The sequence below is a fragment of the Bradyrhizobium sp. USDA 4516 genome, assembly GCF_054055915.1.
This window is the reverse complement of record NZ_JBSRXT010000001.1, coordinates 8,178,759-8,230,599: the sequence shown is the minus strand read 5'-3', so window position 1 is coordinate 8,230,599 and position 51,841 is coordinate 8,178,759. Positions and strand designations below refer to the sequence as shown.

General features: G+C 64.9%; 61 protein-coding genes (2 of these 61 only partly in view). 44 read left to right on the top strand and 17 right to left on the bottom strand.

The window, feature by feature from the left end:
* The 18 genes from rplN to ACVI1L_RS38040 all read left to right on the top strand — a co-directional run.
* A protein-coding gene (gene rplN, locus ACVI1L_RS38125; protein WP_011473865.1) for a 50S ribosomal protein L14 crosses the window boundary here: on the top strand, positions 1 to 248 show its 3' portion. The gene continues 121 nt to the left of window position 1, outside the view; 248 of the gene's 369 nt are visible here — the last part of the coding sequence; the start codon falls outside the window, past its left edge; the stop codon is at positions 246 to 248.
* Complete coding sequence (rplX, locus tag ACVI1L_RS38120; protein WP_016843755.1) at positions 248 to 562, top strand: 50S ribosomal protein L24; 315 nt, start codon at positions 248 to 250, stop codon at positions 560 to 562. The genes rplN and rplX overlap by 1 nt, the downstream gene beginning before the upstream one ends.
* Positions 555 to 1,112: a 50S ribosomal protein L5 gene (gene rplE, locus ACVI1L_RS38115; RefSeq protein ID WP_016843756.1), complete on the top strand. Its 558-nt coding sequence runs from the start codon at positions 555 to 557 to the stop codon at positions 1,110 to 1,112. Before rplX ends, rplE begins: the two co-directional genes overlap by 8 nt.
* Before the next feature lie 46 nt (positions 1,113 to 1,158).
* Entirely contained in the window at positions 1,159 to 1,464 is a 306-nt protein-coding gene (gene rpsN / locus ACVI1L_RS38110) for a 30S ribosomal protein S14 (RefSeq protein WP_016843757.1), read from the top strand.
* Between the two features lie 15 nt (positions 1,465 to 1,479).
* Positions 1,480 to 1,878, top strand: coding sequence for a 30S ribosomal protein S8 (gene rpsH, locus ACVI1L_RS38105; protein ID WP_018272133.1), 399 nt, complete (start codon positions 1,480 to 1,482; stop codon positions 1,876 to 1,878).
* Between the two features lie 14 nt (positions 1,879 to 1,892).
* Positions 1,893 to 2,426: a 50S ribosomal protein L6 gene (gene rplF, locus ACVI1L_RS38100; protein ID WP_092114986.1), complete on the top strand. Its 534-nt coding sequence runs from the start codon at positions 1,893 to 1,895 to the stop codon at positions 2,424 to 2,426.
* An 11-nt stretch (positions 2,427 to 2,437) separates the two neighbouring features.
* A complete protein-coding gene (gene rplR / locus ACVI1L_RS38095) occupies positions 2,438 to 2,797 on the top strand; it encodes a 50S ribosomal protein L18 (protein ID WP_016843760.1) in 360 nt (119 codons plus the stop codon).
* A gap of 58 nt (positions 2,798 to 2,855) precedes the next feature.
* The gene (gene rpsE / locus ACVI1L_RS38090; RefSeq protein WP_016843761.1) at positions 2,856 to 3,431 is read left to right on the top strand and encodes a 30S ribosomal protein S5; all 576 of its coding nucleotides are present in this window, start codon (positions 2,856 to 2,858) and stop codon (positions 3,429 to 3,431) included.
* Between the two features lie 39 nt (positions 3,432 to 3,470).
* On the top strand, positions 3,471 to 3,662 hold the full coding sequence (rpmD, locus tag ACVI1L_RS38085; protein WP_028335461.1) for a 50S ribosomal protein L30: 192 nt from the start codon (positions 3,471 to 3,473) through the stop codon (positions 3,660 to 3,662).
* 21 nt (positions 3,663 to 3,683) lie between these two features.
* Positions 3,684 to 4,169: a 50S ribosomal protein L15 gene (gene rplO / locus ACVI1L_RS38080; RefSeq protein WP_028339310.1), complete on the top strand. Its 486-nt coding sequence runs from the start codon at positions 3,684 to 3,686 to the stop codon at positions 4,167 to 4,169.
* A gap of 156 nt (positions 4,170 to 4,325) precedes the next feature.
* A complete protein-coding gene (gene secY / locus ACVI1L_RS38075) occupies positions 4,326 to 5,660 on the top strand; it encodes a preprotein translocase subunit SecY (RefSeq protein WP_057019546.1) in 1,335 nt (444 codons plus the stop codon).
* Positions 5,661 to 5,731: 71 nt separating this feature from the next.
* Entirely contained in the window at positions 5,732 to 6,604 is an 873-nt protein-coding gene (locus ACVI1L_RS38070) for an adenylate kinase (RefSeq protein ID WP_456785181.1), read from the top strand.
* Between the two features lie 189 nt (positions 6,605 to 6,793).
* Entirely contained in the window at positions 6,794 to 7,162 is a 369-nt protein-coding gene (rpsM, locus tag ACVI1L_RS38065) for a 30S ribosomal protein S13 (protein ID WP_057019544.1), read from the top strand.
* A gap of 114 nt (positions 7,163 to 7,276) precedes the next feature.
* Entirely contained in the window at positions 7,277 to 7,666 is a 390-nt protein-coding gene (rpsK, locus tag ACVI1L_RS38060) for a 30S ribosomal protein S11 (protein WP_006021048.1), read from the top strand.
* Between the two features lie 119 nt (positions 7,667 to 7,785).
* Positions 7,786 to 8,817: a DNA-directed RNA polymerase subunit alpha gene (locus tag ACVI1L_RS38055; RefSeq protein ID WP_035631062.1), complete on the top strand. Its 1,032-nt coding sequence runs from the start codon at positions 7,786 to 7,788 to the stop codon at positions 8,815 to 8,817.
* 162 nt (positions 8,818 to 8,979) lie between these two features.
* Positions 8,980 to 9,396 carry a 50S ribosomal protein L17 gene (gene rplQ, locus ACVI1L_RS38050; RefSeq protein WP_028339307.1) on the top strand — a complete coding sequence of 139 codons (417 nt, stop codon included), beginning with the start codon at positions 8,980 to 8,982 and terminating at the stop codon, positions 9,394 to 9,396.
* Between the two features lie 288 nt (positions 9,397 to 9,684).
* Positions 9,685 to 10,479 carry an SDR family NAD(P)-dependent oxidoreductase gene (locus ACVI1L_RS38045; protein ID WP_456785180.1) on the top strand — a complete coding sequence of 265 codons (795 nt, stop codon included), beginning with the start codon at positions 9,685 to 9,687 and terminating at the stop codon, positions 10,477 to 10,479.
* 18 nt (positions 10,480 to 10,497) lie between these two features.
* A complete protein-coding gene (locus ACVI1L_RS38040) occupies positions 10,498 to 10,782 on the top strand; it encodes a DUF1330 domain-containing protein (protein WP_456785179.1) in 285 nt (94 codons plus the stop codon).
* On the opposite strand, the gene ACVI1L_RS38035 is transcribed toward ACVI1L_RS38040, so the two are convergent.
* The 3 genes from ACVI1L_RS38035 to ACVI1L_RS38025 all read right to left on the bottom strand — a co-directional run bounded on the left by ACVI1L_RS38035 (position 10,783) and on the right by ACVI1L_RS38025 (position 14,245).
* On the bottom strand, positions 10,783 to 11,910 hold the full coding sequence (locus ACVI1L_RS38035) for a hypothetical protein (protein ID WP_456785178.1): 1,128 nt from the start codon (positions 11,908 to 11,910) through the stop codon (positions 10,783 to 10,785).
* Positions 11,911 to 11,963: 53 nt separating this feature from the next.
* Entirely contained in the window at positions 11,964 to 13,043 is a 1,080-nt protein-coding gene (locus ACVI1L_RS38030; RefSeq protein ID WP_456785177.1) for a phosphotransferase, read from the bottom strand.
* Positions 13,044 to 13,231: 188 nt separating this feature from the next.
* The gene (locus ACVI1L_RS38025) at positions 13,232 to 14,245 is read right to left on the bottom strand and encodes a zinc-binding alcohol dehydrogenase family protein (protein ID WP_456785176.1); all 1,014 of its coding nucleotides are present in this window, start codon (positions 14,243 to 14,245) and stop codon (positions 13,232 to 13,234) included.
* A 118-nt stretch (positions 14,246 to 14,363) separates the two neighbouring features.
* Here ACVI1L_RS38025 and ACVI1L_RS38020 point away from each other — a divergent pair, with 118 nt between their 5' ends.
* Positions 14,364 to 14,744, top strand: coding sequence for a winged helix-turn-helix transcriptional regulator (locus ACVI1L_RS38020; protein WP_456785175.1), 381 nt, complete (start codon positions 14,364 to 14,366; stop codon positions 14,742 to 14,744).
* 352 nt (positions 14,745 to 15,096) lie between these two features.
* Here ACVI1L_RS38020 and ACVI1L_RS38015 read toward each other — a convergent pair whose 3' ends face one another.
* On the bottom strand, positions 15,097 to 16,695 hold the full coding sequence (locus tag ACVI1L_RS38015) for an OprO/OprP family phosphate-selective porin (protein ID WP_456785174.1): 1,599 nt from the start codon (positions 16,693 to 16,695) through the stop codon (positions 15,097 to 15,099).
* Between the two features lie 345 nt (positions 16,696 to 17,040).
* Here ACVI1L_RS38015 and ACVI1L_RS38010 point away from each other — a divergent pair, with 345 nt between their 5' ends.
* Positions 17,041 to 18,399, top strand: a complete 1,359-nt coding sequence (locus ACVI1L_RS38010; protein WP_092090135.1) for a DegQ family serine endoprotease — start codon at positions 17,041 to 17,043, stop codon at positions 18,397 to 18,399.
* Positions 18,396 to 19,730, top strand: a complete 1,335-nt coding sequence (locus ACVI1L_RS38005) for a replication-associated recombination protein A (RefSeq protein ID WP_057015492.1) — start codon at positions 18,396 to 18,398, stop codon at positions 19,728 to 19,730. Before ACVI1L_RS38010 ends, ACVI1L_RS38005 begins: the two co-directional genes overlap by 4 nt.
* Before the next feature lie 229 nt (positions 19,731 to 19,959).
* Here the strand turns inward: ACVI1L_RS38005 and ACVI1L_RS38000 are convergent, their stop codons facing one another.
* On the bottom strand, positions 19,960 to 20,877 hold the full coding sequence (locus tag ACVI1L_RS38000; protein ID WP_456785173.1) for an alpha/beta hydrolase: 918 nt from the start codon (positions 20,875 to 20,877) through the stop codon (positions 19,960 to 19,962).
* Positions 20,878 to 21,044: 167 nt separating this feature from the next.
* Here ACVI1L_RS38000 and ACVI1L_RS37995 point away from each other — a divergent pair, with 167 nt between their 5' ends.
* The 7 genes from ACVI1L_RS37995 (at position 21,045) to ACVI1L_RS37965 (ending at position 30,026) form a co-directional block, all read left to right on the top strand.
* Complete coding sequence (locus tag ACVI1L_RS37995) at positions 21,045 to 22,337, top strand: RluA family pseudouridine synthase (protein ID WP_141340981.1); 1,293 nt, start codon at positions 21,045 to 21,047, stop codon at positions 22,335 to 22,337.
* 108 nt (positions 22,338 to 22,445) lie between these two features.
* Positions 22,446 to 23,717, top strand: coding sequence for an amidohydrolase family protein (locus ACVI1L_RS37990; RefSeq protein WP_456785172.1), 1,272 nt, complete (start codon positions 22,446 to 22,448; stop codon positions 23,715 to 23,717).
* Positions 23,718 to 23,748: 31 nt separating this feature from the next.
* Positions 23,749 to 24,051 (top strand): hypothetical protein, encoded by a 303-nt coding sequence (locus ACVI1L_RS37985; RefSeq protein WP_057015495.1) that lies wholly within the window; start codon positions 23,749 to 23,751, stop codon positions 24,049 to 24,051.
* Positions 24,052 to 24,834: 783 nt separating this feature from the next.
* Entirely contained in the window at positions 24,835 to 25,833 is a 999-nt protein-coding gene (glsA, locus tag ACVI1L_RS37980; RefSeq protein ID WP_456785171.1) for a glutaminase A, read from the top strand.
* A 70-nt stretch (positions 25,834 to 25,903) separates the two neighbouring features.
* Complete coding sequence (locus ACVI1L_RS37975; protein WP_456785170.1) at positions 25,904 to 27,556, top strand: MFS transporter; 1,653 nt, start codon at positions 25,904 to 25,906, stop codon at positions 27,554 to 27,556.
* A 432-nt stretch (positions 27,557 to 27,988) separates the two neighbouring features.
* Positions 27,989 to 28,552, top strand: a complete 564-nt coding sequence (locus ACVI1L_RS37970; RefSeq protein ID WP_092090157.1) for an HdeD family acid-resistance protein — start codon at positions 27,989 to 27,991, stop codon at positions 28,550 to 28,552.
* A gap of 166 nt (positions 28,553 to 28,718) precedes the next feature.
* On the top strand, positions 28,719 to 30,026 hold the full coding sequence (locus ACVI1L_RS37965; RefSeq protein WP_456785660.1) for an amidohydrolase family protein: 1,308 nt from the start codon (positions 28,719 to 28,721) through the stop codon (positions 30,024 to 30,026).
* A gap of 114 nt (positions 30,027 to 30,140) precedes the next feature.
* Here ACVI1L_RS37965 and ACVI1L_RS37960 read toward each other — a convergent pair whose 3' ends face one another.
* On the bottom strand, positions 30,141 to 30,596 hold the full coding sequence (locus tag ACVI1L_RS37960; RefSeq protein WP_057015498.1) for a hypothetical protein: 456 nt from the start codon (positions 30,594 to 30,596) through the stop codon (positions 30,141 to 30,143).
* Between the two features lie 70 nt (positions 30,597 to 30,666).
* Between ACVI1L_RS37960 and ACVI1L_RS37955 the strand changes: the two genes are divergently transcribed.
* The 5 genes from ACVI1L_RS37955 (at position 30,667) to ACVI1L_RS37935 (ending at position 35,043) form a co-directional block, all read left to right on the top strand.
* Positions 30,667 to 31,452 (top strand): ATP12 family chaperone protein, encoded by a 786-nt coding sequence (locus ACVI1L_RS37955; RefSeq protein WP_057015499.1) that lies wholly within the window; start codon positions 30,667 to 30,669, stop codon positions 31,450 to 31,452.
* 64 nt (positions 31,453 to 31,516) lie between these two features.
* Positions 31,517 to 33,100, top strand: coding sequence for a flagellar hook-length control protein FliK (gene fliK, locus ACVI1L_RS37950; protein WP_456785169.1), 1,584 nt, complete (start codon positions 31,517 to 31,519; stop codon positions 33,098 to 33,100).
* The gene (locus ACVI1L_RS37945; RefSeq protein WP_028335488.1) at positions 33,097 to 33,360 is read left to right on the top strand and encodes an EscU/YscU/HrcU family type III secretion system export apparatus switch protein; all 264 of its coding nucleotides are present in this window, start codon (positions 33,097 to 33,099) and stop codon (positions 33,358 to 33,360) included. Before fliK ends, ACVI1L_RS37945 begins: the two co-directional genes overlap by 4 nt.
* A gap of 133 nt (positions 33,361 to 33,493) precedes the next feature.
* Complete coding sequence (gene blaOXA / locus ACVI1L_RS37940; protein ID WP_057015501.1) at positions 33,494 to 34,306, top strand: class D beta-lactamase; 813 nt, start codon at positions 33,494 to 33,496, stop codon at positions 34,304 to 34,306.
* Between the two features lie 80 nt (positions 34,307 to 34,386).
* Entirely contained in the window at positions 34,387 to 35,043 is a 657-nt protein-coding gene (locus ACVI1L_RS37935; RefSeq protein ID WP_028335490.1) for a carboxymuconolactone decarboxylase family protein, read from the top strand.
* Between the two features lie 176 nt (positions 35,044 to 35,219).
* On the opposite strand, the gene ACVI1L_RS37930 is transcribed toward ACVI1L_RS37935, so the two are convergent.
* A complete protein-coding gene (locus ACVI1L_RS37930) occupies positions 35,220 to 36,578 on the bottom strand; it encodes an aminotransferase-like domain-containing protein (RefSeq protein ID WP_253641032.1) in 1,359 nt (452 codons plus the stop codon).
* A 352-nt stretch (positions 36,579 to 36,930) separates the two neighbouring features.
* Between ACVI1L_RS37930 and ACVI1L_RS37925 the strand changes: the two genes are divergently transcribed.
* A complete protein-coding gene (locus ACVI1L_RS37925) occupies positions 36,931 to 37,794 on the top strand; it encodes a DMT family transporter (protein WP_456785168.1) in 864 nt (287 codons plus the stop codon).
* 144 nt (positions 37,795 to 37,938) lie between these two features.
* Here the strand turns inward: ACVI1L_RS37925 and ACVI1L_RS37920 are convergent, their stop codons facing one another.
* Positions 37,939 to 38,355, bottom strand: a complete 417-nt coding sequence (locus ACVI1L_RS37920; protein WP_028335494.1) for a DUF4260 domain-containing protein — start codon at positions 38,353 to 38,355, stop codon at positions 37,939 to 37,941.
* A gap of 160 nt (positions 38,356 to 38,515) precedes the next feature.
* Between ACVI1L_RS37920 and ACVI1L_RS37915 the strand changes: the two genes are divergently transcribed.
* Positions 38,516 to 40,048 (top strand): acyl-CoA carboxylase subunit beta, encoded by a 1,533-nt coding sequence (locus ACVI1L_RS37915; protein ID WP_076831336.1) that lies wholly within the window; start codon positions 38,516 to 38,518, stop codon positions 40,046 to 40,048.
* A 245-nt stretch (positions 40,049 to 40,293) separates the two neighbouring features.
* Here ACVI1L_RS37915 and ACVI1L_RS37910 read toward each other — a convergent pair whose 3' ends face one another.
* Together ACVI1L_RS37910 and ACVI1L_RS37905 are read right to left on the bottom strand one after the other, a co-directional pair.
* Complete coding sequence (locus tag ACVI1L_RS37910; protein WP_456785167.1) at positions 40,294 to 40,479, bottom strand: hypothetical protein; 186 nt, start codon at positions 40,477 to 40,479, stop codon at positions 40,294 to 40,296.
* Positions 40,473 to 41,363: a serine hydrolase domain-containing protein gene (locus tag ACVI1L_RS37905; protein WP_456785166.1), complete on the bottom strand. Its 891-nt coding sequence runs from the start codon at positions 41,361 to 41,363 to the stop codon at positions 40,473 to 40,475. The genes ACVI1L_RS37910 and ACVI1L_RS37905 overlap by 7 nt, the downstream gene beginning before the upstream one ends.
* Before the next feature lie 122 nt (positions 41,364 to 41,485).
* Here ACVI1L_RS37905 and ACVI1L_RS37900 point away from each other — a divergent pair, with 122 nt between their 5' ends.
* Complete coding sequence (locus ACVI1L_RS37900) at positions 41,486 to 41,833, top strand: hypothetical protein (protein ID WP_076831330.1); 348 nt, start codon at positions 41,486 to 41,488, stop codon at positions 41,831 to 41,833.
* A 33-nt stretch (positions 41,834 to 41,866) separates the two neighbouring features.
* Here ACVI1L_RS37900 and ACVI1L_RS37895 read toward each other — a convergent pair whose 3' ends face one another.
* The 3 genes from ACVI1L_RS37895 to ACVI1L_RS37885 form a co-directional block, all read right to left on the bottom strand.
* Positions 41,867 to 42,880, bottom strand: coding sequence for an IS30 family transposase (locus ACVI1L_RS37895; RefSeq protein WP_456785165.1), 1,014 nt, complete (start codon positions 42,878 to 42,880; stop codon positions 41,867 to 41,869).
* Between the two features lie 158 nt (positions 42,881 to 43,038).
* A complete protein-coding gene (locus ACVI1L_RS37890) occupies positions 43,039 to 43,389 on the bottom strand; it encodes a cupin domain-containing protein (RefSeq protein WP_018272103.1) in 351 nt (116 codons plus the stop codon).
* A 149-nt stretch (positions 43,390 to 43,538) separates the two neighbouring features.
* Positions 43,539 to 44,786, bottom strand: coding sequence for a glycerophosphodiester phosphodiesterase family protein (locus ACVI1L_RS37885; protein ID WP_456785164.1), 1,248 nt, complete (start codon positions 44,784 to 44,786; stop codon positions 43,539 to 43,541).
* 94 nt (positions 44,787 to 44,880) lie between these two features.
* On the opposite strand from ACVI1L_RS37885, the gene ACVI1L_RS37880 reads away from it, so the two are divergent.
* Positions 44,881 to 45,198: a hypothetical protein gene (locus ACVI1L_RS37880; protein ID WP_057015961.1), complete on the top strand. Its 318-nt coding sequence runs from the start codon at positions 44,881 to 44,883 to the stop codon at positions 45,196 to 45,198.
* Between the two features lie 135 nt (positions 45,199 to 45,333).
* On the top strand, positions 45,334 to 45,630 hold the full coding sequence (locus ACVI1L_RS37875; RefSeq protein WP_076831329.1) for a twin-arginine translocation signal domain-containing protein: 297 nt from the start codon (positions 45,334 to 45,336) through the stop codon (positions 45,628 to 45,630).
* A gap of 69 nt (positions 45,631 to 45,699) precedes the next feature.
* Here the strand turns inward: ACVI1L_RS37875 and ACVI1L_RS37870 are convergent, their stop codons facing one another.
* Positions 45,700 to 45,963, bottom strand: coding sequence for a GCG_CRPN prefix-to-repeats domain-containing protein (locus ACVI1L_RS37870; protein WP_076831326.1), 264 nt, complete (start codon positions 45,961 to 45,963; stop codon positions 45,700 to 45,702).
* Here ACVI1L_RS37870 and ACVI1L_RS37865 point away from each other — a divergent pair.
* On the top strand, positions 45,962 to 46,087 hold the full coding sequence (locus ACVI1L_RS37865; protein ID WP_456785163.1) for a hypothetical protein: 126 nt from the start codon (positions 45,962 to 45,964) through the stop codon (positions 46,085 to 46,087). The genes ACVI1L_RS37870 and ACVI1L_RS37865 overlap by 2 nt on opposite strands.
* Positions 46,088 to 46,266: 179 nt before the next feature.
* On the opposite strand, the gene ACVI1L_RS37860 is transcribed toward ACVI1L_RS37865, so the two are convergent.
* Positions 46,267 to 46,962: an ArsR/SmtB family transcription factor gene (locus tag ACVI1L_RS37860; RefSeq protein WP_225161759.1), complete on the bottom strand. Its 696-nt coding sequence runs from the start codon at positions 46,960 to 46,962 to the stop codon at positions 46,267 to 46,269.
* A 117-nt stretch (positions 46,963 to 47,079) separates the two neighbouring features.
* Between ACVI1L_RS37860 and ACVI1L_RS37855 the strand changes: the two genes are divergently transcribed.
* Genes ACVI1L_RS37855 through ACVI1L_RS37845 form a run of 3 tightly spaced genes read left to right on the top strand, consistent with a single transcriptional unit; the run spans position 47,080 to position 48,647 of the window.
* Positions 47,080 to 47,388 (top strand): NIPSNAP family protein, encoded by a 309-nt coding sequence (locus tag ACVI1L_RS37855; protein WP_050384507.1) that lies wholly within the window; start codon positions 47,080 to 47,082, stop codon positions 47,386 to 47,388.
* Between the two features lie 33 nt (positions 47,389 to 47,421).
* Entirely contained in the window at positions 47,422 to 47,772 is a 351-nt protein-coding gene (locus ACVI1L_RS37850) for an antibiotic biosynthesis monooxygenase family protein (RefSeq protein WP_028338223.1), read from the top strand.
* Positions 47,773 to 47,828: 56 nt separating this feature from the next.
* A complete protein-coding gene (locus tag ACVI1L_RS37845; protein ID WP_456785162.1) occupies positions 47,829 to 48,647 on the top strand; it encodes an isocitrate lyase/PEP mutase family protein in 819 nt (272 codons plus the stop codon).
* A 66-nt stretch (positions 48,648 to 48,713) separates the two neighbouring features.
* Here the strand turns inward: ACVI1L_RS37845 and ACVI1L_RS37840 are convergent, their stop codons facing one another.
* A complete protein-coding gene (locus tag ACVI1L_RS37840) occupies positions 48,714 to 49,154 on the bottom strand; it encodes a hypothetical protein (protein ID WP_057015965.1) in 441 nt (146 codons plus the stop codon).
* A 144-nt stretch (positions 49,155 to 49,298) separates the two neighbouring features.
* On the opposite strand from ACVI1L_RS37840, the gene ACVI1L_RS37835 reads away from it, so the two are divergent.
* A complete protein-coding gene (locus ACVI1L_RS37835; RefSeq protein ID WP_057015966.1) occupies positions 49,299 to 49,940 on the top strand; it encodes a trimeric intracellular cation channel family protein in 642 nt (213 codons plus the stop codon).
* 4 nt (positions 49,941 to 49,944) lie between these two features.
* On the opposite strand, the gene ACVI1L_RS37830 is transcribed toward ACVI1L_RS37835, so the two are convergent.
* Positions 49,945 to 51,171 carry a c-type cytochrome gene (locus ACVI1L_RS37830; RefSeq protein WP_456785161.1) on the bottom strand — a complete coding sequence of 409 codons (1,227 nt, stop codon included), beginning with the start codon at positions 51,169 to 51,171 and terminating at the stop codon, positions 49,945 to 49,947.
* Positions 51,172 to 51,405: 234 nt separating this feature from the next.
* On the opposite strand from ACVI1L_RS37830, the gene ACVI1L_RS37825 reads away from it, so the two are divergent.
* Positions 51,406 to 51,841: the start of an indolepyruvate ferredoxin oxidoreductase family protein gene (locus tag ACVI1L_RS37825; protein WP_253639649.1), read on the top strand. Its footprint extends 3,056 nt past the window's final position; the window shows 436 of its 3,492 coding nt (coding positions 1–436); it begins with the start codon at positions 51,406 to 51,408; the stop codon falls past the right edge of the window.

Below are 51,841 nucleotides of genomic sequence, written 5' to 3'. Positions count from 1 at the left end.
TGTCGATCAAGGAAGCCATTCCGCGTGGCAAGGTGAAGAAGGGCGACGTGATGAAGGCCGTCGTGGTCCGGGTCCGCAAGGACATCCGCCGCGCCGACGGTTCGGTCATCCGCTTCGACCGCAACGCCGCCGTGCTGATCAACAATCAGTCCGAGCCGGTCGGCACCCGTATCTTCGGGCCGGTGCCGCGCGAGCTGCGCGCCAAGAACCACATGAAGATCATTTCGCTCGCGCCGGAGGTGCTGTGATGGCTGCCAAGATCCGCAAGGGCGACAAGGTGATGGTGCTCACCGGCCGCGACAAGGGTCGCACCGGCGAGGTGTTCGAGGTGCGTCCGGACGAGAACAAGGCGCTCGTTCGCGGCATCAACATGGTGAAGCGTCACCAGAAGCAGACCCAGACCCAGGAAGGCGGCATCATCTCCAAGGAGATGCCGATCGACCTTTCGAACATTGCGTATGTCGGCAAGGACGGAAAGCCGACCCGCATCGGGTTCAAGATTCAAGCCGATGGCAAGAAGGTTCGTGTTGCCAAGAGCTCGGGAGCAGAGATCGATGGCTGATACAGCTTACACGCCGCGTCTGCGCGCGGAGTATGACAAGAAGATCCGCGGCATGATGACCGAGAAGTTCGGTTATGCCAACGTGATGCAGGTGCCGCGCCTCGACAAGGTCGTGCTCAACATGGGCGTGGGCGACTCCGTCAACGATCGCAAGAAGGCCGAGACCGCCGCCGCCGAGCTGACCCAGATCGCCGGCCAGAAGGCGATCGTGACCTATTCGCGGATCGCGATCGCGACCTTCAAGCTGCGTGAGAACCAGCCGATCGGCTGCAAGGTCACTCTGCGCAAGACCCATATGTACGAGTTCATCGACCGCCTGGTGAACGTGGCGCTGCCCCGCGTCCGCGACTTCCGCGGCCTGAACCCGAAGAGCTTCGACGGCCGTGGCAACTATTCGCTCGGCATCAAGGAGCACATCATTTTCCCCGAGATCGACTTCGACAAGGTCTCGGAAGCGCGTGGCATGGACATCACGGTCTGCACCACCGCCAAGACCGACGACGAGGCGCGTGCCTTGTTGACCGCTTTCAATTTCCCGTTCCGGCAGTGAGTAGCTGAGCCAAAGCCACTCAAACGCGGATACCCAGGAGCCAAGCATGGCAAAGAAGAGTTCAGTCGAGAAGAACAACCGGCGCAAGCGGATGGCGAAGAACGCCGGCCCGCGCCGCGAGAAGCTGAAGGCGATCATCGCCGACAAGACCAAGCCGATGGAAGAGCGCTTCGCGGCGACGCTGAAGCTCGCCGAGATGCCGCGCAACTCGTCGCCGACGCGCATCCGCAACCGTTGCGAGCTGACCGGGCGTCCGCGCTCGAACTATCGCAAGAACAAGCTCTCGCGCATCGCGCTGCGTGAACTCGGCTCCAAGGGCCTGGTTCCCGGCCTCGTGAAGTCGAGCTGGTAAGGGAGGGTCGGAACAATGTCTACGCACGATCCGATCAGCGATCTCATCACCCGCATCCGCAACGCGCAGATGCGCTCCAAGTCCAAGGTCTCGAGCCCCGGCTCGAAGATGCGCGCCAACGTGCTCGAGGTGCTGAAGTCCGAGGGTTACATCCGCGGCTACGCCAGCGTCGAGCATGCTTCGGGCCGCAGCGAGCTCGAGATCGAGCTGAAGTATTTCGACGGCGAGCCCGTCATCCGCGAGATCGAGCGGGTGTCGAAGCCGGGCCGCCGCGTTTACGCCTCGGTGAAGAACCTGCCGCGCGTGAACAACGGTCTCGGCATTTCGGTGTTGTCGACGCCGAAGGGAATCATGGCTGACCACCAGGCGCGCGACGCCAACGTGGGCGGCGAAGTTCTCTTCACGGTGTTCTGAGGAAGGATTTTACGATGTCACGTATCGGCAAAAGGCCGGTGGCGATCCCGTCGGGTGTGACGGCAAGCGTCGAGGGCCAGACCGTCAAGGTGAAGGGGCCGAAGGGCCAGCTTCAGTTCGTCGTGCATGACGACGTCGAGGTGAAGTTCGAGAACGGTCAGGTCAAGGTCGCTCCGCGGGTCAAGACCAACCGCGCGCAGGCGATGTACGGCACCGCGCGCGCGCAGGTCGCCAACCTCGTCGAGGGCGTCACCAAGGGCTTCGAGAAGAAGCTCGAGATCACCGGCGTCGGCTACCGCGCCGCGATGCAGGGCAAGAACCTGCAGCTCGCGCTCGGCTACAGCCACGACGTGGTGTACGCGATCCCGGAAGGCATCACCATCGCGGTGCCGAAGCCGACCGAGATCACGATCACCGGCAACGATCCGCAGCGCGTCGGCCAGGTCGCCGCCGAGATCCGCGCCTACCGTCCGCCGGAGCCCTACAAGGGCAAGGGCGTGAAGTACGCCAACGAATTCATCTTCCGCAAGGAAGGCAAGAAGAAGTAACGGAGCCGGTCATGTCACTCAAGGTTACGAATGCCCGGCGCAAGCAGCGCGTGCGCCTTGCGCTTCGCCGCTCGGCAGGCGGCCGTCCGCGGCTGTCGGTGTTCCGCTCGTCCAAGCACATCTACGCCCAGGTCATCGACGACCAGAAGGGCGAGACGCTCGCTTCCGCCTCGTCGCTGGAGAAGACCATGCGCGACGCCGGCAAGACCGGCGCCGACATCGATGCGGCAAAGGCGGTCGGCAAGCTGCTCGCCGAGCGCGCGGCGCAGAAGGGTGTCAAGGAAGTCGTGTTCGATCGCGGCGCCTACATCTATCACGGGCGCGTCAAGGCGCTCGCGGATGCGGCGCGCGAAGGCGGATTGAGCTTCTAAACTTTACGAACGATGACGAGGAAAGAGGCGCAAGGCCTCCTAGAGATTGGAAAACACCATGGCAGGTGAACGCGAACGCGGCGGACGCGAACGGAGCAGGGAGCGCGAGGAGCGCGACAGCGAGTTCGTCGACAAGCTCGTCCACATCAATCGCGTGGCGAAGGTCGTCAAGGGCGGCAAGCGCTTCGGCTTTGCGGCGCTGGTCGTGATCGGCGACCAGAAGGGCCGGGTCGGGTTCGGCCACGGCAAGGCGCGCGAAGTTCCGGAAGCGATCCGCAAGGCGACCGAATCGGCGAAGCGCAACCTGACGCGCGTCGCGCTTCGCGAAGGCCGCACGCTGCATCACGACATCGCCGGCCGTCACGGCGCCGGCCGCGTCTACCTGCGTGCCGCTCCGGCCGGTACCGGCATCATCGCCGGCGGCCCGATGCGCGCTGTGTTCGAGACGCTCGGCATCCAGGACGTGGTGGCGAAGTCGATCGGCTCGTCGAATCCCTACAACATGGTTCGCGCGACGTTCGATGCGCTGAAGCATCAGGATTCGCCGCGCTCGGTGGCGGCACGCCGCAACATCAAGGTCTCCACCCTGCAGTCGCGCCGCGTCGGCGGCGACGCCGAAGTGGTGGCGGAATAACAACGCGCGCTTCTCGAAGCGCTATTCGGAGTTACTGTCATGGCCAAGGCCAGCAAGACCATCAAGGTCGAGCAGATCGGCAGCGCAATCCGCCGCCATCACTCGCAGCGTTCGACGCTGATCGGCCTCAAGCTCAACAAGATCGGCCGGGTTGCCGAGCTGCAGGATACCCCTGAAGTTCGCGGCATGATCAGCAAGGTTCAGCATCTCGTCCGCGTCGTCGGCGAGTAAGCAGAGATAAGGAGAAGGGCGATGAAGCTCAGCGATATCGCCGACAACGCCGGCTCGCGCAAGAAGCGCATGCGTGTCGGCCGTGGCATCGGTTCCGGCAAGGGCAAGACCTCGGGCCGCGGCGGCAAGGGCCAGACCGCGCGTTCGGGCGTCCGCATCAAGGGTTTCGAAGGCGGCCAGATGCCGATGCATCGCCGTCTGCCGAAGCGCGGCTTCAACAACATCTTCCGGCTCGACTTCGCCGAGATCAATCTCGACCGTCTGCAGGAAGCGATCGACAACAAGCTGGTCGATGCGAGCGCGACGGTGAACGTCGAATCGCTGGTCAAGGCCGGCGTGCTGCGCCGCGCCAAGGACGGCCTGCGGCTGCTCGGCCGCGGCGAGATCAAGACCAAGCTGACCATCGAGGTGCACGGCGCTTCCAAGTCGGCCATTGCCGCGGTCGAGAAGGCCGGCGGCTCGGTCAAGATCCTGGCCCCCGCCAAGGAAGAAGGCGAGGCGGCGTAACATCTGCGTCATTGCCCGCGACGCGCGGGCAATCCGCGGATCGAATGATGGACTTATCGAGGCCGAGCACCAGATAATGTCCGGTGTCTGCCGGCGCCCAGGGAATTGATCTCTTTGGGGGCGCCGGCGAATGGGGCTCCGGGAGAAAGCCGAAACATGGTCTCAGCAGCCGAACAACTTGCCGCCAACCTCAATTTCGGACAGCTGGCGAAAGCCGACGAGCTGAAGAAGCGCATCTGGTTCACCCTGGGTGCGCTGCTTGTTTATCGGCTCGGCACCTACATCCCGCTGCCCGGCATCGATCCCAACATCTGGGAGCAGGTGTTCCGCAGCCAGTCCGGCGGCATCCTCGGCATGTTCAACATGTTCGCCGGCGGCGGCATCCACCGCATGGCGATCTTCGCGCTCAACATCATGCCGTACATCTCGGCATCGATCATCGTGCAGCTGCTGACCACCGTGTCGCCGCAGCTCGAGGCGCTCAAGAAGGAAGGCGAGGCGGGCCGCAAGACGCTGAACCAGTACACCCGCTATCTGACCGTGATCCTGGCGCTGTTCCAGTCCTATGGCATCGCGATCGGCCTCGAAGGCGCCGGTAATGTCGTCAGCGACCCCGGCATGTTCTTCCGGATCTCGACCGCGATCACGCTGACCGGCGGCACCATGTTCCTGATGTGGCTCGGCGAGCAGATCACCTCGCGCGGCATCGGCAACGGTATCTCGCTGATCATCCTGTCCGGCATCGTCGCCGAGCTGCCGTCGGCGCTCGCCAACATGCTGGAACTGGGCCGCCAGGGCGCGATGTCGACCGGCCTGATCCTGATCGTCATCGTGATGGCGGTCGCCGTGATCGCCTTCATCGTGTTCATGGAGCGCGCGCAGCGCCGGCTTTTGATCCAGTATCCGAAGCGCCAGGTCGGCAACAAGATGTTCGAGGGCCAGTCCTCGCATCTGCCGCTCAAGCTCAACACCTCGGGCGTGATTCCGCCGATCTTCGCCTCGTCGCTGCTGCTGCTGCCGACCACGGTCGCGAACTTCAACGCCGGCAAGGGGCCGGAATGGTTCCAGTGGATCACGACCCAGCTCAGCCACGGCCGGCCGCTGTTCCTGTTCATGTATCTCGCGCTGATCGTGTTCTTCGCGTTCTTCTACACCGCGATCGTGTTCAATCCGACCGAGACCGCGGACAACCTGAAGAAGCATGGCGGCTTCATCCCGGGCATCCGGCCCGGCGAGCGCACCGCCGAGTACATCGACTATGTGCTGTCGCGCATCACGGTGCTCGGCGCGGTCTATCTCGCGATCGTCTGCCTGATTCCTGAAATTCTGATTTCCTACGCATCGGTCCCGTTCTACTTTGGCGGCACCTCGCTGTTGATTGTCGTCAGCGTGACGATGGATACGGTGTCGCAGGTGCAGGGCTATCTGCTCGCTCATCAGTATGAGGGGTTGATCAGGAAGTCGAAGCTCAGGGGAGGCCGCCGCCGCTGATCGCGGCTTGGCTTCGAACTCAAAACACAGGTGTGCGGACGTCGCCCACCTAGCCGGGGGGCGAAACAGATATGAGATTGATCCTTTTGGGGCCGCCGGGCTCGGGCAAGGGAACCCAGGCGCAGCGGCTGGTGCACAAGCACGGCATCGTCCAGCTCTCGACCGGTGAGATGCTGCGCGCTGCGGTCGCTGCGGGCACGCCGGTCGGCTTGCAGGCCAAGGAGATCATGGCCAATGGCGGCCTGGTTCCCGACGAGGTCGTGGTGGGAATCATCGCCGACCGCATCGAGGAGCCCGATGCCAAGAAGGGGTTCATTCTCGACGGCTTCCCGCGCACTGTGCCGCAGGCCGAGGCGCTCGACGATCTGCTCCGGAAAAAGCACCTCAAGCTCGACGCGGTGGTTGAGCTCCGCGTCAACGAGAGCGCGCTGCTCGCCCGCGTTGAGAAGCGTGCCGAGGAAACCCGCGCGCGCGGCGAGGAAGTCCGCCTCGACGACACGCCGGAAGTGCTGACCAAGCGCTTGGCGCAGTACCGTTCGCTGACGGAGCCGCTGATTCACTATTATTCGGAGCGGCGGAAGCTTCTGACGGTCGATGGCATGATGACCATCGAGCACGTCACCCGCGAGATCAACCGGATCCTGACCGCGCTCGGCGCGCTGGAACCCAGGGAACACGAGGACCACGCCCCCAAGGCGGCTAAAAAGGCCGCCAAGGCGGCCATGAAGGCCAGCAAGAAGGCAGCTAAACCAGCCCAAAAGGCCGCCAAATCGGCCCGGAAGGCTGCCAAGGCGTCCTCCAAGGCCAAAGCGGCCAAGAAAACCGTGAAGAAAACCGTGAAGAAGGCGGTAAAGAAGGCCGCCCGCGCCGCGAAAGCCCGCAAGGGAGCAAAGACCGCCAAAAAGGCGGCAAAAAAGCTCACGAAAAAGCGAGCTAAACGCTAGGAGCGGTTGACGAAACCGACATGAATCCTTTAATAAGCCCCGCATCCAAGTTGGATAGTTTTATGACGATGCCGGGCCCCGAAGGACATGAGGGGAGGGCGTCGTGTTCGCGTTTGTGAACACAAGCCCGAGAGAGCAAGAACTTGAGAAGCCCGAATCCGTGATGGATCGGCGACAGGAGAGAAGTCCGTGGCCCGTATTGCCGGCGTCAACATTCCTACCAACAAGCGCGTCCTGATCGCGCTTCAGTACATCCATGGTATCGGCCAGAAGAACGCGGCCGACATCATCGAGAAGGTCAAGATCCCGCTGGACCGTCGCGTCAACCAGCTGACCGACCAGGAAGTCCTGCAGATCCGCGAAGTGATCGACCGCGACTACCTGGTCGAGGGCGACCTCCGTCGCGAGGTCGGCATCAACATCAAGCGGCTGATGGACCTCGGCTGCTACCGCGGCCTGCGTCATCGCCGCGGTCTGCCGGTGCGCGGCCAGCGCACCCACACCAATGCGCGCACGCGCAAGGGGCCGGCCAAGGCGATCGCCGGCAAGAAGAAGTAAGTTTTGCGAATTGCAGGTGGGGAGTAGCGAATGGAAATTCGCTACTCGCCATTTGCGTTTTGAGGTGTAGCCGCTGGCACTACGGCGGCGTCGAGATCACAGGAAAGGTTTGAAATGGGCAAGGAAGCCACCCGCGTACGCCGCCGCGAACGCAAGAACATCGCCTCCGGCATCGCGCACGTGAATTCGTCGTTCAACAACACGACCATCACCATCACCGACGCGCAGGGCAACACCATTGCCTGGTCGTCGGCCGGCACCATGGGCTTCAAGGGCTCACGCAAGTCGACCCCCTATGCCGCGCAGGTCGCGGCGGAAGACGTCTCCAAGAAGGCGCAGGAACACGGCATGCGCACGCTGGAGGTTGAAGTGGCCGGCCCGGGTTCGGGCCGTGAGTCGGCGCTCCGTGCGCTGCAGGCTGCGGGCTTCACCGTCACCTCGATCCGCGACGTGACCACCATCCCGCACAATGGCTGCCGTCCGCGCAAGCGTCGGCGCGTTTGATCTGTAAGTCGCGGGCGGCCTCTGGCCGCCCTGTGATGGTTTTTGGAATTGACCGCGCGGACTGATCCGCGATCTCCAACGCCGGGTTCGGCCATTCGATTTGGCCCTGTGACCGGCAAATGGGTGAAACAGTGACGATCCAGAAAAATTGGCAAGAACTCATTCGACCGAACAAGCTGCAGGTGACGCCGGGCTCGGACGCGAGCCGGTTCGCCACCGTGGTCGCCGAACCGCTCGAGCGTGGCTTCGGCCAGACGCTCGGCAACGCGCTGCGCCGCATCCTGTTGTCCTCGCTGCAGGGCGCGGCGGTGCAGTCGGTGCATATCGACGGCGTGTTGCACGAGTTCTCCTCGATCGCCGGTGTCCGTGAAGACGTCACCGACATCGTCCTCAACATCAAGGACATCTCGATCAAGATGCAGGGCGAAGGCCCGAAGCGCATGGTCGTGAAGAAGCAGGGCCCGGGCGCCGTCACCGCCGGCGACATCCAGACCGTCGGCGATGTCACGGTGCTCAACCCCGACCTGCAGCTCTGCACGCTGGACGACGGCGCCGAGATCCGCATGGAGTTCACGGTCACGACCGGCAAGGGCTATGTCGCCGCCGAGCGCAACCGTCCCGAGGATGCTCCGATCGGCCTGATCCCGGTCGACAGCCTGTTCTCGCCGGTCCGCAAGGTCTCCTACAAGGTCGAGAACACCCGTGAGGGCCAGATCCTCGACTACGACAAGCTGACCATGACTATCGAGACCAACGGCGCGATCACGCCGGAGGACGCGGTGGCCTACGCCGCGCGCATCCTGCAGGATCAGCTCAACGTGTTCGTCAACTTCGAAGAGCCGCGCAAGGAAGTCACGCAGGAGATCATCCCCGATCTCGCGTTCAACCCGGCGTTCCTCAAGAAGGTCGACGAGCTCGAGCTGTCGGTGCGTTCGGCAAACTGCCTGAAGAACGACAACATCGTCTACATCGGCGACCTCGTGCAGAAGTCGGAAGCGGAAATGCTCCGCACCCCGAACTTCGGCCGCAAGTCGCTGAACGAGATCAAGGAAGTGCTGGCCCAGATGGGTCTGCACCTCGGCATGGAAGTGCCGGGCTGGCCGCCGGAGAACATCGACGAGCTCGCCAAGCGCTTCGAGGATCACTACTAAGCTTTGGTCATTCCGGACGTCGCGAAGCGGCGATCCGGAATCTCGAGATTCCGGGTTCGGCTCTGCGAGCCGCCCCGGAATGACGTCCGGGCGAACGCAGGATGCCCACCTGCAAAACTTGTCGCTGAACCACCGCGGCAGAATTGAAGAAGGAAGAAGTCAATGCGTCACGGCAAGGTTCATCGGAAGCTCAACCGCACCGCCGAACACCGGCGTGCGATGTTCGCCAACATGGCGGCCGCGCTGATCAAGCACGAGCAGATCGTCACCACGCTGCCGAAGGCCAAGGAGCTGCGGCCGATCGTCGAGAAGCTCGTCACCCTCGGCAAGAAGGGCGGCCTCGCCCTGCGCCGCCAGGCGATCTCGGAGCTGCGCGACGTCGACCAGGTCAAGAAGCTGTTCGACACGCTGGCGACCCGCTACAAGGACCGCCAGGGCGGCTACACCCGCATCATCAAGGCCGGCTTCCGCTACGGCGACAACGCGGCGATGGCCGTGATCGAGTTCGTCGACCGCGACGTCGACGCCAAGGGCCAGGATTCCGGTCCGACCCAGGACAAGGAAGCCGAGGCGGCGTAAGCCCCGCCTAGAGTCAGTTTTGAAAGCGGCGCCTTCGGGCGCCGTTTTTATTTGGTGGCCACGTTCCATCCCCGTCGTCCTGGCGAAAGCCAGGATCCATTACCCCAAATCCAAATTGTTGCGCGACGCTGGGGCTCAAATCCTTCTCATAATCACCTGCGGTGGTAATGGGTCCTGGCTTTCGCCAGGACGACGAGGTGTGTTCTGCTTCCTCACGCATCGGTGAGATGCAATTGCGGCGCTGCATGCCGCGCCCGATATGTCCATCGACATCAATGGAGATGACAGATGAAAATCGACCTTTCCGGAAAGACTGCGCTGGTGACCGGCTCGACCGCGGGCATTGGCAATGCCATCGCAAGGGGGCTGGCCGAGACCGGCGCCGAGGTCGTCGTCAACGGCCGCGGTCAGGCCAAGGTCGATGCCGCGATTGCCGCGATCACGAAGGCGGTAGCCGGCGCGAAGCTCCGCGGCATTGCCGCCGACGTATCGAGCGCTGCCGGTTGCAAGGCGCTGCTCGCGGCGCTGCCGGACGTCGACATCCTCGTCAACAATGCCGGCATCTTCGAGCCGAAGCCGTTCTTCGACATTCCCGACGAGGACTGGAGCCGCTTCTACGAGGTCAACGTGATGTCGGGCGTGCGGCTGTCGCGCGGCTACATGCAGGGCATGCTGAAGCGCAACTGGGGTCGCATCGTCTTCATTTCCTCGGAGTCCGGCCTCAACATTCCGACCGAGATGATCCACTACGGCATGACCAAGACCGCGCAGCTTGCGATCGCGCGCGGCCTCGCCGAGCTGACCAAAGGCACCGCCGTGACCGTCAACTCGGTGCTGCCCGGACCGACCATGTCCGAAGGCGTCGAGACCTTCGTCAAGGATCTCGCCAAGCAGAACGGCCAATCGGTCGAGGAGGCTGCCTCCAACTTCGTCAAGCAGCACCGGCCGACCTCGCTGCTGCAGCGCTTTGCCAGCACCGAGGAGATCGCCAACCTCGTGGTCTATGTCTGCTCCAAGCAGGCATCCGCGACCAACGGCGCCGCGCTGCGCGCCGAGGGCGGCATCGTCAACACGATCGCATGAGGCCGCACGCCGGCCTATGTGATCTCCGAAGTCGAGATGCGCGACGTCGCGGGGTTCGAGGCCTATCGGACGCTGGCGGCGAACACCATCGCACAATTTGGCGGGCGCTACGTCGTGCGCGGCGGCACAGTCGAGGTGGTGGAGGGCGGTCCACCACCGAACGCGATCGTCGTCGTCGAATTTCCGACCATGGCGCGCCTGCGCGAATGGTACGCGTCACCGGAATACGCCGAAGCGTTGAAGCTTCGCGCAACCGCGCTGGAGCGACGCCTTCTGTTCGTCGAGGGCGTACCGCCGATCTAGCTATCCCTTCGCGCCGTCGAGAAACTCGCTGAAGCCTGCGGGACGGTAGGGACCGAAGCAAATCTGTTCCAGCACGCCAATTCCGGTCTGGCCGCCCTGGCGGGCGCGGACCACCTGCTGCACGTGCACATTCTCGCGGGCCAGCGGGTCCAGCGTCGATGGATCGAACGACTCGCCGCCGATCTCGAGCTCGCCCTTCCACATGCCCTGGCCCCACTGCGGATGGCCGTAGCCGAGGCCCTTCATCTGGAATTTGAGGATCGGGTGGAGCGCGATGGTCGTGGTGTGGCCGTCGATATCGACGAGGTCGATTTCAGCCGACTGCGCGAGCCGGGTGTGCGGCACGTATTTGACGCGATGCCGCGCGGTCGCCATGCGGCGGTCGAGGCCGTCGACCACGCCGGGAATCTCGGCCTCGCATCGGTAGAGCGGCGCGGTGATGCCCTCGCGGACCAGCGCCTCGCCCTGCGTCCCGTCGAAGAAGATCGCGTGCGAGATGTGGTCGTCCCAGACCAGCGGCGCCCAGAGGAAGAACACGCTCGGCGGCGGCATCGGCGCGCCTCCGACGTCGCGTTCGCCGACATTGCGCACGCCCCAGGAGCGATCCTTGGTGCCGTAGCAGGTGCGATCGTCGACCTTGATCCCGCCGTCGGGGTGGCTGATGACACCGCTCCAGCGGCCGAACTGGTCGAACCGGGTCGAATCCATCGCGCGGCGGCCGCCCGACCAAAGCGTCTGGCGCGCTTCCTGGATCGCGGCGGTGCGCGCGGAGAAGGTCAGGTCGCAGGCAAGGCCCGTCGCATTGTCGTCGAGCACGACCCGGGTCCGCAGCATCGGCTCGAGCACTTCGAGCCTGAACGGACCGATCTGCATCTCGGTGCGCTCGAGCGGGGCGCGCCGCGAGCCGTAAAAGCAGTGCTGCCGTCCGCCGCGTTCCACGACGCTGAAGGCGCAATCGAGGATCTTGCGGTGCGGGTAGATCGCAATGCCGATCCCGAAATAATACGCGCCGTCGGCGGTGTAGCCGTTGAACCAGGTCCGGTCATAGACATTGCGGTCGCTGGTCGAGGGAACCGCGATCGGCTCCGGCGTCTGGTGGATGGGGAAATCGTCCAGTTTGTTGAGCACGCCGATCCCTTTCGATGTCCTGACGCGTTGTATCCACTTTGCTCGATAGCGCGTCAGTCCTGCCAGTATGAAAAGCTGTCGTGGTCCAGGGCTTGCGCGCAGGCGCCGCGGGTCATTTTCAGGAACAGCGCGTCGCCGCGCTCGGAGCGCTGCACGCTGAGCGCGGAGACGACGCCCATCATGATGCCATGCAGCGTGTAGCGCCGATAATCCCGCCAGCAACGATCCCAGTCATAGTCCCGCACGCCGCGCCGGATCAGTTCCGAATGATAGAACCGCACCAGGTCGGCTTCATGAAGCCGCCGTTCGATCGGGTCGATGCCGGCCGAGAGGAAATAGGCGACGTCGACGATTCCCGGGCCCACTGTCAGCGTCTGCCAGTCCAGCGTCGCCATCGGATGGGTATTGCCGCGAACGTCGAACAGCATGTTGTCGAGCCGGAAATCTGCGTGCTGCAGCGTTCGCTGCGCCGATCGATCGGACTGGTAGCGCAATAGCGCGTCCGGAAGCCGGTCGATCAGATCAAGGAATTCCGGCTCGATCACGCCGCGATATCGCTCCTTGTAGTGACCGATGATGCCGGGCAGCACCGAGCGAAGGTCTCTGCGCCGGCTTGCGGCCATCACGAAGCATTGCACCGCATCGAGGCTCGGGTCATTCCATCGCGGCGCATGCAACGCCGCGGCCTCGGTCATGGCCATCTGGCTGTCGGCGATCGAGCATCCGGCGAGCTGATCGCCCGGACGTGCGGGCGCGAGGTCCTCCAGGATCAGGGTGAAGTCGTCGGTCGCCGGATCGATTTCGGCAAGAATCGGCCGCGGGGTGTGAATGGCAACGGTCGCCGCCAGCTCGCGATAGAACGCGACCTCGCGGACGTAAAGCGTGTGCGCGGAACCGGAGCGGCGGCTGTCGGGATCTGCGGCAGGGAATTTGCCGACGACGCTCACGGGAGCGTTCGGCTCGTCACCGTCATAGGTCAGTCGAAATCGATAGCTGTCGCCGACGAGGCCATTGCCGACCGGCTTGCAGGCGAGGTCGACGACCCTGACCTCGTCGATCACACCGGCTTCGCGCAGCGCCCGCGTCATCCACTCCGGATCGATCCGCGACGGATCGGCCGTGAGCAAATTCATCGGTTTCCTCCCATCCCCGTGGGCGTCACCACCGCTCCGGCCGCGTCTTGCGCAGTTGGATTGAGGACGGGGTGATCGTTGCGCAAATCATACAGGCGCTGGCGGCTTTGGCAAAAGCCACCCGCCGGCCTGTGGGGATATCATGCCCGGGATGTTGCCCGGGCATGAGGAAGCGGACGTGAGGAGCCTTACCAGCCCTCGAGCACGATCTTGCCGCGTGACTTGCCGCTTTCCAGCAGAGCGTGGGCGCGCTTGAGGTTGGCGGCGTTGATGGTACCGAAGGTCTGGTCGAGCGTGGTGCGCAGCACGCCCTTGTCGATCAGGTCGGCGACATCGTTGAGCAGATGATGCTGCGCGATCATGTCGGGTGTCTGGAACGAGGAGCGCGTGAACATCGATTCCCAGTGCACCGAGACCGCCTTGCCCTTGAACGCGGCGACGTTGAATTCCGGCGGATCGTCGATCAGGCCGAACTTGCCCTGCGGCGCGATGAAGTCGGCGATCGACTTGTAGTGCTGGTCGGTGAAGGTGAGGCTGGCGACGAGGCCGACCGGCGGCAGCCTCAAGCTCTCGATCTGCTCCTTCATCGGCTGCGAGTGGTCGATCACCGCATGGGCGCCGAGATCGCGGCACCACTTTTGCGACTCCGGCCGCGTTGCTGTCGCAACCACGGTCAGTCCGGTGAGGCGGCGCGCAAGCTGGATCAGGATCGAGCCGACACCGCCGGCGCCGCCGGTGATCAGAAGCGTGCGCGGATCGAGGCTCTTGCCCGGCACCGCGCCGAGCCGGTCGAACAGCAGCTCCCACGCGGTGATCGAGGTCAGGGGCAGGGCGGCGGCCGGCGCGAATGACAGCGACGCCGGCTTGTTGCCGACGATGCGTTCATCGACCAGATGAAATTCCGAATTGGTGCCCTGGCGCAGGATCGAGCCCGCGTAAAACACCTCGTCGCCGGGCTTGAAGAGCGAGACGTCGGGCCCGACCGCGTCGACCACGCCGGCCGCGTCGAAGCCGAGGATCTTGTATCCGCCGTCGGTCGGCGCCGCGCGCTTGCGCACCTTGTAGTCGACCGGATTGGCCGAGATGGCCTTCACCGCGACGCGGATGTCGCGCCCCTTCGGCTCAGGCTTGGCGATCTCGAAATCGACGAGCGAATCCGCCGCCTCGATCGGCAGCGATTTTTGGTATCCGACGGCCTTCATGCCTGGTCTCCGTGGTGGGCGATTGCCTGCCGATTAACTGTCGCGCTGGCGTCCATTTGGCAAGTACTGTAAAAACAGGGAACTAGTCCCTGTTTGTATACTATTGGGAAAATACTGCATGAAACGGAAGAATTTCGCGCGCCGGCCGGGCTGCGCGGTCGAGGCGGCGCTCGACCTGATCGATGGCAAATGGAAGGGCGTGATCCTGTATCATTTGCAGGCCGGCACCCAGCGCTTCGGCGAGTTGCGGCGGCGGATGCCCGGCATCACCCAGCGCATGCTGACCAAGCAGCTGCGCGCGCTCGAGGACGACGGCCTCGTGATCCGCAAGGTCTATGCCGAGGTGCCGCCACGGGTCGAGTACACGCTTTCCGAACTCGGCGAGAGCCTGCGCCCGGTGATCGATATTCTGAAAGCCTGGGGCGAGGGCCATCAGGAGCGGCTGTCCTGCGCGGCGGCGCCGGAGGTCATTGTGAAGAAGTCGAAGCGCGCGGCCTGAAAGCATGTTCGCGCGACGCGCTCCGCTTCACCTCGCCCTGCGTGCGGGGAGAGGCATAGGCCGCCTACGGCGGCCGTTCTCAAGAACGCCGAAGCGGTGCTTCGGCTATGACGCATCGTCAGATGCGTTCCGGGTGAGGGGGAGCCTCAGCAAGCGCAGCTGCTGCCGAATACGCGGAGAGGGCCCCTCCCCCCAACCCTCTCCCCGTAAGAACGGGGAGAGGGAGCGCGGCGCCGTCCTGGTCAATATTCGACCGATCTCATTCAGCTAGAAACGCGTGAACCAAACGCTCGATGAAAACGGCCGGAGCGATGCCCCGGCCGTCTATGAGTTGGTCTCAGCTCCGATCGCCTCAGAACGCAACCTGCGTACGCAGCGCGACCGCGTCGAACTTCGAGCCGACGTCCGCAGCCGAGGTCGCCGAGGCCTGCTTGGCGATATCGCCGTGCAGATAGTTCAGCATGAAGCGGACGTTGTTGTTGACGTACCAGTTCAGCGCGGCGGTGTAGACGGTCTGCCGTCCACCCGCGATGCCGACCGCCTGCGCGATCTGATCGTTGAGGTCCATCGTGCTGACGCGGCCGGCGATTTCCCAGGCGCCCCAGCCGCCGCCGGCGAGCGAGAACGGATCATGCGGCTTGATCCCGCTATAGGAGGCCGTCGCCGGGTTGTAGGCGTGGTTCTCGCCGGTCAGCACATAGCCGACCTGCGCGTAACCGCCGTCGAACTTCAGGCTCGGCGCGCCGAACGGCGGCAGTCCGGTGTTCGCGGAGCGGTCGACATTGAACCAGTAATATTCGCCCTGCGCGATGAACGGGCCATAGGTCGCCGCCGCCTCGACGCCGTAGACCTGCGCGCCGGAGACATTGGCGATCGCACCGGTCGAGATCAGCGTGGTCGGATCGATGCGCAGCTCGGGCCGGTCGCTGAGCGTGAGCGTCTGCGCCTGCGTGAGCTGGTTGCGCGGCGGCTGCACCAGCCATTCCGCATCGGCGCCAATGTGCACCGAATAATTCTTGCCGCTGATCGGATTGCCGGCAACGCGGATGACCCCGCCATACTGCTCGGACGTGCCGGCCGGCGAGGCGGAGGACGCGGAGTGGATGGCGCCCGACGTCGGTCCGGTGACATAGCCGCCGATCCAGAACTGGTCGTTCCACCAGCGGGTGCCGGCGGCCGAACGGAAGTCACCGGCGGCGATGTTCTGTGCGATGATGCCGACCGAGGCGCGCTCCATGAACAGGATGTCGTTGGAGCTGGTCGCTTCGTCGAGTGTCCACGGCACGTCCATGATGCCGCCTTCGATCGCCATCTTGCCGCCGAACGGCTTGAAGCCGGTGTAGCTCAGATACGCGTTCTCGATGCCCGAGGTGCCGCCGCCGGGCAGCGATCCCGGCGCCGCGCCGCCGAAGCCGTCGGACGAGCCGCCGAAATCGTAGATCAGCGAGTAATTCCAGTCACCGAAGAACTTGCCGACGATGCCGATGCGCGCGCGGCGGACGTTCTCGCCGCTGTCGAGCTTCTGCGGTGAGGTGCCTGCGGTGTTCGGGCGATAGTCGTAGCCGCCGACATCCCAGTGCACGCGGCTCGTGATCGCAACGCAGTTCTGTTCGTCCGCGGTGCAGATCGTCGGCCGGTTGTTCGGCATCGTCACCACGACGCCGGACGGCGCGACCGGGCCCTTCACCGGGATCGCGGCGTTGGCGGTCGCCACCCGCGCGGCCTTGGCATCCGCCGCCTTCGCATTGGCGTTTGCGCTGGCTGCGCTTGCGGTATTGGCGTTGGTCTGCTTCTGCAGTTTGTCGAGCTTCTGCTCGAGCATCTTCAGCTGCTGCTTCAGCAGCGCGATCTCCGTATCGCTGCCGCCTCCGGCCGATTGCGAATAGGCCGGCGAGGCGGCAAGCGCCCCTGCCAGGCCTATGGCGATTGCACTGACTTTTGTTGCACCCATTGTGCACCCCCGTTGTGTTTGAATTCCCCACTCACTCACTGAACGGTCCTAGGAGCGTATCGTGACTGACGCACGACAGTGCTTCCGGGCATCGCAGTTCCGCTTGTGGTCCGCAGGCAACAAGCGGAGCGGCGCAGCGAGATGACAGCCATCATAGAAGCTTGGCGGCGCGCTTCAACGCGGCCGCTGCGGGTTGTGCACCGGTACGGCGGGGGGCCAGTTATCCGGCCGGGCGCCCTTCAATTGCCCGGCGAACACGCCTATATTCCGGCGTTTCCACGAGAGGTGAGAATGCTCCGACCTGTCCGCTTTGCTGCCGTATCCGCTCTGTGCACGTTGGCCTTCATGGGGAATCTTTCCGCAGCCGCGGCGCAGGACCGCCGCGTGCCGTCCTCGCAGGCCGAGCTGCAATTGTCCTATGCGCCGATCGTGCAGCGGGTGCAGCCGGCGGTGGTCAATGTCTACGCCGCCAAGACCGTGCAGAACCGCAATCCATTTCTGGATGACCCGATTTTTCGCCGGTTCTTCGGCGTGCCGGGACAGCAGCCCGAGCAGATGCAGCGCTCGCTCGGCTCCGGCGTGATGGTCGATGGCTCCGGCCTCGTAGTCACAAACAATCACGTGATCGAGGGCGCCGATCAGGTGAAGGTCTCGCTCGCCGACAAGCGCGAATACGAGGCCGAGATCGTGCTGAAGGACAGCCGTACCGACCTCGCGGTGCTGCGCCTGAAGGACACCAACAAGGAGAAGTTCGCGACCCTCGACTTCGCCAATTCCGACCAGCTGCAGGTCGGTGACGTCGTGCTCGCGATCGGCAATCCGTTCGGCGTCGGCCAGACCGTGACGCACGGCATCATCTCGGCCCTGGCGCGCACTCAAGTCGGGATCACGGATTATCAATTCTTCATTCAGACCGACGCCGCGATCAATCCCGGCAATTCCGGCGGCGCGCTGGTCGACATGACCGGCCGGCTCGCCGGCATCAACACTGCGATCTTCTCGCGCTCCGGCGGCTCGCAGGGCATCGGCTTTGCGATCCCCGCCAACATGGTGCGCGTCGTGGTGGCCTCCGCCAAGAGCGGCGGCAAGAATGTGAAGCGGCCATGGCTCGGCGCGCGGCTGCAGGCGGTGACGCCGGAGATTGCCGAGACGCTCGGGCTGAAGCTGCCGTCTGGCGCGCTGGTCGCCAACGTCGCGCCGAACAGCCCGGCGGCGAAGGCCGGACTGAAGCTCTCCGACCTGATCGTCGGGATCGACGGCACGCCGATCGACGATCCCAACGCGTTCGACTACCGCTTCGCGACCCGTCCGCTCGGCGGCAACGCGGAGATCGAGGTGCAGCGCGCCGGCAAGCCGGTGAAGCTCACCATACCGCTGGAGACCGCGCCCGACACCAACCGCGACGAGATCGTGCTGACCGCGCGCTCGCCGTTCCAGGGCGCGAGGGTCGCCAACATCTCGCCGGCGCTGGCCGACGAACTGCATCTCGACGCCGGTGCCGAGGGCGTGGTGGTGACTGATCTCGCCGGTGACGGCACCGCGGCCAATGTCGGCTTCCAGAAGGGCGACATCATCCTCGCGGTCAACAACGAGAAGATCGTGCGGACCAGCGACCTCGAGAAGGCATCGAAGACGGGGACGCGGGTCTGGCGCATCACGCTGGTGCGCGGCGGCCAGCAGATCAACGTGACGCTCGGCGGATGAGCCCCAAGCAACCGCGAGAGGCCGGCAACCTCTTTGCTGCGGCGGGGATGGAGCAGGACGCGCCGCACCCGCTGCCGGACCGGCTGCGTCCGCGCACGCTGGCCGATGTCGTCGGCCAGGATCACATCCTCGGCCCTGACGGCGCGCTGACGCGGATGCTGGAGACGCGCACGCTGGGCTCGCTGGTGTTCTGGGGACCGCCCGGCACCGGCAAGACCACGGTGGCGCGGCTTCTGGCCGACGCCACCGAGCTGCATTTCGAGCAGATCTCCGCGGTGTTCTCCGGCGTCGCCGATCTCAAGAAGGCGTTCGATGCCGCGCGTGCACGCCGCGAGACCGGCAAGGGCACGCTCCTGTTCGTCGACGAGGTGCATCGTTTCAACCGCGCGCAGCAGGATTCCTTCCTGCCCGTGATGGAGGACGGCACGGTGGTGCTGGTCGGCGCCACCACGGAGAACCCGTCCTTCGAGCTCAACGCGGCGTTGCTGTCGCGCGCCCGCGTGCTGGTGTTTCACTCGCTCGATACGGCGGCGATCGAGAAACTGTTCGCCAATGCCGAGAAGATCGAGGGCAAGCCGCTGCCGCTCGATGCCGAAGCCCGCGCCGTGCTGGTGCGGATGGCCGATGGCGATGGCCGCGCCTCGCTGACATTGGCCGAAGAGGTCTGGCGCGCCGCCCGCAAGGGCGAGGTGTTCAACGCCGAGCAGTTGCAGGCCATCCTGCAACGCCGGGCGCCGATCTACGACAAATCGGCCGACGGCCATTACAATCTGATCTCGGCGCTGCACAAGTCAGTGCGCGGCTCCGATCCGGATGCGGCGCTGTATTATCTCGCGCGCATGTTCGATGCCGGCGAGGATCCGCTGTTCCTGGCGCGGCGCGTGGTGCGCATGGCGGTCGAAGATATCGGCCTTGCCGATCCGCAGGCGCTGGCGGTGTGCAACGCCGCCAAGGATGCTTACGATTTCCTCGGCTCGCCGGAGGGTGAGCTCGCGATCGCGCAGGCCGTGGTCTATCTCGCCACCGCGCCGAAATCGAACGCGGTCTACACCGCGTTTGGTGCTGCGATGCAGACCGCAAAGCAGGGCGGCTCGCTGCTGCCGCCGAAGCACATTTTGAATTCGCCGACCAAGCTGATGAAGTCGGAGGGCTACGGCTCCGGCTATCAATATGATCACGACATGCCGGACGCATTCTCCGGCCAGGACTATTTCCCGGAAGCGCTGGGCCGCCAGACCTTCTACGATCCGCCCGACCGCGGCTTCGAACGCGAGATCCGCAAGCGGCTGGATTACTGGCAGCGGCTGCGCAAGGACCGGGGCGGGAGCTAGGGCAAGACGAGATTGGGCCGTGGTCGCGAATAGCGCACGTTCCCACCTGCGGCGCGGGCAGGGAACGCTTGCGTAACTTCGGAATATTAGAAATATATTCCTGATTTGCCCGACGTGTCAAGTTGCTTGGTGCCACGCCGATCGCCGCCGGCTCCTTTGCATGGGGTTGTTTTCGATATTTTGCCAGCGCCCGCTGCGACGGCCCATAACCTCATATTGCGCTGGCGCGTCACTTGACGCTCTTCACGAACTCCAAAATCTCGTCCGTCAGCCGCGTGTCCGGCGTGTTGATCGCATAGACCTCCGACATGTGGCTGTGCTGCGGCAGCATGAAGCTGCGGGCGCAGCCGCTCGGCCGCTTGCAACTGGCCTGCTTCATGAGCTCGAACTGCTCGACGAAGCGCGGCGGATCGAGCTCGGCCGCGGTGATCAGGAACGGGATCGGGCTCGCGACCAGCCCTTGCAGCGAGGAGCGTTCGGCATAGCGCGAGGGGTCGGAGCCGTAATAGGCGAGCTCGGCGTCGCCGGCCGGCGAGGCCGTCAGATCATAGATGCCCGACACCATGATCGCGCCGGCAAGTCCGCCGCCCTTCACCTTGTGGAATTCGCCATGGGAGACATAGCTCGCGACATGGATCGCGCCGGCCGATTGGCCCATCAGGAAGATGCGCCTCGGCTCGCCGCCGCGGGAGGCGATGTTTTCCGCAACCCACTGCACGATCGCACCCATGTCCTCCGGGCCTGCCGGCCACGGAAAGGCCGGCGCGAGGCGATAGGTGGCATTGACGCCAACGAAGCCGTTCTTGACCGCCCACAGCATGATGTTGTCGTAGAACGGGCTGCCGGGCGCGCGCTTGTTGCCCGCGACGAAGCCCCCGCCATGGATGTAGATCAGCACGGGTCGTGCGGGCGCCGCCGTCTCCGGCGTGAACATGTCGAGCAGATGCCGGTCGGCGGGGCCGTATTTGAGGTCGCGCTCGACCTTGACGCCCTGATAGGGCTCCTTCTGTTGCAGCGGCGCGTAGAGTGCAGCGGTCTTGGGCGGGTCGATGACGCGGCCGAGTTCCAGGAGCTTCCAGGCCAGATCTTCCGGCATCGCGGCTTCGGGCATCGGACTTTGCTGGGCGAGCGCAGGGTCCGTGAGCATCAGGGCCGCCGCCAAAGCCGATATCGTCAGTCTCATTCCAGGGCCCCCGTCGATTGCCGTATGCGGCCGAACATGGCCGATGTTGCACCGGATTCACACCGATTTCGCCGTGACGATTCGCGGCATTTGCGCTAGGCACAATGCAGGTCTGGAGCCGAAAAATCACCATGAGCCGCCGCATCAAGAGAACTACATCGCCGGGCGACCGCGCCAAAGGGCGCGACAAGGGCCGCGACCGGGACCGCGCCGGCGATCGCGGCAAGGATCGTGGTAAGGATCGTGGGAAGAGCGGATCGGCGCAGCGCACCCGCAAGCCGGACGATCGCAAGTTCGGTGAGCGCAAGTCTGGAGAGCGTCCGTTCGCGCATCGTGCGGCCGGAAAGCCGCCGCGCTTTGCCGAGTCGCGTCGCGACCGGCAGGAGCGGGCTGAGCCCGCCGCTACGAAGCCCGCGGCCGAGCAGCCGCTGCCGACCAAGGTGCAGACCGTCGTCGTCACCGCCGACGAGAACGGCATGCGCGTCGACCGTTTCCTCGAGGCACGCTTTCCCGGCCTGTCGTTCTCCCACATCCAGCGCATCGTCCGGAAGGGCGAACTCAGGGTCAACGGCAAGCGCGCCGATTCCAAGGACCGGCTGGAGGAGGGCCAGAGCGTGCGCATCCCGCCGCTGCGGCTCGACACGCCGAAGACATCAGGCACGCTCTCCGAGGCCGAGGCGAAGACGCTGCAGGCGCTGAAGGACATGACGCTGTACGAGGACGACGACGTGCTGGTGCTGAACAAGCCGGCCGGTCTCGCCGTGCAGGGCGGCTCCGGCATGACGCGCCATGTCGACCAGATGCTCGAGGTGATGCGCGACGCCAAGGGGCAGAAGCCGCGGCTGGTGCATCGGCTCGACCGGGAGACCTCCGGCTGCCTTCTGGTCGCCAAGACGCGTTTCGCTGCCACGCACCTCACCGGCGCATTCCGCCATCGCTCCGCGCGCAAGATCTACTGGGCATTGGTCGCCGGCGTGCCGAAGCCGAAGCAGGGCCGCATCTCGACCTATCTCGCCAAGGAGGAGAGCGAGGAGGACAGCATCATGCGGATCGCGGAGCATGGTGACGAGGGCGCGAGCCACGCCGTGACCTATTATGCCGTGGTCGAGACCTCGGCGACCAAGCTCGCCTGGGTCTCGCTCAAGCCGGTGACCGGCCGCACCCATCAATTGCGCGCCCACATGGCGCATATCGATCACGCGATCGTCGGTGATCCCAAATATTTCAACAAGGAGAACTGGCAGCTGCCCGGCGGCCTGCAGAACCGGCTGCATCTGCTCGCCCGCCGCATCGTGATTCCGCACCCGAGGGGCGGCGTGATCGATGCCACCGCGCCGCTGCCGCCGCACATGCTGCAATCCTGGAATCTGCTCGGGCTCGAGGCCGACCGCTTCGACCCGATCGAGAACGCGCCCGAGGAGTGACGGTCGGGCGCCGATATCCGGCGCGGACAGCAACAACGATCAAACGGCTCCGCGCTTTGCGGCTATCTTCGCGCGCCGGTTTTTGCCGGCCTGCAACGGAGACTCTCCATGATCGGCACCTGGCTGCGCGTCATGCTTTTCCTGATCAGCTCAGCTGTCGCCGCGGTGACGGCACAGGCCGAGACCATCGTGCTCCGCGGCGGCACGCTCTACGCATCGGCCGATGCGCAAGCGCTGCCGGATGCGGTGATCGTGATGACCGACGGCCTCATCAGCGCGGTCGGCAAGTCCGGCGACATCCAGGTGCCGCCGGATGCCCGCGTGATCGATTGCAGCGGCAAGACCATCGTCGCCGGCTTCTGGAACAGCCATGTCCATTTCACGCAGAAAGTCTGGCGCAACGCCGGCGCAGCGCCGGCCGCGGCGCTGACGCAGCACATGCAGGAGATGCTGACGCGCTGGGGTTTTACCACGGTCTGGGATCTCGGCTCCGATCCGAGCGACACCTTGCCGCTGCGCAAGCGCATCGTCGCGGGCGAAGTCGCCGGCCCCAACATCCTGCTCGCCGGCAACATCTTCCCGAAGGGCGGGCACCCCGTCTACATCCCTCGCGAAGTGCAGCTTCCTGAAGTCGCAACGCCGGAGGAGGCAACGAAATGGGCACGCGACTGGCTCGGCATGGGTGAGGACGGCATCAAGCTGTTCACCGGCGCCTTCATGGGGGACAAGCCCGTCGTCAACATGGACCCTGCAATCGCCAAAGCGGCTGTCGACGTCGCGCATGCGCAGGGCAGGCCGGTGTTCGCACATCCGCAGAACAAGGTCGGCGTCGAGACGGTGATCGAGTCCGGCGCCGACGTGCTCGCGCACACCACACCCGGCGAACCCGGCTACACCGCGGATCAGCTGGCGCGGTTCAAGGCACAGGGGACTGCGCTCGTTCCCACGCTGTCGCTGTTCACCACCGTGGTGCTCGATCCGAACGTCACCAACCGCCTGGTGGCCTCGACCGTCAACCAGCTCAAGCAGTTTTCGGAGAATGGCGGCACGGTGCTGTTCGGCACCGATGTCGGTTTCACCACGCTGTACGACACCACGCAGGAATTTCAGCTGATGCACCGCGTGTTGTCGGAGCGGCAGGTGCTGGCCACGCTGACGACCAATCCGGCGCGGTTCTTCAAGGCCGCGAAGAAGGGACGGGTGGAGCAGGGCTTCGACGCCGATCTCGTGGTGCTCGACGGTGATCCGCTCGGCGACGTCGGCAATCTTGCGAAAGTGAGCAGCACGATCCGTGCCGGTCACGTGATCTACCAGAAACCGCGACGAGGGCGGGGAACTCGCATCTCGGGGACAGTATTGACGCTTGGTGCGTTCACTTGAACCGTTGCTGCCGCGTCACGACATATAGGCTATGAAGCGATCCCTGATTGTTGCCGGCATTCTGCTCTGGGCCATGGGCGCGGCAAGCGCGCAAATCCTTGCGCCCGGCCGCTCGACGTGGGATCCGCCGGTCCCCCAACCCCCGCCGCCGCCGCGGATCGAGGTGCCCGCCATCCCCAGGATGGACGCGCCGACGCAGCCGAGCCTGCGTTCGCGGCCGCGCAGCTCGTTCGGCGACCGCGTCAGCCGGTGCCTCGACGAGGCCGCCGCCGCCGGCCTGAACCAGGCCGAGCGTGCCGCCTATTCGCGATCCTGCGCCAACCACCGGGATTAGGGCAGGGCGTGGTCTGCTAGACAAGCCTTGCTGACGCATGGACGGAATTGTCGTCGCGCCGGCGCGAGTACGAACAGGCAAGCGGCATAGGCCGGCGGAGCCGCGGCGATCCGGTTCAAGGCTGTCGACCGTGCGAATCTGTCTGGCTATCCAAACGGACCGCTTTGATTTCGTCTCATGATCTTGAGCGTGAGCAGGGCCGCCCCGAGCACGAGAAGCAAGACACCGACGACAGTTGTGCTTGTCGATTCGAATGTCACACCGACTGCTGTCAGCAAGCAGCCTACAACGATAGCAATAAGCCCACCAAGCTTCTTTACCAACAGAAGCTGTCCGTCGCTTGCGCGCGCCACCATGATCAACCTCACTCTGTAAGTGATGCGGTCATTCCACCGTCGCCGCGGGCCGGTGTTGCTTGGACAAGCGGCGGGCTCACATCCGCACACGATGATCGTACTCTCGCGTGCCAATGATGGAAATCGCTCGTTGCTGCCATGATGACTTCTCTTTTGATTCAATTGCGCCGCGGGCGATTGGACAATCTTGCTTACCTAGCCGCGCCGAAACGTCGCATGACTATATCGAATGTGCATCGCGCAACGGCGCTGCGATTCCGCGATACGCAATGCGTTCAGCGCATTTGTCGTAAAGTGTTCTGGACCAACGCAAGCATTGCAAAGGCTGTGGGAGTGGATCGTTGACTCCGTGTTTTTTTGGGCGCCTACTTCTGGTTGCCGACTAGAAGACCTGAAGCAATAAGGTCGAAATCCGGAAGGACAGCCAATGCGGCCGCCTTCGATCGCGGAACAAGCGGAGCGGCCCTACATCTCGACCGGGCACTTGCCCGAACCCGAGATGGTGCAGGAGCTCGTGTCTCAAGCGCATCAGCGCTTCAAGTCGAACAGCGAAGGGACCAATTCGCAGGTTTATCCGGCCCTGGCCAGAGTGCCGAGTGAACTGTTCGGCGTCTGTGTGGCCGGTACCAGCGGGCGTGTCTACGGCGCGGGCGATATCGAATACGAATTCTCGATCATGAGTGTATCGAAGCCATTCGTATTCGCATTGGTGTGCGAGGCCATCGGCCCTGAAGAGGCTCGTGCAAAACTGGGCGCGAACGCGACCGGGCTGCCGTTCAATTCACTGGCGGCGATCGAGCATGGAGCCGGGCGCACCAACCCCATGGTGAACGCAGGCGCGATCGCGACCACAAGCCTTGTGCCGGGCTCGAGCGCTGACGAGCAATGGCGGTTCATCCATGACGGTCTCTCGCGCTTCGCGGGCCGCAAGCTTTCGCTCAACGAGGAAGTCTACGCATCGGCATCCAAGACCAATTTTCGCAATCGAAGCATCGCGCGGTTGCTGGAGAGCTACGACCGGATCTATTGCGACGCCAGGCAGGCGACCGATCTCTACACCCGGCAGTGTTCGCTGAATGTGAGCGCCAGGGATCTCGCCGTGATGGGTGCGACGCTGGCCGATGGTGGCGTGAATCCGGTGACCCGGCAGCGGGTGGTCGATGCGGCCGTGTGCCACTATGCATTGGCCGTCATGGTCACTGCCGGACTGTACGAGACGTCGGGCGACTGGCTGTACGATATCGGTCTGCCCGGCAAAAGCGGCATTGGTGGAGGCATCGTCGCGGTGTCTCCGGGAAAGGGTGGTTTCGGCACTTTCGGGTCGCCACTGGATGCGGCCGGCAACAGCGTGCGAGGGCAGCTCGCCGCGAAGTTCCTGTCGCAAAGACTGGGCATGGATCTGTTCGTGTCCCAACCGGACGAGTGAACAAGAGGCACTGAAGATCGGTCGAGCTGTGGCCCGATCGATCGCAACGTCGGGCAGGTTGGAGGACGCGATGGCAACGCAAGCAATCTCGATCGGCGACATTCATCAGGAAGAGCGCGCATCATGGGTACCCATGGTCGCGATTGCGTTCGGCCAGATGATCATGTCGTTCAACGTCGCGTCGTTGCCGGTTGCGATGGGGGGAATGGTGGCAAGCTTCGGTGTACCGCCCACCACCGTCGCGACCGGAATTGTGGCTTACTCGATGCTTGTCGCCGGGTTCGTGATGCTTGGCGCCAAGCTCGCCCAAAGGTTCGGGGCGGTGCAGGTATTTCGCGCTGCCGTCGTGCTTTTCCTGATCGCGCAGATCGCGATGACGTTCAGCCCCACGGCCTCCGTCATGATTTCCGCGCAGGCGCTTTGCGGCGCGGCGGGCGCGGTGATCGTGCCCTCGCTCGTCGCGCTGATTGCCGAGAATTATGCCGGACGCCAGCAGGCGACGGCCCTTGGCGCGTTGGGCTCGGCGCGAGCTGCCGCCGGCGTGCTGGCATTCGTCGTCGGCGGGTTGCTCGGCACCTATATCGGCTGGCGCCCGGCGTTTGGAATTCTCATCGTTGCCTCGGCAATCGCTTTCGCTCTGAGTTTCCGCCTGCGGCCGGACCACGGTCGCGCGGATGTCCAGATCGACCTGATCGGGGTCGCTCTTGCCGCGAGCGCGATCATCTTCATCAGCTTCGGATTCAATAATCTGAACAGTTGGGGCGTGATCCTGGCGACGCCTAACGCGCCGTTCGACTTGCTGGGCGTGTCGCCGGCACCGGTCCTGATCGTGCTTGGCATAGTGCTCGGGCAGGCATTCCTGATTTGGACGCATCGCCAGCAGGCCGCGGGGAGGACGCCTTTGCTGGCGTTGGAGGTGATCGATTCACCGGAGGAGAGGTGCGCCGTCTACGCGCTGTTCGCGGTCGTGGCGCTCGAGGCTGCGCTGAACTTCACGGTGCCGCTCTACATCCAGATCGTGCAGGGACGTTCGCCAATTGCGACGGCGATCGCGATGATGCCCTTCAATCTGACCGTTTTCCTCTCGGCGATGATGATCGTCAATCTCTACGAAAAACTGACGCCTCGCCAGATCGGACGCTTCGGCTTTGGCCTCTGCACCGTCGCGTTGTTGTGGCTCGCCTTCGTCGTGCGCAACGACTGGAGCGAGATTCCCGTTCTGCTTGGCCTCGTGCTGTTCGGCATCGGCCAGGGCTCGCTGGTGACACTGCTGTTCAACGTTCTGGTCACGGCCTCACCCAAGGCATTGGCGGGGGATGTCGGGTCCTTGCGCGGAACCACGCAGAATCTGGCGGCTGCCGTCGGCACCGCGGTGGCCGGAGCTCTTCTGGTCGGTCTTTTGAGCACGATCGCGCTCGGCAGGATCGCGGCCAGTCCGGTGCTGACCAAGGAGCTTCAGAGCCAGGTTGATCTCGGCAACATCACTTTCGTCAGCAATGATCGGCTGCGCAGCGTACTCGAAGGCACGAGCGGTACGCCACAGCAGGTCGAGGAAGCCGTCCTGGTCAACACCGAAGCGCGCCTGCGCGCTTTGAAGATCGGGTTGCTGATCATGGCCGGCCTCGCACTGCTTGCGGTCATTCCCGCGGGACGGCTGCCGAATTATCGGCCAGGCGAAATACCGGACGACGGAGCGACCGGCGAGCGCGAGCGATCGACCTGATCGGATGTCGGGCGCCTCGGGGCAAGAAGGTCTCTGCAATAACGAGGTGCCAGATATGGATGAACTCGACCGTCGCATCGTGCTCCGGAGAATGCTTGGCGGCGTCGCAGCCGCTGGTCTCGGAACAGGCTTGCTGACGCAGGTGGCCAGGGCGCTGCCACTGCCCCCGAAGATGCCCTCGTGGCGAAGACGGATGATCCGGAGCGGCCGCTTCATATGGTCGTCGCCCGGCCATCACCGCGCCCGCGTCCTCCGCCACCGCGCCGCCGCTGGCATCGCCGGCGCCGCTGGACCTGTTGGTGGCACAGAGGTCGCCGCCGCTGTGGATGGCGCTGGTGAGAGCAGGCACAAGCTCCGGCGGCGCGAGTGGCGCGGTTGCGCGGCCTGGAATGCGCGACCGTGCCATGGCTGCTTGGGATCAAGGAGGACGACATGGCTACCTATGAGAACAGTTCCACGATGCTCCGCGGGCTACCTGGCCCGCCTTTATGGGTCTGCGTTCTGCTGGGCCTCGTCATGATCGCCGCGGGCCTTCTGGTGCTGGGAGATGTCGTGCTTTTCACCGTGATCAGCGCCATCTTTATCGGCTGGACGGCCATCGTTGCCGGCGGGTTCGAAATCCTGCACGCCTTCTGGACTAAGGGCTGGGGTGGATTCGTGTGGCAGCTTGTGCTGGGGGTGCTCTACCTTGCCTGCGGAATCGTTCTGCTTAGCCAACCGGTGGCGAGCGCGCTGCTCCTGACCTATGCCCTCGGTCTCATGCTTTTGGTCTCCGGGATTGTGCGCATGCTGGTCGGTATCGGCCATTGGCAGCAGTCCGGCTGGATCATGCTCGCATCCGGGCTGTTTGGCGTTCTGGCCGGCCTCGTCATTCTGACGGGATTTCCGGCGACCGGACTGTGGGTGCTCGGGCTGCTGCTGGGGATCGATCTGCTGTCTCATGGCATCGGATGGCTGAGTTACGCTTTACAGCCTGCCGCCAGAGCGGCTCAATAAGCCGTCGATCCTCCAGGGAGCAGCAGAACTCTCATTAATCGTCTGAAATCAAGTCGGCTCCTCGCGAGATCAATGACGGTCTCGCGCGATGCGCCATCGGCGGAGAGTGGACATGTCAGGTTTGAGGAAGGGCGTGAGAGTTTCGGCGCTGGTTGCGTCGATTGTGATGAGCCTCATCGCCTTGCTGCCAGCGCAAGCTCAGCAGGATGGCGACGTGCTGTTTCAGAACGTGCGAATTTTCGATGGCAGGAATGGCGCGCTGTCCGGGCCGTCCAATGTGCTGATCCGGAACAACAAGATCGAGAAAATTTCGACTGGGCCGATCGCGGCCGACGCTCAGGTGATTGCCGGCGACGGACGGGTGCTGATGCCCGGGCTGATCGACGCGCACTGGCATGCATTGCTGGTACGCCCGACGCCGGCGGCCGTGATGGCCAGCGACATCGGTTACATCAATCTTCTTGCGGCCGCCGAGGCAACGGCCACCCTCATGCGTGGCTTCACCACCATTCGCGACATGGGCGGCCCGGCCTTTTCCCTCAAGCGCGCGATCGACGAAGGTCTCGTCGTCGGTCCTCGCATCTACCCATCCGGTGCCATGATCACCATCACCGGCGGCCATGGCGACTTCCGGCCGCTGTCCGATCTGCCCAGAACAATCGGCGGCATGCTCAGCCGCATGGAGAGGATAGGCGGCGCCATGGTCGCGGACAGCCCGGATGAAGTTCGCGTGCGCGCGCGCGAGCAGCTCATGCAAGGGGCTACGCAGGTCAAGCTCACGGCGGGCGGTGGGGTGGCGTCGCCGTTCAGCCCGCTCGATGTGTCCACGTTCACTGAACAGGAGTTGCGCGCCGCGGTCGAGGCTGCGGAGAACTGGGGTACTTATGCCGTCGTACACGCCTACACGCCGGTCGCGATCCAGCGATCGATCGCAGCGGGGGTCAAGTGTATCGAGCATGGTCATTTGATCGACGACGCGTCGGCCCGCCTGATGGCCGAGAAGGGAATTTGGCTGAGCACCCAGCCCTTCCTCGATATGTCGGGCGCCAGCGCCCTTGGACCTGCGGAGCAGGACAAGATGCGGCAGGTTGTTGCCGGCACCGACAGGGTCTACGGCTTTGCGAAGAAGTACAAGTTGAAGACGGCATTCGGTACCGACGTCTTGTTCTCGAAAGCACTCGCCGACCGGCAAGGCGCCATGCTGACGACCCTCACGCGATGGTACACGCCGGCTGAAGCGCTCATCATGGCGACATCGACGAATGCCGAATTGCTCAGTCTGTCCGGGCTTCGAAATCCATATCCAGGCATGCTGGGCGTGGTGGAGGAAGGCGCGTTGGCCGACCTTCTGCTGGTCGATGGCAATCCAATCGACAACATCAAGCTGATAGAGGATCCGGCGAAGAATTTCCTGGTCATCATGAAAGATGGGAAGGTCTACAAGAATCTTCTTGGTGGTGACCGGAACAGGTAGGCGGACATAGTCACAAGGCGGGCCAAGCGGCAGCGTCAAAGCATCGGCTTGTAGCCGATATGGCTGCCGACGTGGCCGGTGGAGCAGCGATCGCCGGAAGGGCAAGGGCAGCTACTACCGCCGAAACTGCGTCAGAAACGTCCGCAAGGAATCGTGCGGGCTCTCGACATCCGAAATCACCCAGCCGTCGGGACCATTGACGACGATGAAGTTGAGCGTGACGGCGCGGCCTTCATTGTCGAATGTCACCGTCACGTCGGCCTTGTCGAACTGCCGGCGCGGGATTGCGATCGAGATCGGGCCGAGCCGCCAGGTCGGGCTCTGCACCAGAAAATCGTAGGGCGCATCGTGCAGCGCGGTCCAGGCACCGCGCAGGGTGGGATCGAAGAATCGGCGAGCCGTTTCCTCGTCGCGCGGCAGGCCGTTGGAATATTCGGCGCTGCCTCGCCCATAATGGGCGTAGACGTTGCGGATCAGGGATTCCGGCGAACGGAACCCGGCACAGGCTGTGGCGGAGGCGAAAACCACCGCAACCAGCGAAAAACCCGCAAGGAATTTGCCGCGTCCCATCAGCTTTATTTGCCGTTGCCCCTGACATATCTTGCAGGGAAATCCCTATGAACGAAAGCTACCCGGCGCGATGCGCGAACTTTTCGACGATGTCCCAGAACAATCTCCGTTCGATCCGCAGGAGGCGGTGCGGCGCCACATCCGCACGCCCCAGCGCAAGCGGTTCTACACCAGCGCCGGCGTCGCCGAGGCCGATGGCGGATTTTCGATCACGCTCGACGGCAAGCCGATCCGCACGCCGTCCGGCAAGCCGATCGCGGTGCCGACGCGGGCCATTGCGGACACGGTGGCGGCGGAATGGAATGCGCAGCGCGAGACCATCGATCCCATGACCATGCCGCTGACGCGGCTTGCCAACAGCGTGATCGAGGGGGTGATCGATCGCATCGACGAGGTCGCCGACGATGCGGCCAAGTTCCTCGGCAGCGACCTCTTGTTCTACCGGGCCGGCCATCCAGAGACGCTGGTGGCGCGCGAGGCCCAGCACTGGGATCCGATCCTGTTCTGGGCCGCCGACGCGCTCGGCGCCCATTTCGTGATGGCCGAGGGGGTGATGCATGTCGGCCAGCCCGAGCCTGCGATCAAGGCGGCGCGGGCGGCGTTCCCGACCGACCCATGGTCGGTCGCGGCGCTCCATGTGGTGACGACGCTGACCGGCTCGGCGCTGCTGGCGCTGGCGCTCGCCCATGGCGTCCGCGACGAGGACCAGGTCTGGGCCGCCGCCCATGTCGACGAGGACTGGAACATCGAGAAATGGGGCGTCGACGAGGAGGTCGCCGTCCGCCGCGCCGCCCGCCAGCTCGATTTCAAGGCCGCCGCCGGCGTGCTCAGGGAGCTCAAGCCGGCTGCCGGTTAACGAGGGGTTTACGGCGCCGGGCTAGCCTGCGGCACGTTCCTCGCCCTTGGCCGAGATTTCCGACATGGCACTCGCCATCAATCCCGTGTTGCCGGTGCTCGCCTCGAAGGAGGCGGACAGCGTCGCGCCGGACCTCACGCTTGAGGCCGGCAGCGTCGTCAATGCGCAGGTGCTGAAAGTGCTGTCCGCCGATCTGGTGCGGATCGCGATCGCGAGCCTGTCGATCGACGTCCAGACCGAGGTGCCGCTGCGGCAGGGCCAGAACCTGCAGCTCGCAGTGTCGCAGACCAATGACGGCATCCGCCTGCAGCTGGTCGGGCCGGGGCCGGACACCGGCGATGCCGTACGGCTGTCGCCGGCAGCGGCCAACGCCACCGATGCCGCCCAGCCGGTCGCCACGGCACCGAAGGCTGTATTGACGCCGCTGGAGCGCGTCACCATCACCGCGACGGCGCAGACCGCGGCGGCGGTGCAGGGAAGCCAGGCGCCGCTGTTCGCCAATCTCGCCGCGGTCGCCTCGGCCAATCTGCCGCCGAAGCTGCAGGCCGCGATCGCGCAGGTGCTGGCGCAGCAGACCGGTCTCGACGAGAATTTGAGCGGCGATGCGGTCAAGACCGGCTTGCAGAAATCCGGCCTGCTGTTCGAGGCGACGGTGGCGGCGGGCATTGCGCCCGCGAGCGGCAGCGCGCCCGATCTAAAGGCCGCTCTGATCGTGCTGCGCCAGGCGCTGACCTCGCTTGGTACCGCTGATGCCGGCAGGCCCGCGTCCGCCACACCGCTCCAGCAACCGGCGCAGGCCAGCGCCGCGACGGCGCCGAGCCTCATGCCATCCGGCACGCCAGACCTCGACGTTCAGGAGATCTTGCTGCCGCAGGCCCGCCTGCCGGTCGCCGAGGATGTCACCCGCGGCACCACAGGGTTCGCAGGGGCGCTCGCGGATGCGCTCGATGCCGGCCCGTCCTCCGGCGGCGCGCTCAATCTCATTCAGCAAGCGCTGCACGAACTCGGCAACCCCGCACGGCAAGGCGCCGCGCCGAGGGAGATGCTGCCGGGCGAGGTGCCGGTACGCGGCAACACACCGCCACCGCCGTTTCACGGTGCGCTGCCGTCGGCGCAGGCCGTCGCCGAGCCGTCGATCGCCCCAAACACGCCACTCGCGACCGCCGCGCATCGCCTGCTGGAAAACACCGACGCCGCGCTGGCGCGGCAGACGCTGCTGCAGGTCGCCTCGCTGCCGGACCGCGGCGACGCTACGCGGCCGCAGCTCGACGCCATGCTGCCGCGCTGGAATTTCGAGATCCCGTTCCTGACCCCGCAGGGCACGGCGATGGCGCAGTTCGAGATTTCCCGCGACGGCGGCTGCAATGAGGTCGAAGCCGCCAAGCGGGTGTGGCGCGCGCGCTTCACGCTCGATGTCGAGCCGGCCGGCCCGGTGCACGCGCTGGTGTCGCTGAACGGCGAGCGCACCTCGGTGCGGATGTGGGCCGAGCGTCCCTCGACCGCCGCGCAACTGCGCGCCGGCGCTTCCGAGCTGAGCCGGGCGCTGACCAGGGCCGAGCTCACGCCCGGCGACATCGAGATCCGCGACGGCAGCCCGCCGCAACCCGCACCCGCCCGCGCCGGCCATTTCCTGGACCGCGCATCATGAGCGAGGCCAACAACCAGCTCGCGGTCGCGCTGCATTACGACCACGCCGGTGCGCCGCGCGTGGTGGCAAAAGGCAAGGGCGCAATCGGCGCCAAGATCATCGAGGTCGCCAAGGCCAACGACATCCCGATCGAGGAGAACGAGGTGTTGGCCGGCGCGCTCTCCAATGTCGAGCTCGGCGACGAGATTCCGGCCGAGCTCTACAAGGCCGTCGCCGAGGTGCTGGTGTTCGTGCTGCGGATGTCGGGCCGGGCGCGCTAGCGGGCGCGTTTTCGAGCGAAGCGGGCACCGGTTCGCGTGAAGAAAACGCGACAGACAAGTGAGTTCTCTTGCCATCCTTTCACCACGATGGCATCCACCATCGTCGTCAATGCGAACCTGCCCAGGACTTGTCGTGATCCATCGCCGCCATGCGCTCGGTCTGCTTGCTGCCGCTACGATCCTGCCGTCGCGCAGCTTCGCCAATGTGTCCTACCAGCGCAGCGAGTTTCGCGAGGAGCTGCAAAAGCGGTTCTTCGAGCTCGGCACCGAGGGCACCTTCGTCGGCTACAAGGTCGAGGACTATCTGATCATCGCCAGCGACAAGGTCCGCTCGGGCGAGGGCAGGCTGCCGGCCTCGACCTTCAAGATCCCGAACGCGCTGATCGCGCTCGAGACGGGGGTGGTGCAGGACCCCGACAAGGACGTCTTCAAGTGGGACGGCACAACCCGCAGCATCGAGGCCTGGAACAAGGATCACACGCTGCGCTCCGCGCTCGCGGTGTCGGCCTTTCCGGTGTTCCAGGAGATCGCCCGCCGCATCGGCGAGGAGCGGATGAAGAAATATCTCGAGATCATCGACTACGGCAACCGCGACATCGGCGGCGGCATCGACCAGTTCTGGGTGACCGGCAATTTGCGGATCGATCCAGTGCAGCAGATCGATTTCCTCGACCGGCTGCGCCGCGGCGTGCTGCCGGTCGACAAGCGCAGCCAGCAGCTGGTGTGCGACATTCTCCCGGTGACGAAAGTCGGCGACGCCGTCATTCGCGCCAAGACCGGCCTCACCGACAAGGAGCACGGCTCGCTCGGCTGGCTGGTCGGCTGGGCCGAGAAGGGCACCGACATCACGGTGTTCGCGATGAACATGGACTGCAAGACGCAGGCGCAGACCGATGCGCGGATGAGCGTCACGCAGCAATGCCTCACCGATATCGTCGCGCTGTGATGACCTGATCTGCGTGTTCATCGCTGGCTGGCGCTACGTAGCTCGACTAGCATCCTCCGATAAAATCAAGCGGAGGAATCATGCATTCAGCAACAGTCTGGCTCTCGTCGCTCACGCTGGCCGCGGCCGGCGGCTGGCTCGCGGCGACGGTGTTCTCGGTGCCGGCCACCAGCAAGGAGCCGCGCTTCCCGCAGCTCACGATGGAGCAGCTCAGCGACCTGCAAAAACCGCTCGGCGAGCAGATCATGAAGGTGTCGAGCGTCGGCATCGGCGGTCCCTACAATCCGATGATCCGGAGCCCGGTGCTCGGCCAGCGGCTCTACGATCTGTTCTATTATCTGCGCTGGCAGACCTCGGTGCCGACACGGCTGAACGAGTTCGCGATCCTGATCATCGGCCGGCAGTGGCGCTCGCAGGTCGAGTGGTTCGCGCACGCGCCGCTCGCCGCCAAGGCCGGCCTGCCACCCGACGTCATCGCGGAGCTCAAGGCCGGCAACCGGCCGTCGAAGATGGCCGACGACGAGGCGGTCGTGTACGACTTCGTCACCGAGCTGACCACGACCAAGAAGGTCTCCGACGAGACCTATGCGCGGGCCAAGAAGATTTTCAACGATCAGCAGATCGTCGACCTCACCGCGGTCGCCGGCAATTACGTGATGGTGGCGATGATCCTGGCGATGGCGGAGGAGACCGTGCCGCCTGGCAAGGAGGAGCCGTTCAAGGTTGGTGAGAAGTAGGGGCGGCGCGGACTCCGTTCACCTCGCCCCGCGTGCGGGGAGAGGTCGGAACGCATCGCAGATGCGTTCCGGGTGAGGGGACTCTCCTCAGGCACAGCTATCACCGTGCAAGAGGAAGCAGCCCCTCACCCCAACCCTCTCCCCGTAAGAACGGGAGAGGGAGCAGGGCGCCGTCGCTATTGGCGCCCGATCGCTCGCTGCAAGGTCGGCATCAGCTTCGGGTCGCGGCATTGCGCGACGTTGAAGCGCATGAAGGCGGCGGCCGTCTGCGAGGCGCTGAACACGTTGCCGGGCGCCAGCACGACATTGTCCGTTAGCGCTAGCCGCGCCACATCGGCGGAGTCGCACCCGTCGGGCAGATGGCACCACAGATAGAAGCCGCCGCGCGGCATCAGCCAGGGTGTGACGCCGATGCGCTGCAGTTTGTCGCCGACGTCGCGGCGGGCGCGGGCAAGGCGCCGGCGCAGCTCCTCGACATGCTTGCGATAGAAACCGCTCGACAGCACGCTGGCGATGATCTCGGTGGCGACCGCGCTCGGGCCGCCGAAACCGGTCGCGACCTGGAGATCGACGAGATCCTCGATCCAGTCCGCCCGCGCGGCGATGAAGCCGCAGCGCACCGATGCCGACAGCGTCTTGGAGAAGCTGCCGATCCGGATCACGCGGCTCAGGCCATCGAGCGCGGCGAGCCGCGCCGAAGGCTCCGGCTCGAAGTCCGCAAAGATGTCGTCCTCGACGATGGTGAGATCATGGGCGGTGGCGGCATTCAGCACGCGGTGCGCGGTCTGCGGCGACAGCGTCGCACCGGTCGGATTATGCAGCGCCGAGTTGGTGACATAGAGCCGCGGCCGCTCGGCGGCCAGTGTCGCCTCGAAGCTTGCGACATCGGGGCCCGATGCCGTGTAGGGCACGCTGACGATGCGAACCTGATGCGCGCGCAGCAGCGCCCGGAAATTGAAATAGCAGGGATCATCGACCAGCACAGTGTCGCCCGGCCGCAGCAGGAAGCGGCAGACGAGGTCGATCGCCTGCGTGCCGGACGCGGTCAGCAAGAGCTGCTCGGGTGGCACCTCGAGGCCCTCGTCGGCAAACCGCGCCATCAGGATCCGACGCAGCGTGAGCGAGCCGCGTGTCGCGCCATAGTCGGAGAGCACGGCGTCGTCGGCCCGCGCGAGGCCGCGCAGCGCGCGCCGCAACGCCTCTGTCGGCATCCACTCGGCGGGCAGCCAGCCGCAGCCGGGCTTGAGCGCGCCGGTCTCGGCATCGAGCGATTGCCGCGACACCCAGAACGGATCGACTGCGCGGTCGCGCTGCGGCTCGTCCTTTGCGAGCGCGAGCGGCGGCAGCGCCGTGGACGAGACATAGAAGCCGGAGCCGGGCCGGGCGCGGATCAGGCCCTCGGCCACCAGCCGGTCATAGGCCTCGACGACGGTGGAGGGCGACACGCCCATGGTCGTGGCCAGGCCGCGGATCGAGGGCAGGCGGTCGTCGGCGACCAGCGCGCGGCTCGCCACCTTGGCGCGGATCGCGTTCATCACGTCGGTGGTCCGCGTCGCCTTTGGCGCATCGGATTGCTGTTGCAAGTGTATGCCTACCTTTGCCCATACAGTTTTGCGATATTGTACTGATCTGTAGCTGCCTTGGCGAGCCTCCGCCGGCTATGGTCGGTGCGAGGTCGGACTCGGCTTCACCTCGCCCCGCCTGCGGGGAGAGGTCGGAACGCATCGCCAGATGCGTTCCGGGTGAGGGGGAGTCTCCACGGGTTCGGCCGTTACCGAGTATGCGGGGCGGCCCCTCACCCCAACCCTCTAAGAGCGAGCTTCGCTCGTCTCGGCCCCGCAAGAGCGGGGCGAGGGGGCGCAGTTACGTTTTGGGAAGCAAAGTACGATGGACAAGGCTTCGATCGACGGCTGGGGCAGCGGCCTGCTCGGCGTGATTATCTTCAGCGGCTCGCTGCCGGCGACCCGCGTGGCCGTGGCAGAGTTCTCGCCGCTGTTCTTGACTTCGGCGCGGGCGGCGATCGCGGCGCTGCTCGGCGCCGCGCTGCTTGCGGCGCTGCGGCAGCCCTGGCCGCAGCGCAAGGATCTGGTGTCGCTGACCATCGTCGCACTCGGCGTCGTGATCGGCTTTCCGCTGCTCACCGCGCTCGCGCTCCAGCACATCACCTCGGCGCATTCGATCGTGTTCATCGGGCTGCTGCCGCTGTCGACCGCCGTGTTCGGCGTGCTGCGCGGCGGCGAGCGGCCGCAGCCGCTGTTCTGGCTGTTCTCCTGCATCGGCAGCGCGACGGTCGGCGCGTTCGCCTTGTCGAGCGACGGATCGGCGTCGCTGACCGGCGACCTCCTGATGGTCGCCGCCATCATCGTCTGCGGCCTCGGCTATGCCGAGGGCGCGGCGCTGTCGCGGCGGCTCGGCGGCTGGCAGGTGATCTCCTGGGCGCTGGTGCTCTCAGTGCCCGTGGTGCTCGTGATGACGATCATGACGCTGCCGCCGAGCTGGCAGGGCATCAGCGCGCCGGCCTGGCTCGGGCTCGCTTATGTCTCGATCTTCAGCATGCTGGTCGGTTTCGTGTTCTGGTATCGCGGCCTTGCGATCGGCGGCATCGCCAGCGTCGGCCAATTGCAGCTGCTGCAACCGTTCTTCGGCCTCGCGCTGGCCGGCCTGTTGCTGCACGAGCAGGTGCCGTGGTCGATGATCGTGGCGACCATGCTCGTCGTCGTCTGTGTGGTGTTCGCGCGCCGCTTTGCTTGACGTCTGTCTCTCCTCACGGTGAGGAGCGCGGAACGCGCGTCTCGAACCATGAGGCCACAGGCGGGCCTGCATCCTTCGAGACGCCAGCAATCGACGCGCACGCTGTCAATTTGACCGGCCGTGCGTGACGTCAGGAAGCGGGCGCTAGGCGGGCTCCTGCGCTTTCCCGATCCGCCCGAGATGGGTGAAGCCAAAGCCCTTGGAATATTTCAGCCCGTAGCCGAGCGCGCGGTCGATCCCGATATGGGCGAGCCAGATCATCGCGATCGATAGCACCAGCGGCGCCGCGGCGGCAAAGCCCAGCGTCATCAGCGCGACCGGCGCCAGATAGCTGTGGGCGGCGTTGTAGACGATGGCGCCGACCCGCGGGCCGGCGAGATAGGCCGCGAAACTCAAATCCGGCACCAGGAACAGCAGGACATAGACCAGCCACGAGCCCTCCCATTGGGCATAGAGCACGGTCATGCCGAGGAACAGCACGAGGCCCTCCAGCCGGAGCAGGGTGCGCACCCCGCCGGTCGGTGCGCCGGTCTCGACCGTGGCCGTGCTCGTGTCGGTCATCGCCATCTCCCCAGATATCGGAAAATCCTACCGTTTTTGCGCCCGAACCCGTCCACAACCGCCTTTCCGGTTCCGAAATGGCCGTGCTAAGCCATTTCCGAACGAAGCGGACCTCGGCTCGCGCCGGGACGCGGACTGTAGCTAACACGGGCGGAAACAAATGAAAGATATCCTCGATACCCTCGAAGAGCGGCGCGCCGGCGCCAAGCTGGGCGGCGGCGAAAAGCGCATCGAGGCGCAGCACGCCCGCGGCAAGCTGACCGCCCGCGAGCGGATCGAGCTCCTGCTGGACAAGGGCTCGTTCGAGGAATTCGACATGTTCGTCGAGCACCGCTCGATCGAATTCGGCATGGAGAAGACCAGGATCCCCGGCGACGGTGTCGTCACCGGTTGGGGCACGGTCAACGGCCGCAAGACGTTCGTCTTTGCCAAGGATTTTACGGTGTTCGGCGGCTCGCTTTCCGAAACCCACGCGCTGAAAATCACGAAACTGCAGGACATGGCGATGAAGGCGAGGGCGCCGATCATCGGCCTCTATGACGCCGGCGGCGCGCGTATCCAGGAGGGCGTCGCGGCGCTGGCGGGCTATTCCTATGTGTTCCGCCGCAACGTGCAGGCCTCGGGCGTGATCCCGCAGATCTCCGTCATCATGGGCCCCTGCGCCGGCGGCGACGTCTATTCGCCCGCGATGACCGACTTCATCTTCATGGTGAAGAACACCAGCTACATGTTCGTCACCGGCCCCGACGTGGTGAAGACCGTCACCAACGAGGTGGTGACCGCCGAGGAACTCGGCGGCGCCTCGGTGCATGCCACGCGCTCCTCGATCGCCGACGGCGCGTTCGAGAACGACGTCGACGCGCTGCTGCAGATGCGCCGCCTGATCGACTTCCTGCCCTCGAACAACAGCGACGGTGTGCCGGAATGGCCGAGCTTCGACGATATCGGGCGGGTCGACATGTCGCTGGACACGCTGATCCCCGACAATCCGAACAAGCCCTACGACATGAAGGAATTGATCCTCAAGGTCGTCGACGAGGGCGACTTCTTCGAGATCTCGGAGACCTTTGCGAAAAACATCGTCACCGGCTTCGGCCGCATCGCCGGCCGCACCGTCGGCTTCGTCGCCAACCAACCGATGGTGCTGGCGGGCGTGCTTGACAGCGACGCCTCACGCAAGGCCGCGCGCTTCGTTCGGTTCTGCGATGCTTTCAACATCCCGATCGTCACCTTCGTCGACGTGCCGGGCTTCCTGCCGGGCACCGCGCAGGAATATGGCGGCCTGATCAAGCACGGCGCAAAGCTGCTGTTCGCCTATTCGCAGTGCACGGTGCCGCTCGTCACCATCATCACCCGCAAGGCCTATGGCGGCGCCTTCGACGTCATGGCGTCGAAGGAAATCGGCGCCGACATGAACTACGCCTGGCCGACCGCCCAGATCGCTGTGATGGGTGCCAAGGGCGCGGTCGAGATCATCTTCCGCTCTGACATCGGCGACCCCGACAAGATCGCCGCCCGCACCAAGGAGTACGAGGACCGCTTCCTGTCGCCCTTCATCGCCGCCGAACGCGGCTACATCGACGACGTCATCATGCCGCATTCGACCCGCCGCCGCATCGCGCGGGCGCTGGCGATGCTGAAGGACAAGAAGGTGGAGATCCCCGCGAAGAAGCACGACAATCTGCCGTTGTGAGGAGAGCGTAGGGTGGGTTAGCGCAAGCGTAACCCACGACCTTCGCATGCGCGTCTCCCTTTGTTGCTCTTGTTGTCGTCATTCCGGGGCGCGCGTGAGCGCGAACCCGGAATCTCGAGGTTCCAGGGGCGTACGATCCGTGGCGGGTTGCGGCTTCCACCTTCGCTCACTGCGCTACGCGCGCGGACCCGGTCGCGTAACCGGCCCTGCGAACAGAGAGCTGAGCTCAGCCCCATTCCAACCCTTTACGCTGAAAGGGGCGGACAGTCCGTCACGGCAGGCAGGAGAAACTGGTTGAGGATGGCGTTTGAGATGGCATCGTGGTCGAAGGCGTTCACGACGACCACCAGATCGAGCCCGGGCACGATGAAAAGGCGTTGGCCACCGCTGCCGTACGCGGCGATCCAGATCAGGTCGTGACCGTTCAGCAAGGAACGGCCAAGCCACCAGTGATAACCATAGTAGACGGCCACGTGCCTCCGGCGTTAACCCGCGGCTTGGTCGACTCGGCGATCCACGCGGCGGGCAGGACCTGTCTGCCGTTCCAGCGTCCATCATTCGCGACGAGTTCGCCAAGCTTGGCGACGTCGCGCGGCCGTAGCCGCAATCCGGCAAAGGCCGCGAGTTCGGCACTGCCGGTAAAGCTGAGCCACTCGACATCAGTGATGCCGAGCGGTTCGAACAGCTTGTCTCTGGCAAAAGCATCGATCCGTTGGCCGACGCTCTTGGCAAGGGCCGCAGCCAGGAGGCTGGTGGCGCCGCCGCTATAGTTGAACGATACGCCGGGCGGGAGCGCCATCCGCTGTTGCAGAACATAGCGGTAGGGATCTTTCGCTTCGAGCAGATGCCGTTCGTTGTTCGCCTGACTGTTCCAGCCGCGCGCTTCATCCCACCGTAGACCGTGCGACATGGTGAGCAGGTGCCGGAACGTGATGCGAGCGTTCCTCGTCGTACGAAGATCGGCATATTCGGGGAAATAGTCGATAACAGCGGAATCGAGCGGCGGAAATTGTCCCTTGCCGATGGCCAAGCCGATCAGAAGTGAGGTTACGCTCTTCGAGATGGAGCGGATGTCGTGCTTCGTTTCCGGCGAAAATTGAACCGGTGCCGACCACTCCATCCACCGCCGCTCCCGGCCGGCGAAATAGCGCTCGAACACAAGCTTGCCGCGCCGTACGATGACAACGGCGTGAACGTTGCGCTTGGGCCATTGTTTGAGAAACGCGTCGAGTCTGGAGAGGCTTTCGGCATCGAAGCCGACCTCGGCGGGAGCCGCAGCGACCCATCCGTCGTCGAGCGTTGAACAGGCTAACATTTGATTTGAGTCCGAATCGGATGACCAAGAGCTAGCGCGCGCCTGAAGCGTAGCGATTTCTTGCGAAAATGAACACGGCGGGTTACGGCTTCCGCCTGACCCGCCCTACAGGTCCGAACCCGATGACCGAAGACGAGCCGACCGACGAGATCTCCGAGATCGAGGCGCAGATCGAGGAGCTTGCCGAGAGCGCCGAGCGCTCCCGGCGGATCATTCTCGGCTCGAAGGTCGCGATCGCAGGCGGGTTCGCGTTGCTGGCCGTCGCGCTGCTCGAGCTGTTGGGCGCCGGTCAGACCGCGGCACTCGGATCGATCGCACTGGTGCTCGGTGGTATCGTGTCGCTCGGCTCGAATGTCAGCACACTGCGGCAGACCGAGGCTGCGATCAGCACCGCCGAGGCGCGCCGCGCGCGTTTGATCGGCAATATCGACCTGCGCCTGGTTCACGACGCGCCGCTGAAACTGATGTGAGGCGCGGCGGGCGCGCAAAGCGGCGCCGCAAACTCAGTGTCGTCCTGACGAAAGCCAGGAGGTGGATTCACATTCGAAGTGCAACACTTGAGCAAAGGACTCGGCAGGCGTGCGGTAGTCAAGGCATTTGCGCGGGGTGTTGTTGTAGGCGGCGATGAACTGGCGGAATCTGGCGGTCGAGAGGGTTACGAGATCCGTCTTGCGGGGAATAAAGCGGCGCATCCTGCCGATGGCGTTCTCGATGCCACCCTTCTGCCAGGGGGCATGGGGATCGCAGAAGAAGGTCGCGATCGAGAGGCGGTGCAGCGCCAGGTGACCGGCGAACTCGGTGCCGTTGTCGAAGGTAACGCTCTGGCGCAGCTCTTGTGGAAGGGGCGCGAAGAAGCCCACGAGATGGCGGGCGACACCGCGCGCGACCTTGCTGGCAAGGCGGATGCCGAGCAGCAGCCGCGAGGTGCGCTCGTGCACGGTCAGCACGGCCTGACCGTATTTCGAGAACATCATCAGGTCGGCCTCCCAGTGCCCGGGCACGCTGCGGTCGGCCGCTTCGAGCGGCCGATTTGCCAGGGAAACACGGCCTTCGATGAAGCTTGCGGGGCTGCCGCCCCGCTTGCCGCGGCAGCCGCGCTTGCTCTTGGCGCGCGGCAGATAGCGCCGCCAGTTGAAGTCCGTGGTGCGCCTGAGTTGGCGATAGATGAAGCGGTAGATGGTCTCGTGGGAGATCACCTTGCGCCCGTACTCGCGGGCCAGCCGGCCAGCGACCTGCTCGGGCGACCAGCCGCGGCGAAGGCGTTGCAACACCGCGCGGCGCAGGCCGGGCTCCCGTTCGAGGCGTCCGCCCGTCCAGCGCCGCGCTCGCATCTGGTGCTGGGCATAGCTCGGCTTGTAGCCGACCTGGCTCCCCCGATTGCGCCTCAGTTCCCGAGAGATCGTTGATGGCGAGCGATCCAGAGCTGCCGCGATTTGCCGGACCGAGCTGCCATTGGCCGATAGGCAGGCAATCTCGCATCGGTCGTCCAGAGAGAGCTGCTTGTAAGTCCGCCCCATGGCAACACCTCCTCAAGGAAGTGTTGCACTTCGTTTGTGAACTCAGGGGACTCATTATCCCAAGTCTCAATTGTTGCGCGACGCTGGGGCGATCCCGTTCATCACCGAAATGCGGTGGTAATGGGTCCCGGCTTTCGCCGGGACGACAGCGGAGGGAGTTACTTCGACGCCAGCGGTACGTAGTCGTATTCGCCGACGCCTTGCAGGATCAGGAACGTCAGCGACGTCGTGCCGGCGTTGGTGACGAGGTGAGGGCGGGTCGGGCGGACGGCGTAGACTTCGCCGACCTTCAGGTTCACTTCCTCCTTGGGCTCCTGCAGGAACAGCCGCATCTGGCCCTCCAGCACATAGAAGGTGTCGGAGATGTTGCTGTGGGTGTGCCACGGCACCTTCTGGGTCGGCGAGAGCTGCAGCTCCATGATGCGGAAGCCGGGGCGGGCGGCGTGCTGGGCGCGGCGCTCGACTTCGTAGAGATGGCTGGCGTCCTTGACCGGTTGTCCTGGCTTCATGGCGGCCTCCCTGTGGTGTTGTCCCGTCGGGCGGGAAGGCGATGATGCTAGTCCCGTTCTGCCGCGCGCGGAACGGCCGGAATGGTCATGGCGGGCGCGCACGGTGCGTAGGGCGGGGCAGGCGCGGCTGTAACCTGCCCCGCAAGATCTCACTTCATCCCCATGCAGTTCGCATAGAATGTGGTCGTCGCCGGCCAGTCGGAAAACATCGCGCGGACGCCGACCTGTCTTGCCAGCACGTCGAGCACGGTCAACGTGTCGCCGTCGCGGTCGATCGCCGCCTTCACCGACTTGTGGTAGAACGCACCGCCTCGGTTGAGCGGCCCGTCGCGCTCCAGCGACCAGCCGATCAGATCGAGGCCGGCGGCCTTCGCTGCCCTGGCGTAAGCCGACGGGACGATCTCGCCCTTGTCGTTCAGCGCCAGCATCGCGAAGATCGGCGGTCCCAGGATCGCGACGCCGGAGGCCTTCAATTCCTGCATCGACGGCTTCCAGGTCTCCGGCCGGTTCGGATCGAGGCCCGCTTTCTCGTAGCGGTCCTCGAGATAGAGCGCCTGGCTGGCAAAGTCGGGTTCGGTCTTCACCCAATAGAGGATGTCCTTAAGGCTGAAGCTCTGTGGGAACACGTCGCTCGACGGAATGCCGGCGGCCTTGTAGGCGGCGAGCATCTGGGTCGCATATGTCTCCTGGGTGTAGTCGCCGTCGAACGGCATCGCCACCTCCGGCGCCTTCAGCTCGGGCGTGAATTTTGCGCCGAGACTTTTGATCAAGGCGATGCTCTCGTCATGGCTCATCAGCGTGCCGGAATTGGCGTAGAGGTCGGTGCGCCAGCGCGGCGTGCCGTTCTGGTACTCCTCGGGCGTCCTCGCATCCGGATTGAAGCCGTCCATTTTCGCGGTGAGCCGCTTGAATTCGGCGAGCGTGATGTCGCTGGTGCAGCACTTCGCCGAGGCCTTCCTGCCGGCGGCGGGATCGGCCGGGCTGAAGGGTTGCGTGCATTTTGAAGCGAGATCCGGCACCGTCAGGATGTTGGTCGTGGTGTGCAGGTCGCATTGCGAGTGCCGGCACACCAGCTGGCGGTCCCTGGTGAAGGTGACGTCGCATTCGATCACGCCGGCGCCCATCCGTGCGGCGGCGAGATAGGATTCGCGGCTATGCTCGGGAAATTGCAGCGCGGCGCCGCGATGGCCAATCGAAAAATCGGTCTTGTGGAACGGCCCGGTGCATTGGCTGAGCTGCTGCTTCAGGGGCCCGTCCTTCATCTTGTCGACCAGATAGAACGGGCGCGGCCCGAGCTGCGCCTCGCGCGGCAGCGCGATCTCCCCGGCGGCGATGGGCAGCGCGGCGCCGAGGGCGAGCAGGAACGAGAGCAGGGCGGTGCGGTGACGGGCAAGCATGGGTGATCCCCCTGATCAGGCATTGTCAGCAGGCCGACATATCACGGAGCATATGCCGGCCGCCTGTGCGAAATGAAACCATGGAGGAAAACCAATGCCCGCAGCCTATTTCGTCGTCCGCGCCACCGTCACGGACATCGCCCGGCGTGCCGCCTTCGACGCCTGGTATTCGCGCGAGCATCTGCCGGACGCGATGAAATCGTTCGGCGCCGAGCGCGCCTGGCGATGCTGGAGCCTGAGCGATCCCTCGCTGCACCAGGCGACTTATCAGTTCGCCGACGAGAAGGCGCTCGAGCGCGCGGTGAGCAGCGATCACATGAAGCGGTTGGTCGCCGACTTCAACCGTGACTGGCCGGAGGTGACACGCACGCGCGATCTCCTGGTGCTGGCGGAGGAGGCGACGGCGGCATGATGGTTGCGTGACGTCACGACGTCGACAACGCTCGAGTTCCATGAAACGTGAACGCGCGGTTCAGCGAGCGTTCAGCTCGCGAGGCAAAAACTTACTGCTGCAGTTGGTCCAACTCAGCAACAAAGGGAAACGCTCATGGAACGTCGGGATTTTCTGAAGATGGCCTTCGGTGTCGCCGCCGGAGCCGTCACCTTCGCAGCGACGGCGCAGGCGGCGCCGCTCGCGCCGCTTCCCCTCAACCAGGATGCACGCGCACCAGCGGCTGGCGAAGCGCATCCCGCCGTCACCACGGCCGAGGAGGTCGGCCGCATGAAGCCCGAGCAAGTACGCTGGCATTATCGCCATTGGGGTTGGCGTCACCGGCACTGGCACCGCAGGCATTGGGGCTGGCGTCGCCACCATTGGCGCCGTCATCACTGGCGCCGCTGGTGATATCGACTCCATGACGAAAAGAAAAACCCCGCGCCAGGCGGGGTTTTGTTAGTTCGGAATCTGCCGCGATCAGATCGGGCGGCAACGGCCGTAGCGCCAGACGAAGCCGTACGGGCAGGCGCGGACACGCGGCGCCACCACGACGGGGCGCTCGACCACGACCGGCGGGCGCACGACAACGGCGCCCGGCGCGACGACGACGCCGCGATTCCTGACGCAGCCGCCATAGGGGCCACGGTGCCAGCCGGGGCCGCAGCCACCGGCCGCATCAGCGGCGCTGATGCCGGCGAATGCGGTCGTCAGCAGAACTGCTGCAGCAAAAAGATACTTCATGTCTTCTCCTTTTTTATTTTGGGCCGCGCTGCGGCACCGCAACAACCTTTCGTCTACCGATTCGCCCAGCCGGATCATTGCAGAAGGCGTGCCCGATGTCGCCGACCATAATGTTGCGGCCTGAATGCGACATGAATGTTGCAGCTCACAGCTGCGTCAGCACGCCGCAAGCCGGCTCAGCATCAGTTCGAAATATTTCGCGGACGCGGGCAGCCGCGCGCTCATGGCGAGCGTACGAAAATACATCGGAAGGCGAGGCAAGCGAGACCGGCGGTTCATCGACGCATGCCCGAAGGCGCGCCGCTATTGGTCCGGGCCGAACAGCGCAGCGAATCGCTTCTCGCCGTTGCGCGAAAAATTGACCACGCGGCTGCCCGGCGCAGGGTCGCGTGCGGCCCATTTCAGTTCGGTGAAGCGGTCCATCATGGCAGCACCGAGCGTGCCGGCGAGATGATGCCGTCGCTCGCTCCAGTCGAGGCAGGCCTTGCACACCGGCCGGCGCGGATGCGTCAGCGCATCGGCGTCGATCTGCAGCTCCTCGGCCATGAAGCGCTTGCCTTCGCCGGTGAGCTCGATCGCTTGCTTGCTCTGGCGGACCAGCTTCTGCCGCTTCATGCTGTCGAGCATCTGCACGCCGAGATCGCCGGCGAGATGGTCGTAGCAGATGCGGGCGCGGCGCAGCGCCGGATCCTTTGGCCCGGTGCGCACCCGCATATGGCCGGCGCGGGCGGCAATGCCCTGCAGGCCTTCCAGCACGTCGGCGACGTCGGGGTCGGAGAGGCGGTAGTAGCGGTGGCGGCCCTGCTTCTCGGGCTCGATCAGCCCGCCGGCCTCGAGCTTGGAGAGATGCGAGCTCGCCGTCTGCGGCGTGATGCCGGCCTCCTGCGCCAGCTCACTCGCGGTCAGCGCCCGGCCGGTCATCAGCGCGGTCAGCATGTTGCAGCGCGCGGGATCGCCGACCAGAGCGGCGATCCGGGAGATGTCGGGTCCTGCTTTCATAGTTCGATGATAGCCGAAGCATCGAGGTCGGACAAGCCGCTATTGTTCACCGGGCCGTCATTGCGAGGATTGCTTCGCTGACGCTCGCAATAACGGAAACATGACTGGAGGCCATCAATGACCGTCACCGTCTTCATCCGCTACCAGCTCGATCCGTTCAAGCGCGCGATGTTCGAGGAGTATTCGCGGAACTGGCTCTCGATCATCCCGCGCTGCGGCGGCGACCTCATCGGCTACTGGATGCCGCATGAGGGAACCAACAACATCGCCTTTGCGCTGATCTCGTTCGACAGCCTTGCCGCCTATGAGGCCTATCGCGCGCGGCTGCGCCAGGACAAGGAGGGAGTGGCGAACTTCAACTTCGCGGAAGAAAACCGCTTCATCCTCGCCGAGGAACGGACATTTCTCCGCAAGGTCGAGGTATAGTAGGGCCACAACAGCAATGTGCGGGAGGCGCCCATGATCGCAGTGATCTTCGAAGTCTGGCCCAAGCCTGAGCAACGGGATCTCTATTTCGACCTCGCCGCCGAGCTGAAGCCGATCCTGCAGGAGATCGACGGCTTCATCTCGGTCGAGCGGTTCGAGAGCATCACCGAGAAGGGCAAGTTCGTGTCGCTGTCATTCTTTCGCGACGAGGCTGCGGTGGAAGCCTGGCGCAACACGATCGAACATCGCCGTACCCAGGCCAAGGGCCGCGCGCGGATCTTCGAGAACTACCGGCTGCGGGTGGCAAGCGTGATCCGTGATTACGGCCTGAACGAACGCGATCAGGCGCCGAAGGACAGCCGCGCGGCGCATGAGCCGCACTAGCGGGCGGATGCGTGGGTGCCTATCTGTGCGCGGCCAATGACTCCAGGGAGCGACCAATGCCACTGCCAACTGCTGACAAACGCGCCGCCTTCAGGAAGCTGCATGAGAGCGGGTGCTTCATCATTCCGAATCCGTTCGATGTCGGCAGCGCCCGCGCCTTGCAGCATCTCGGCTTCAAGGCGCTGGCGTCGACCAGCGCGGGCTTTGCATGGACCATCGCCAAGGCCGACAACCGCGTCACCGTCGATGACGTCTGCGACCACCTGACCGCACTGTGCGCGGCGGTCGATATTCCCGTCAATGCGGATTTCGAGGGCGGCTTCGCGGTCGAGCCCGACAAGGTCGCCGCCAATGTCGCGCGCGGCGTCAAGACCGGCGTCGCCGGGCTTTCCATTGAGGATTCCACCGGAGACACCGCCAACCCGCTGTTCGAGCACAAGCTTGCGGTGGAGCGCATCAAGGCGGCGCGCAAGGCCATCGATGCCGACAACAGCGGTGTGTTGCTCACCGGCCGCTGTGAGGCATTCCTGTGGGGCAAGAAGGACCTCAATCTGGTGGTCGAACGGCTGCAGGCCTATTCGGAAGCAGGAGCGGACGTCCTTTATTCGCCGGGCATCGCGACCAAGGAGGAGATTTCCGCGGTTGTGAAGGCGGTGGCGCCAAAGCCGGTCAATCTGTTGATCGGCGGCGCGTCGGAGCTGACGCTGCAATCGGTCGCCGATCTCGGCGTGCGCCGGATCAGCGTCGGCGGAGCGCTTGCGCGGATGGCCTGGACCGGCGTGATGAAGGCGGCCAAGGAGATGGCCGAGAAGGGCACCTTCACGGAATTCGCCAACGGCTATCCCGGCGGCGAGCTCAACAAGATGTTCAAGTAGACTCACACGCAAAAAAGCAGCGGGCCGCCGGGGCCCGCTGCTTCATCGCTCACGATAGCGAGCGGATTACTTGTTCTTGTCGCCGGTCGAGTCGGCCGGCGCCGCCGAGCGGTCGATTTCCTGTCCAGTCGGCTTGTTGGCCGATGGAGAGGCCGGCTGCGCAGGTGCCGCGCCCGTGGTCGTGCCGGGCTGGCTGTTCGGCTTCGGCGTCACGTCGCGCATGCCCGGAGGCGGCGCGGCCGGATTGGCCGGCTGCTGCTGCGCGGTCTGCGCTGACGGCGTGGTACCCGCCTCATGCACCGAGGTATTGTTCAAGCCGTAGAACAACGCACCGAGCACCACGGCCACCGCGACGGCGAACATCGCGATCTTGGTGGTGCTGGCCGGTCCCTCCTGGAGTTCCGGGTCCGGCTGCAGCTCGTTGTCCAGGCTGTTGAAGCGCGCCTGACGGCGCATTTCGTCCTCGGTCAGGTTGGCGCGATACGGATCGTCAGGTTGATGGGCCATTGCAAAGTTCCTCCGTTAGCACCTGAAAGCTAAACGCAGAGGACAATGGCTGGCGCGCGAGGATGTTCCGCGCCAATGTTGCAACCTGTTCATGCAGGAACCGCCGATTCCTCGGGTTCCAACCTGTTTCATGAGGCCTTTTCAATGTGGACCATGCCGCCCACCGATTCGGTGCTGCACTTGCTCTCGTTCATTGCGGTTGCGGCGCAGTCGATGACGGCGGCGCTGGCGGCAGGCAGGCGCAGCATGGATTGGGCCGGCGTCTGCATGCTCGGCGCGATCACCGCGCTCGGCGGCGGCACCATCCGCGACGTGCTGCTCGGACATTATCCGCTGCTCTGGGTCGCGCACCCGATCTACCTTGCGGTCGCGGCGGCGGGCGCCTTCGCCACCATCCTGCTGGCGCGGCTCGTGCACCGGCTCAACCTCGCATTCCTGGTGCTCGATGCGATCGGACTTGTGGTGTTCACCATGGCCGGTTGCGACGTGGCCTCACAAGTCGACGTCCCGCTGCCGATCGTGATCGTCGCCGGCATGATCACCGGCTGCGCCGGCGGCGTGCTGCGCGACATCCTCTGCAACGAGGTGCCGCTGTTGTTTCGCAGCGAGCTCTACGCCAGCGTCTCCGTGGTGACCGGACTGTTTTATGTGACCGGCTCCGGGCTGCAGGTGAACGCCCAGCTCTGGACCGCGCTGACCTTCGCACTCGGGCTGACGTTCCGCATGCTCGCAATCCGCTACCGATGGGAGATGCCGAAATTCGTGTTCAGCGACGAGGAGCGCTGAACGGCTATTTCGCCGTCCGCGCCTTGGCGACCTCGTCCGCGGTGACGGCCGGCGCCGCGTTACCCCAGGCATTGCGGATGTAGGTCGCAACGTCCGCGACCTCCTGGTCGGTGAGCTTGGGATAGGCCGGCATCGAGCCGCCGTTCGGGGCGCGCGGCGTGGTCACGGTCTGCGCGCCGTCGAGGATGATGCGCAGCGTGCTCGCCGGATTGGCCGATTGCAGATTGGCGTTGCCGGGCAGAGGCGGATAGATCCGCGGCGCGCCGGAGCCGTCGAGCTCATGGCAGGCGATGCAGGCCCCGCGGTAGATGCGTTCGCCATTGCTCATCTGCGCCGGCGAGGGCGGGGTGACCTCCGGCTCCGGCGCGCCGGCGGGCAGGCCCTTCAGATAGACCGCAATGGCGCGCACGTCGGCGTCGCTCATCTTCGAGGTCGAATTGAGCACCACCTCGGACATCAGGGGGCCGGCATGGCTGTGCACGTTGCGGCCGCTCTGCAGATATTCGGCGATGTCAGCGACGCTCCATGATTTCAGCCCGCTGCGCGCGGCGCCATCGAGCCTTGGCGCGAACATGCCTTGCACCGTGCTGCCACTGAGCGCCTGGTCACGCCTGTCGGCGCCGAAGGCGTTCTTGGGCGCGTGGCAGGCGCCGCAATGGGCGAGGGCCTCGACGAGATAGCGTCCGCGATTCCATTCCGAACCCTTGTTCTGGTCCGGCTGGATGATGCCCGGCGTGAAGAACAGCGCGTTCCAGACCCGCATCAGCACGCGGTAGTTCAACGGCCAGCGCAGCTCCGGTGGCGGCGCCTTGTTGCTGACCGGCGCCAGCGTCGCGAGATAGGCACGGATCGCCAGGATGTCGCCGCGGATCAGCTTCGTGAAGTACGGGTAGGGGAAGGCGGGATAATAATGCGCGCCGCTCGGCGCGACGCCCCTCCGCAGCGCGCGCAGGAAATCGTCGTCGCTCCAGCCGCCGATGCCGGTATCGCGGTCGGGGGTGAGGTTCGGCGAGAACACCGCACCGAACGGCGTGTCGATCCGCTTCCCCCCGGCAAAAGGCTTTGCCGGATCGGCCGTGTGGCAGCTGGCGCAGTCGCCGGCGATCGTGAGCGCCTTGCCGCGGGCGATGACGTCGTCGGTCGGCGCGGCGGCGCATTCGCGGGTCGCGAGCGCGCCGCACAACAGCGCTGCAACCAGAATCGCACCCGTCGTTCGAAATCGTCGCCGCATCCGATCACCTTCCGGTCCACAAGACGCGTCACGCCATTTCGCCACGGGCCTGTCCTGCGACAGAAACCGAAACGGCCCTGCAATATTCCCGGCACGAAATTGCGATTTTTGAGCCACGGGCCCGGTCGCCCAGAATTGTGCTGCGCGGGCCGGAAAATCCGACATAGACTGGTTCCAACAAGCTCGGATGACTAGCTAAAAAGCAGTCGTCGCGACCAGCGAAAAGAGGGCTAAATGGGAATCAACCAAGGGCCTATCAGCCTCGACCAGAAATACACCCAGGACACCGGCCACGTTTTCATGACCGGCATCCAGGCGCTGGTCCGCCTGCCGATGGCGCAGATCAGGCGCGACCGCGCCGCGGGCCTCAACACGGCAGGCTTCATCTCCGGCTATCGCGGTTCCCCCCTCGGCGGCTACGACCAGCAGCTGTTCGCCGCCCGCAAGCATCTCGAGCAGTACAACATTAAATTCCAGCCCGGCGTGAACGAGGACCTCGCGGCCACCGCGATCTGGGGCTCGCAGCAGCTCGCCCTGTCGCCGGGCGCCAAATATGATGGCGCGGTCGGCATCTGGTACGGCAAGGGCCCCGGCGTCGACCGCTGCGGCGACGTGTTCCGCCACGGCAATGCGGCCGGCTCCGCCAAGCATGGCGGCGTACTCTGCCTTG

What these genes read in the sequence shown, in the direction of transcription:
- ACVI1L_RS37930 (WP_253641032.1), bottom strand. Translation starts at nt 36,578, where the DNA reads ATGAACGCGATCCGCGCCAAGGTGGCGAGCCGCGCGCTGGTCGCCGAC.
- rplE (WP_016843756.1), top strand. Translation starts at nt 555, where the DNA reads ATGGCTGATACAGCTTACACGCCGCGTCTGCGCGCGGAGTATGACAAG.
- ACVI1L_RS37995 (WP_141340981.1), top strand. Translation starts at nt 21,045, where the DNA reads ATGAGCCGCCGCATCAAGAGAACTACATCGCCGGGCGACCGCGCCAAA.
- rpsH (WP_018272133.1), top strand. Translation starts at nt 1,480, where the DNA reads ATGTCTACGCACGATCCGATCAGCGATCTCATCACCCGCATCCGCAAC.
- rplR (WP_016843760.1), top strand. Translation starts at nt 2,438, where the DNA reads ATGTCACTCAAGGTTACGAATGCCCGGCGCAAGCAGCGCGTGCGCCTT.
- rpmD (WP_028335461.1), top strand. Translation starts at nt 3,471, where the DNA reads ATGGCCAAGGCCAGCAAGACCATCAAGGTCGAGCAGATCGGCAGCGCA.
- secY (WP_057019546.1), top strand. Translation starts at nt 4,326, where the DNA reads ATGGTCTCAGCAGCCGAACAACTTGCCGCCAACCTCAATTTCGGACAG.
- ACVI1L_RS38000 (WP_456785173.1), bottom strand. Translation starts at nt 20,877, where the DNA reads ATGCTCACGGACCCTGCGCTCGCCCAGCAAAGTCCGATGCCCGAAGCC.
- ACVI1L_RS37925 (WP_456785168.1), top strand. Translation starts at nt 36,931, where the DNA reads ATGGACAAGGCTTCGATCGACGGCTGGGGCAGCGGCCTGCTCGGCGTG.
- rplQ (WP_028339307.1), top strand. Translation starts at nt 8,980, where the DNA reads ATGCGTCACGGCAAGGTTCATCGGAAGCTCAACCGCACCGCCGAACAC.
- ACVI1L_RS38025 (WP_456785176.1), bottom strand. Translation starts at nt 14,245, where the DNA reads ATGAAGGCCGTCGGATACCAAAAATCGCTGCCGATCGAGGCGGCGGAT.
- ACVI1L_RS37880 (WP_057015961.1), top strand. Translation starts at nt 44,881, where the DNA reads ATGCCCGCAGCCTATTTCGTCGTCCGCGCCACCGTCACGGACATCGCC.
- rplO (WP_028339310.1), top strand. Translation starts at nt 3,684, where the DNA reads ATGAAGCTCAGCGATATCGCCGACAACGCCGGCTCGCGCAAGAAGCGC.
- ACVI1L_RS37830 (WP_456785161.1), bottom strand. Translation starts at nt 51,171, where the DNA reads ATGCGGCGACGATTTCGAACGACGGGTGCGATTCTGGTTGCAGCGCTG.
- ACVI1L_RS37895 (WP_456785165.1), bottom strand. Translation starts at nt 42,880, where the DNA reads ATGGGGCGGACTTACAAGCAGCTCTCTCTGGACGACCGATGCGAGATT.
- ACVI1L_RS37840 (WP_057015965.1), bottom strand. Translation starts at nt 49,154, where the DNA reads ATGGCCCATCAACCTGACGATCCGTATCGCGCCAACCTGACCGAGGAC.
- ACVI1L_RS37935 (WP_028335490.1), top strand. Translation starts at nt 34,387, where the DNA reads ATGCATTCAGCAACAGTCTGGCTCTCGTCGCTCACGCTGGCCGCGGCC.
- ACVI1L_RS37970 (WP_092090157.1), top strand. Translation starts at nt 27,989, where the DNA reads ATGGCTACCTATGAGAACAGTTCCACGATGCTCCGCGGGCTACCTGGC.
- ACVI1L_RS37975 (WP_456785170.1), top strand. Translation starts at nt 25,904, where the DNA reads ATGGCAACGCAAGCAATCTCGATCGGCGACATTCATCAGGAAGAGCGC.
- ACVI1L_RS37955 (WP_057015499.1), top strand. Translation starts at nt 30,667, where the DNA reads ATGCGCGAACTTTTCGACGATGTCCCAGAACAATCTCCGTTCGATCCG.
- ACVI1L_RS37870 (WP_076831326.1), bottom strand. Translation starts at nt 45,963, where the DNA reads ATGAAGTATCTTTTTGCTGCAGCAGTTCTGCTGACGACCGCATTCGCC.
- ACVI1L_RS37875 (WP_076831329.1), top strand. Translation starts at nt 45,334, where the DNA reads ATGGAACGTCGGGATTTTCTGAAGATGGCCTTCGGTGTCGCCGCCGGA.
- ACVI1L_RS37835 (WP_057015966.1), top strand. Translation starts at nt 49,299, where the DNA reads ATGTGGACCATGCCGCCCACCGATTCGGTGCTGCACTTGCTCTCGTTC.
- ACVI1L_RS37945 (WP_028335488.1), top strand. Translation starts at nt 33,097, where the DNA reads ATGAGCGAGGCCAACAACCAGCTCGCGGTCGCGCTGCATTACGACCAC.
- ACVI1L_RS38045 (WP_456785180.1), top strand. Translation starts at nt 9,685, where the DNA reads ATGAAAATCGACCTTTCCGGAAAGACTGCGCTGGTGACCGGCTCGACC.
- ACVI1L_RS37920 (WP_028335494.1), bottom strand. Translation starts at nt 38,355, where the DNA reads ATGACCGACACGAGCACGGCCACGGTCGAGACCGGCGCACCGACCGGC.
- ACVI1L_RS37905 (WP_456785166.1), bottom strand. Translation starts at nt 41,363, where the DNA reads ATGTTAGCCTGTTCAACGCTCGACGACGGATGGGTCGCTGCGGCTCCC.
- ACVI1L_RS37855 (WP_050384507.1), top strand. Translation starts at nt 47,080, where the DNA reads ATGACCGTCACCGTCTTCATCCGCTACCAGCTCGATCCGTTCAAGCGC.
- ACVI1L_RS37990 (WP_456785172.1), top strand. Translation starts at nt 22,446, where the DNA reads ATGATCGGCACCTGGCTGCGCGTCATGCTTTTCCTGATCAGCTCAGCT.
- ACVI1L_RS38070 (WP_456785181.1), top strand. Translation starts at nt 5,732, where the DNA reads ATGAGATTGATCCTTTTGGGGCCGCCGGGCTCGGGCAAGGGAACCCAG.
- ACVI1L_RS38005 (WP_057015492.1), top strand. Translation starts at nt 18,396, where the DNA reads ATGAGCCCCAAGCAACCGCGAGAGGCCGGCAACCTCTTTGCTGCGGCG.
- ACVI1L_RS38015 (WP_456785174.1), bottom strand. Translation starts at nt 16,695, where the DNA reads ATGGGTGCAACAAAAGTCAGTGCAATCGCCATAGGCCTGGCAGGGGCG.
- ACVI1L_RS37865 (WP_456785163.1), top strand. Translation starts at nt 45,962, where the DNA reads ATGTCTTCTCCTTTTTTATTTTGGGCCGCGCTGCGGCACCGCAACAAC.
- rpsK (WP_006021048.1), top strand. Translation starts at nt 7,277, where the DNA reads ATGGGCAAGGAAGCCACCCGCGTACGCCGCCGCGAACGCAAGAACATC.
- glsA (WP_456785171.1), top strand. Translation starts at nt 24,835, where the DNA reads ATGCGGCCGCCTTCGATCGCGGAACAAGCGGAGCGGCCCTACATCTCG.
- fliK (WP_456785169.1), top strand. Translation starts at nt 31,517, where the DNA reads ATGGCACTCGCCATCAATCCCGTGTTGCCGGTGCTCGCCTCGAAGGAG.
- ACVI1L_RS38055 (WP_035631062.1), top strand. Translation starts at nt 7,786, where the DNA reads ATGGGTGAAACAGTGACGATCCAGAAAAATTGGCAAGAACTCATTCGA.
- ACVI1L_RS37845 (WP_456785162.1), top strand. Translation starts at nt 47,829, where the DNA reads ATGCCACTGCCAACTGCTGACAAACGCGCCGCCTTCAGGAAGCTGCAT.
- rpsE (WP_016843761.1), top strand. Translation starts at nt 2,856, where the DNA reads ATGGCAGGTGAACGCGAACGCGGCGGACGCGAACGGAGCAGGGAGCGC.
- ACVI1L_RS37850 (WP_028338223.1), top strand. Translation starts at nt 47,422, where the DNA reads ATGATCGCAGTGATCTTCGAAGTCTGGCCCAAGCCTGAGCAACGGGAT.
- rplF (WP_092114986.1), top strand. Translation starts at nt 1,893, where the DNA reads ATGTCACGTATCGGCAAAAGGCCGGTGGCGATCCCGTCGGGTGTGACG.
- ACVI1L_RS37900 (WP_076831330.1), top strand. Translation starts at nt 41,486, where the DNA reads ATGACCGAAGACGAGCCGACCGACGAGATCTCCGAGATCGAGGCGCAG.
- ACVI1L_RS37860 (WP_225161759.1), bottom strand. Translation starts at nt 46,962, where the DNA reads ATGAAAGCAGGACCCGACATCTCCCGGATCGCCGCTCTGGTCGGCGAT.
- ACVI1L_RS37915 (WP_076831336.1), top strand. Translation starts at nt 38,516, where the DNA reads ATGAAAGATATCCTCGATACCCTCGAAGAGCGGCGCGCCGGCGCCAAG.
- rplX (WP_016843755.1), top strand. Translation starts at nt 248, where the DNA reads ATGGCTGCCAAGATCCGCAAGGGCGACAAGGTGATGGTGCTCACCGGC.
- ACVI1L_RS37985 (WP_057015495.1), top strand. Translation starts at nt 23,749, where the DNA reads ATGAAGCGATCCCTGATTGTTGCCGGCATTCTGCTCTGGGCCATGGGC.
- ACVI1L_RS37890 (WP_018272103.1), bottom strand. Translation starts at nt 43,389, where the DNA reads ATGAAGCCAGGACAACCGGTCAAGGACGCCAGCCATCTCTACGAAGTC.
- ACVI1L_RS37885 (WP_456785164.1), bottom strand. Translation starts at nt 44,786, where the DNA reads ATGCTTGCCCGTCACCGCACCGCCCTGCTCTCGTTCCTGCTCGCCCTC.
- ACVI1L_RS38030 (WP_456785177.1), bottom strand. Translation starts at nt 13,043, where the DNA reads ATGAATTTGCTCACGGCCGATCCGTCGCGGATCGATCCGGAGTGGATG.
- ACVI1L_RS37965 (WP_456785660.1), top strand. Translation starts at nt 28,719, where the DNA reads ATGAGCCTCATCGCCTTGCTGCCAGCGCAAGCTCAGCAGGATGGCGAC.
- ACVI1L_RS37960 (WP_057015498.1), bottom strand. Translation starts at nt 30,596, where the DNA reads ATGGGACGCGGCAAATTCCTTGCGGGTTTTTCGCTGGTTGCGGTGGTT.
- ACVI1L_RS38020 (WP_456785175.1), top strand. Translation starts at nt 14,364, where the DNA reads ATGAAACGGAAGAATTTCGCGCGCCGGCCGGGCTGCGCGGTCGAGGCG.
- ACVI1L_RS38010 (WP_092090135.1), top strand. Translation starts at nt 17,041, where the DNA reads ATGGGGAATCTTTCCGCAGCCGCGGCGCAGGACCGCCGCGTGCCGTCC.
- rpsN (WP_016843757.1), top strand. Translation starts at nt 1,159, where the DNA reads ATGGCAAAGAAGAGTTCAGTCGAGAAGAACAACCGGCGCAAGCGGATG.